We start from the raw sequence: 42155 nt of genomic DNA, 5'->3' as shown, positions 1-42155 counted from the left end.
TAGCACTCGAAATGACATTTTTGTTTTTCACCGTTACGTCAATCAAAAGTTCTCTCGACGAGAGGGTTTGGTAAGGCTATCTGTTTAAAAAGTTCACTTCAAAGCAAGCTTCTAACGCAGCCGTTTCAGTGCGCAGGCGGCTTTCGCCTAAAGTTATGGGTTTAAAACCGTTTTGCAAAGCTTCGGCAATTTCCTTTTCAGTAAAGTCGCCTTCGGGCCCTATCAAAATCAGGCAACTGCCTTGTAGTTCCAGTTGCGACGCTAAGCTTACCTTATCTTTTCCAGGTAAACAGTGCGCTATAAATTTTTGCCCTTCGTGATAGCTCTGCACCATCTTACTGAATGGCGTCAGCGAATTAAGCTGCGGGTGATAGGCTTTTAACGACTGCTTTACCGCCGATGTAATGATTTTATTTAAGCGATCGGTTTTAGCCTCTTTACGCTCCGAGCGCTGGCATAATATAAGCGAAATCTCATCAATCCCTATCTCGGTAGCTTTTTCTAAAAACCATTCCAGCCGCTCAATATTTTTGGTAGGTGCTACCGCGATGTGCAGGTAATGGTCGCGCTTGCCGTATTGTTGCTGCACTTCGGTTATTTGCAGCTGCGTCTTTTTAGGATGCGCCTCAAGAATACGTGCGGTATAAAAGCCACCACGACCATCAACCAGTTGAATAATATCTTGTGCTGCCAGGCGCAATACACGAACGGCATGTTTGCTTTCCTCTTCCGTCAGTGTATAAACTGCTGCCTGGGGATTAATATCGGGGGTATAGAAAATTTGCATCAGCTAAGTGGCTTAATGTAAATCTTTCATGTCTTCTTCATTCAACAGCAGTTCCAGCTTTACAGATTCCACATTCTGGTCCGACTTGCGTAGCACCGTAATGTTGTACCCGTTTGACTCACGCTGTTCGCCTACATCAGGTATTTTGCCGAACACCTCGCTTACCCAGCCAGATACCGTGTCAAAATCGCCGTCTTCAGGCAAATCATGCGGCAGATGTCCGTTTACATCGTAAATAGAAGCTACAGCGCTTACAATGAATTCGCGGTCGCTTACTTTATCTACAATCGGTTTTTCCTCGTCAAACTCGTCCTGAATTTCGCCTACCAGTTCCTCTACAATATCTTCCAGGGTTACCATACCAGCTGTACCACCAAATTCATCCAATACAATGGCAATCTGAATGCGTTTTTGCTGCAGCTCGGCCATTAAATCGTTGATTTTTTTGGTTTCCGGGATAAAGTAAGGTTTGCGGATAATATCTTTTAATTCAAACTCAGTTTTACGAGCCAGCAAAGGCAAAATATCCTTAGCATGTACAATACCTACAATCTTGTCGATAGTATCATCATAAACTGGCATGCGAGAGTAGCCCTCGGTAATCAGGCATTCCATCAAATCGTGATTATTGGCAGAAATGTCGATACCTGAAATTTTGGTGCGGGGCACCATAATATTTTTAACTACCCGCTCGTTGAAGTCAAACACGTTTTTAATCAATTCATGTTCGTTTGAATCCAGCGCACCGCTTTCTTTGCCTTGCTCTAACAGGTATTGCAGTTCTTCAGAACTGTGATGTGTTTCATCGCCATGTACGGCATTTACACCAAACAGGCTCAAAATAAAGTTAGCAAACGTGTTTAACAGCCAGATAGCCGGACGAAATACCACAAAGAAAAAGCGCAACGGGTAAGACACCGTCATAGCGGTACGTACCGAGCGCTGAATGGCCAGTGTTTTTGGCGCCAGTTCGCCAAATACAATATGCAATATGGTAATAGTAATGAAGGCTACTACGTGGCTGGTATTGATTATAAAGCTAGATGTAATAACCAAACCAAACATGCTAAATAATTTAAGCATGATGGTAGTTACTACTTCTTCACCGGCCCAGCCTAAGCCAAGCGATGCAATGGTAATACCCAGCTGCGTAGCAGCCAGGTAACCATCTAAATTATGCATTATGCCACGGGCCACCTTAGCCGTGCGGCTTCCTGCTTTAGCCTGTATTTCAATTTGCGATCCGCGTACGCGTACAATAGCAAATTCGGCCGCCACAAAAAAGCCGTTCAATAAAACCAAAAATATGGTTAAAAATATGTGAAAACCGTTTATATCTAAGTCGGGGCCCATGTATTAATTATTGGTACGCAGGGAAAGTGGAATTATACAACTCCATGCTTTCGTTAATTACCTTAAGCGCATATGGCTTGCCCATTAAGTGCTCAATGGTTACGTTTTTACCTTCCAGCTTTTTATAATCCTGGAAGAAACGTACAATCTCTTTCATAGTGTGCGGCGGTAACTCATTCAAATCATTGATGTAGTTAACCGACATATCGTTTTTAGCTACGGCAATAATTTTGTCATCTTGTTCGCCATTATCCACCATGTGCATTACGCCAATTACTTTGGCTTCAATCATCGACAGTGGGAATACATCAACAGAACAAATCACCAGAATGTCCAACGGGTCTTTATCATCACAATAAGTTTGTGGAATAAAGCCATAATTAGCCGGATACATTACAGATGAGAATAATACGCGATCCAACTTTAACAGGCCAGATTCTTTGTCAATCTCGTATTTGGCTTTTGAGCCTTTAGGAATTTCAATAATAGCATTTACGACTTCAGGTATATTTTCGCCAGGCGATACCTGATGCCATGGATGTTGAGTACTCATTTAGTAAATTTTGTGTGAATAATGAATAAATTAATGTTCTTCAATTTTGTTTTGTGTTTTGCTATTTTTAAAAAATGCAATAAGCAACGGTACTGTTGTTACGGCAATAAGGGCAAACACAATATATTGCAGGTAGTGTCGCAGCTCCGGATACTGTTTACCTAAAAAATACCCGGTAAGCGTTAAGGTAATTACCCATGCCACGCTGCCGATAATATTGTATAAGGTAAACTTTCTGAAGTTAACTTTAACTACACCCGCAAAGATAGGCGCAAACGTTCTAATTATAGGAAAAAATCTGCCTAAAACCAAGGCCATCCCCCCATGTTTCCGATAAAATTCTTCGGCCATGGTTACATATCGCTTTTTAAAGAACAGCGAATCGGGCTTTCGGAGCATAACCGGACCAGTACGATAACCAAACCAATACCCCGTGTAGTTACCCAAAATGCCGGCCGCTATTAAAGATAATACCAGCACCGATACATGCACATCTAAAAAGCCGGTTGCACAAAGCAAACCAGCCATAAACAACAGGTAATCACCAGGTAAAAAGAACCCGAAGAACAGCCCCGTCTCGGCATATACCACAACTAGTAAAAGGTAAAACCCTCCCTTACTGAGTATGGATTGTGCATCCGTTAAATTTTGGAGATGTTCCCAGAGGTTTTCCATTCACAATATCTGTAAAGCTACAAATATTATAACAATTTGGCACAAAGCCGTAATTTAAATCAGGTTGGGCAAATTGGTGACAATTGCCGGATAAATACCAATGACCAGGGTGGCCAGCGCCGAAAAGCCCAACACGAATTGATAATACCCCGGAACTTCAAGCGCTGTTTGTTCGCTGCTGCGAAAATACATGGCAATAATAACTCTGAAATAGTAGAAAATACTGATAATAGCATTGACCACCGCCAGGATAACCAACCACACCTGAAAGCGCGATAAGGCGCCGTAGAACATAAAGAATTTACCCATAAAGCCGGCAGTTAACGGTATACCCGCTAACGATAACATGGCAATAGTAAGTACCAGCGCCAGGAATGGATTACGCCGCCCCAAGCCGTTAAAACTTTCAAAGCTGTCGCTACCCAGCTGTTGTTGTACCAACAATAAAACTGCAAAGGCTATAATTGAAGCAATAGAGTAAGCAGTAGCATAAATAAACACGGCATTACCAGATGCTGCGCTTAATGCTACAATGGCAAAAAGCAGGTAGCCGGCATGCGAAATACTTGAAAAAGCCAACATACGCTTAAAGCTATGCTGATATAAGGCAGTTAAGTTGCCTACAAACAACGTGATTACGGTAATAACCATCAAGGTAGGCATCCAAAAATCGGCAATAGAGATAAAGCTTACCGAGAACAAGCGCAAGAAAGCAGCAAAGCCAGCCGTTTTAACCACGGTAGACATAAATGCGGTAATCAGCGTAGGCGAGCCTTCATACACATCAGGTGTCCAGAAGTGAAAAGGAGCCGCCCCTACTTTAAAGCATAAGCCGATAATAATTAATACCACCCCCGTATGAAACAAAGGATCCATATTGCGGGGATGTGCCGTAACCCAATCACGAATAGCTGCGAGGTTGAAGGAATGCGTGGCTCCATAAATTAGCGCAATACCAAACAGCAGGAACCCGGTAGAAAAGGCGCCCATTAAAAAGTATTTTAAAGAAGCTTCGTTCGATGCAAAATCTTTTTTATTGATACCTGCCAAGATGTACAAGCTTACCGACATAATTTCCAAGCCCACAAACAGCATGGTCAAATTATAATAAGATACCATCACAATGATACCTGCCAGCGAGAAAAGAATAATGGCAAAATATTCAGCCACGTTATGGCTTATCTTTTCGAAATACCCTTTAGATAGCATTAGGATTAATAATGTGGATACAATGGTGATACCCGAAAATGCTACCGAAAAATTATCAAACAGCATCATATCATGGTATATAGGCGCATCGTAACTGTTCCATTTCATGATGGCAGTGCCTAAGGCAGCCAACAAACCAATAATGGTAACCGGCAGCAGTAATTTATTCGCCTTAAACAAGCCTAAATAAAGCAACACAATAGGCAATACGGCTATGATAATTAATGTGGTCATGTATGCAAATACTTTTATGAGAAAACCAGGGTTCAGATTATTTTCCTAACGGCTGACTTACGTGTTTTATAGATAATACAATTTTATCATTAACTGCAGTTACCAGCTTGCTTACAGCAGCTTCAGACAAATGCAGGATGGGCTGTGGATAAACACCAATGATGATAATCAATGCACAGATAACACCCAGCACAATTTTATCTACCAAGGTGATATCCGCGAAAGTAGCGGTCAACGCATTGGTTTCGCCCTGCATTACGTTTTTGTACATACGCAGCATATAAACAGCGCCCAGTATAATAGTTAAACCGGCTACGGCTGCCATCCATACGTTATAACGGTAAACACCGTTCAGCAACAAAAATTCGCCAATAAAACCGTTGGTTAACGGCAAAGCCACAGTTGCCAGCACGATAATTAAAAATGCGATAGCCAATTGCGGTGCTACCTTGGCAATACCACCCAACTGCGTCACGTCACGTGTATTCAACTGGCGACTGATGATATCCCATACAAAGAACAAGCCCACTACTTCGATACCGTGATTTAGCATTTGTATCATAGCGCCTTGTAAGCCTTGAACATTCCAGGCCAGTAAACCAGCTGCAATTAAACCCACGTGGGCAATAGATGCGTAAGCCGTTAAGCGCTTGCCGTCTTTTTGGCGGAAGGCAATAATAGAGGCATACACAATGCCTATAATAGCTAACCACAAAGGGTTATTCTGATACTCAAAAAACGCATAAGGCGCTACCGGAATCATCCAGCGGATGGCACCGTAAATACCCATTTTTAACATGATACCTGATAGCAGCATGGTACCGGCCGACGGCGCTTCAGTATAGGTATCAGGCTGCCAGGTGTGCAGCGGAAAGATGGGCATCTTGATAGCAAAGGCCAGCAGGAATGCACCAAACACCCATTTCTGCTTATCAAACGGCAAATCGAGCGCGTAAAAGCGGCTGATGTCGAATGTTTTATCAGGCGTTTGCAGGTACAGGTAAATGATAGCCAGCAACATAAACAGCGACCCGGCAAACGTATAAATGAAAAATTTCAGGGTAACTTTAATACGATTTTCGCCGCCCCACATACCGCAGATGAAGTAAATGGGTATTAAGGCAATCTCCCACCCTACATAGAATAAGAAGCCATCAAATGCAGTAAACACCAGCAGTAAGCCGGCCTGCATAAACAGTATTAGTGCATAAAATGCCGAAGCATTTTGATACTGATGCTTGAAAGTGGTTAAAATGATTAAGGGCACCAAAATTATGGTAAGCAACACCGGAATGATATTGATACCATCTATAGCGGCTGTAAAATAAATGCCCAGTTTGGGTATCCACGGATAATCAACCGCAAATTGCCGTGAGGTATCGGCGGGAACAAACTGTGTGAGCATTACAATACCGATAGCCAGTTCGACCAGCGAAAAGAATAAAGCTGCATTTTTAGCGGCATTGCCTTTAATAAAAAGCAGTACCAGCGCTGCCAACAGAGGAAAAAAGAGTAATATACTAACCGTCATGTGATAGGATGCAGTAAACGCCTGTTAAATCTTGATAAAACTATATAAACTAAAAACGAGCACGGCAATAATACCGATAACCATCATAAACAAATAAAAGCCTACGTTACCGGTTTGCAGTAGCCGCAAACCTTTACCAGACTCCACCGCAGTTTGGCCCAAGCCGTTTACAATGCCATCGATACCCATTTTGTCGATTACTTTATAGAAGAAGCCCGATAAGTAATCTAATGGTTTGCGGATGATGGTATCATACAATTCATCTATATAAAATTTGTGGTATGATAGCTTTACCAGTGCCGGACGCTCTTCTGTGTCGGCTACCGGAATATCGGCCTGCTTCACATATTTTACATACGCATAAATAAGTGCTAATACGGCTCCTGTAAAAGATATAGCCATAAGCGCCAACTCGGTGTTATGTGTTAATGAAAATTCTCCGATTAATTTAGTTGATCCTGCAATAACAGGATCCAGCCAGTGCTCCAGCCAATGACTGCCGCCCAACGCTTTAGGCACGCCCATAAAGCCGCCAATGGTTGACAGGACAGCCAGGATAATTAACGGAATAGTCATGCTGGCTGGCGACTCGTGCAGATGGTGTTCCTGCTCGTGTGTACCGCGGAATTTACCCCAAAACGTAAGGTACATCAAACGGAACATATAAAACGAGGTGAACATTGAGCCAATTACCCCCAACACATATAGCACAGGGCTGTGCACGTAAGTATAAGCCAGAATTTCATCTTTTGAGAAGAAACCCGCAAATGGCGGTATACCCGAGATAGCCAGCGTGCCGATGAGCATAGTTATAAAGGTAACTGGCAGTTTGCCGCGGAGCCCTCCCATTTTGCGCATATCCTGCTCGCCGCTTACCGCGTGGATAACCGAACCGGCACATAAAAACAATAAAGCTTTAAAGAAGGCATGTGTAAGCACATGGAAAAATGCACCAGTGTAAGCGCCTACGCCTAAGCCCAAAAACATATAGCCTAGTTGCGATACCGTTGAATAAGCCAGCACTTTTTTAATATCGGTTTGCGTTAACGCAATTAATGCCCCAACTATAATAGTTGCCAAACCTATAATGGCAATCACATTCATGGTAACCGGCGACAAGGTGAACAAGATGTTAGAACGGGCAATCATATAGATACCGGCAGTAACCATGGTAGCGGCGTGTATCAGGGCCGATACTGGTGTTGGACCCGCCATGGCATCAGGTAGCCAGGTAAATAATGGTATTTGTGCCGATTTACCAGTAGCACCAACAAACAACAGTAAGGTTATTAACAATAAAGTTGTATTACCACTATTTAATTTACCGGCTTTGGCAAATACATCGGCATAAGCTACGCTGTCAAAAGTTTGGATGATTAAAAATACGGCAATCAAAAATCCTAAATCGCCTATGCGGTTCATCACGAATGCTTTTTTAGCGGCGTCCGCATAGCTTGGGTTGGTAAACCAAAATCCGATGAGCAGGTAAGAACATAAACCTACACCCTCCCAGCCGATGAACATGATAACATAGTTGGAACCCAATACCAGCAGCAGCATGAAAAAGATGAACAGGTTGAGATAGGCAAAGAACTTCCCAAAACCAGCATCATGATGCATGTAGCCAATAGAGTATACATGGATTAAAAAGCCGATTCCGGTAATAATGAGCAGCATGATAGAACTTAGCTGATCTATCAAAAACGAAAATGGAATATGCAGTGTACCAACGCTAATCCAATCAAACAAAGTAACGTTGATAGGTGCGCCTGTTGATTTTACCTGTAAAAAAGCGCCCACACTTAAAGCGAACGAAAGCAGCACCATTAAGCTGGCAATTGTACCAATTACATTTTTAGGCAAAGCATTACGGCCCAATCCGTTGATAACAAATCCTGCCAAGGGCAGTAAGGGAATAAGCCAGATGTATTTATCCATTTGTATTTATCTCTGTGGCCAGTGGCCGGTATTCTGTATTCTGATTAGTTTGTTATTTCAATTAGTATCTCTTATCTGGCAACCGGCAATTCACTACCGGCAACTGATATTTACCATTTCAATCTGTTCAAAATATCTACGTCGATAGAATTGGTATTTCGGTGTACCATTACAATGATGGCTAAACCGATAGCAATTTCGGCAGCGGCCAGTGCCATAATGAAAAACACAAATACTTGTCCGTTTGGATCGTTACCATAAACCGAAAAAGCGGTAAGCAGCAGGTTCACGGCATTCAGCATCAACTCTACCGACATGAACACCACAATAGCATTACGACGTATTAAAACGCCGATAACACCAATTGAAAATATAATAGCGCTTAACAAAATGTAATGATTAAGCGGAACAATTTTGATGGCTTGGGTTAAACTTTCCATTTAAACAGTTTTAGGTTGTTTAGGATCTTTGGTTGCCAACAGTACAGCGCCTACCATGGCCGATAATAGGAGAATAGATGACACCTCGAAAGGCAATAAGAACTCTCCGAATAATACTTTACCTAGGTTTTGCACAGAACCTAAATCAGGGTTTTGCAGCACTACCGGTTGGCTTTTGGCTAAGCCTTTTACCGCGGCCACCAACGTAACCATTAAGCAGCCACCGCCTATTACACCTACTATTTTAATCAGGTTGCTTTTATTAGGCTCCGACTCTTTGTTGAGGTTCAGCATCATCATCACAAACAGAAACAGCACCAATATGGCCCCCATGTATACAATGAAGTTTACAATGGCCAAAAACTGCGCGTTCAGGATAACGTAGTGAATGGTAAACGTAAAAAACGTAATAATAAGGTACAGCACACTGTGCACCGGATTTTTAGCAAAAATTACCAGCAGCGAAAAGAAGATGGACAGGAATGCAATAAAGTAAAATGTGTTCATGATTGGTTGAAAGCAACAATACCTTTGGTAGGTGTACTTGTTGTACCTACCAAAGGTATAGTCTTTTTATGGGTTCAAAGGTGGCTCAACTAATTTGTCTTTACCGTAAATAAAATCTTTACGCAAATAATCTGACGGCACAATAGGTCCGTCCAGATAGATGGCCTCTTTAGGGCAGGCCTCTTCGCATAATCCACAAAAAATGCAGCGCAGCATATTTATTTCATAAACGGCTGCATATTTCTCTTCGCGGTATAAATTCTCCTCACCTTTCTGGCGCTCGCCAGCCGTCATGGTAATGGCTTCGGCCGGGCATGATAAGGCGCACAGGCCACAGGCAGTGCAACGCTCGCGGCCCTGCTCATCACGTTTCAGTGAGTGCAGACCACGAAAGTTTTCAGAAAACTCACGTTCTTGCTCAGGATAACGGATGGTTACATCTTTTTTAAAGAAGTGCTTTAGCGTAATACTTAAGCCTTGCGCTATAGCGGGTATATAAGCCTTTTCCCAAAAGTTCAGGGGTTTGGCTTCAATTACTTTTCGCTTATTACTTAAGGGTTCCATTTATATTGGTTAAGCAAAATGTTGAATTAATTTAACAACTACACCGGTTATTACAATGTTAGCAATAGCCAGCGGTATTAAGGTTTTCCAGCCCAAATGCATCAGCTGGTCGTAACGGAAACGCGGGATAGTCCAGCGAATCCACATAAAGAAAAAGATAAAAGCAAATATTTTGGCAAACATTACCAGTACGCCTATGATAGGTGCAATAGTTGGCCCAACATGTGCAGCTACCCAATCCATACCCGGATAGTTATAACCGCCAAAATACAAGGTGGCCATTACTGCTGATGATACAAACATGTTGATGTATTCGGCAAACAGGTAAAAGCCCAGTTTCATGGATGAATATTCGGTATGGTAACCACCTACCAGCTCGGTTTCACACTCAGGTAAATCGAACGGAGTACGGTTAGTTTCGGCAAAGGCACAAACCATAAAAATTAAAAAGCCAAGCGGCTGCTTAAAGAAGTTCCAGGTAAACCAGCCATTGGCCCAAAAGCCATGCTGCTCGGCTGCAATTTCGCGCAGGCTAAGCGTTTGGGTAATCATTATGAGGGCAATTATAGATAAGCCCATCGAAATTTCGTAACTGATATTTTGCGATGCCGCACGGATAGCGCCCAATAACGAGTATTTATTATTGGATGCCCAACCGCCAATCATCACACCATACACACCTAATGATACCACGCCGAAGATGTACAGGATACCTACGTTGATGTCAGTCACCTGCAAATCAATAATGCGGTCGCCCACTTGCATACGTGGCCCCCACGGAATAACTGCCGAACCGATACAAGCTGTCATGATAGCCAATGATGGACCTACTACAAACAAAAAGCTACTGGCTTTGGTAGGGATAATCTCTTCTTTCATGAACATCTTTACCCCATCGGCCATAGGCTGTAACATACCAAACGGACCGGCGCGGTTAGGACCTACCCTATCCTGAAAAAAGGCGGCTATTTTACGCTCGGCGTAAGTAGAGTACATGGCTACTACCAGGCTGATGGCAAAAATGACCACCACCAGTACTAGCTTTATAATTAAATCAGATAATTCCATTACAGTCTTGTCTCCCGTTCAAATTGTTCTTTATTAGCTTCCAGCAGTACCGGGTTGGTTTTTACTACCGGTAGCGGATGCAGGGTTTCATAATGGTTACTGCTGATAACCGATTTATGCGATACCTTACGCGGACCTTCAATTACCCAATCGCTGGTTTTCTTTTTATCAAAACGGCAGGTGTTACAGATAAATTCTTCTACCTCACCATACTGGTCTTTACGGGCAGTTACACGTAAAACATCTTCGCCTTTATACCACAGGGTAACTTTACCACTGCATTTTTCGTGCTCACAATCGCGGTGTGCTTCTACCGGTTTGGTAAACCACACGCGATTTTTAAAGCGGAATGTTCTGTCGGTTAAGGCACCTACCGGACATACGTCTATCACATTCCCCGAAAAATCGTTATCTACCGCTTTTTGGATGTAGGTAGATATTTCGGCATGGTCGCCACGGTTTAATACACCATGTACGCGTTTTTCAGTAATCTGATCGGCCGTAAACACGCAGCGGTAGCATAAAATACAGCGGTTCATGTGCAACTGAATTTTATCGCCAATGTCAATACGATCAAACGTACGGCGGTCAAACTCGTAACGGGTTTTGGCGGCACCGTGCTCATAACCCAAATCCTGCAAATGGCACTCGCCAGCCTGATCGCATATCGGGCAATCCAGCGGGTGATTAATCAGCAGCATTTCTACTACGCCTTTGCGGGCCTCGGTCACCTCGGGCGAGGTAATGTTTTGCACCTCCATTCCATCCATCACGGTGGTACGGCAAGATGCTACCAGCTTAGGCATAGGGCGCGGGTCTTTTTCAGATCCTTTGCTCACCTTTACCAAACAGGTGCGGCATTTACCACCACTTCCTTCCAGCTTGGAATAATAGCACATAGCAGGCGGCACAATGTCGCCCCCTATTTGCCTTGCAGCATTTAGGATGCTGGTTCCAGGCTCTACTTCTATACTTATTCCGTCTATAGTTACTTTAACCATTATTCACCTTATTTCTCAAAAAAGCGAGGTAATCGCCGTTTATAATCTTTTCATTTTCAGCGCCAAGTGGTTGCTGGTATATATACACCCAGCTTTCTACTTCGCCACCGTTAGCCAGCGTAACCGTTTTCAATTCACGGCTATACAGTGCTGGCTCATCGTTTACACCTTCATATTCATCCAGCATACCAAACACACGGTTAGGATCGGTTACCATGTACACCTCACCTTTTACGGTTTCTGCAGGCGATGAAGTTTCTATCAGTGCGGGATAATCTCCTAAATCGTATAACTCCCCGCTTAAGTGCCCCTGATCGCCAAACTCCAGGTTGGCCGCTATAGCTTGCACCACTTCGTGCCCAATTTCCCTTAACAGGGTTCCGTAAACAAACAAATACGCCATTGCGGCTTATAATAATTGGTATTCTTTAATTTGATGAATTTCGCCTTCATCAGCACTGCTTTGCAGCACCAGCTTTTCTACTTTTAAAAAGCCTGCGTCTGCTAAAAGCGGTTTTATAGTTTTAAACAACAAATCGCCATCGGTGGTGGTCATATAAAACTCGCCGTTTTCTCCTACTTCACTCTCTAATTCGTAACCTTCATATGTACCTAAACCATGAAAGTTAATGGCTCGTTCCAGATGTTCTTCAAAGTCGTCCAGCTTTTCAAAGTCATCCGGGTTAAAGCTAAATTTTACAATCAGATCGTTAGGCGTTTGCATAATACATTAATGCTGTTGGTTGATTATCGTAAATATAGTAACATATTGTTACCCAAAACGCCAATCTACCAAATTATCAACTTACAACCTCGGGTTTAGGCAAAGGGTCGGCATAATGCGCCAATCCAAAATTTCTGGCTACGGCTTCAGCTCCGTTGGTTACATGCCACTCAAATTCGTCTCTAAAGTGGCGTATGGCACTGGCTACCGGCCAGGCAGCTGCATCGCCCAGCGGACAAATGGTGTTACCTTCTATCTTCTTAGATACATCCACCAGCAAATCCATGTCGCTTAGCTTGCCATGGCCATGCTCTAAACGGTGCAGTACCTTTTCCATCCAACCCGTACCCTCACGGCAGGGCGAACATTGCCCGCAGCTTTCGTGATGGTAAAAGCGCGAAAAGTTCCAGGTATTACGCACAATGCACTGATCTTCGTCAAACGCAATGAAACCGCCCGATCCCATCATGGTGCCGGTAGCAAAACCACCTTCAGAAAGACCTTCATAAGTCATTATGCGAGCATCGCCGGCAGCAGTTTTCAGGATAAGGTTGGCTGGCAAAATAGGAACCGACGAACCGCCGGCCACAACCGCTTTTAAACGTTTGCCGTTAGCAATACCGCCGCAGTATTCATCAGAATAAATAAATTCTTCAACCGGAACGCCCAATTCAATTTCATAAACGCCGGGCCTTTTTAAGTTACCCGATGCAGAGATTAGCTTAGTGCCGGTACTACGACCAATACCAATTTTAGCGTACTCATCGCCCCCGTCACGGATAATAGGCACCGTAGCAGCGATAGACTCAACATTGTTTACCACCGTTGGGCAGCCATATAAACCTGCAATAGCCGGAAATGGCGGCTTAATACGCGGGTTGCCACGTTTGCCTTCTAATGATTCAATTAGCGCAGTTTCTTCTCCGCAGATGTAGGCGCCACCACCAGGTTGCACATACAATTCCAGATCGTAACCGGTGCCTAAAATATTTTGGCCTAAATAACCGGCTGCTTTGGCTTCGGCTATAGCTTTTTCCAGTATGCGTATCTGCGGCATCATTTCGCCACGTACGTAAATGTAGGATGTTTTAGCACCCAGTGCATAACTGGCTATAATCATACCCTCAATCAATAAATGAGGGATGTGTGTCATTAAATAACGGTCTTTAAAAGTACCGGGTTCAGATTCGTCGCCGTTGCAAACCAGGTAACGTGGTACACCTTCTGGCTTGGCCAAAAAGCTCCATTTCATCCCGGTTGGGAAACCGGCTCCGCCACGGCCACGCAAGCCTGATTTTTTAACTTCTTCCACCACTTCATCAGGCGTCAAAGTTTTCAGGGCTTTTTCTAATGAGGTATAACCGCCTTTAGCGCGATACACATCATAAGTATTGATGCCAGGTACGTTTATATGTTCGAGTAATAATTTGCGTCCCATTAATTATTAGCCTTTGCTTTTAAATCACTGATTAACTTATCTACCGATTCAGGCGTTAAGTTCTCATAAAAAGTATACTCCGGACCAATTTGCAATACCGGACCAAAGCCACAAGCGGCCAAACACTCTACGCCTCTCCAACTAAACAAGCCATCGGGTGTTACTTCGCCTTCTTTTACGCCCAAGGTATTTTCAATATGATCCATAATTTTTTCGGCACCAACCAAACAGCAAGGGCCGGTACGGCATACTTCGAGTACATACTTGCCTGATGGGCGTAAAAAGTACATGGTGTAAAAAGTAGCTACTTCGTAAACCTCAATAGCTTCAATGCCAAGGTAAGCGGCAACTTTATCCATGGCAGGTACGCTTAACCAACCGTGCTCTGCCTGTACGGCATGCAACATTGGCAGCAGTGCCGACTTTTGATTTCCGGCCGGATAACGACTTACAAAATCTGCAAATTGGTTCAACAGCGCCGGTGAGAATTCCACCGGTGTTTGGGTGTCTTCAACTTTAAGCATCTAACTCTCCAGCTATAACGTTTAAACTACTCATGTTAATAATCGCGTCTGATAATAGCATACCCCGGCTCATATCGGCATACATAGAGTAATTGATAAAGCTTGGCCTGCGGAAATGCAAACGGTATGGCGAGCGACCGCCATCATTTACCAAATAAAAGCCCAGTTCGCCATTAGCACCTTCTACAGAGTGGTATACTTCGCCTACAGGAGTTTCTATTTCACCCATTACAATTTTAAAGTGATAAATGAGTGCCTCCATATTGTTATACACTTCTTCTTTTGGCGGCAGGTAAAATTCCGGCACATCAGCGTGGAATATGGTTGGGTCTTCTTTAGCTATCTTTTCCAGCGCTTGCTCAATCATGCGCATGCTCTGTTTCATTTCCTCGTTGCGTACCAAAAAGCGGTCGTATACGTCGCCGGTGGTACCTACTGGCACTTCAAAATCAAAATCTTCGTACGATGAGTATGGGTTCATGGCCCGTACATCATAATCTACTCCGGTTGCACGCAGTATCGGACCGCTCCAGCTGTAGCTCAAAGCTGCTTCGGCAGTAACCGGAGCTACGCCTTTCGTACGATCAATAAATATGCGGTTACGGTTAAACAGCGATTCAAATTCAGCCAGCACTTTTGGAAAATCATCTAAAAACTTGCGGATTTTGGTAAACGCTATTTCGTTAAAGTTGCGTTCAAAGCCACCAAGCCTACCTACGTTAGTAGTCAAGCGTGAACCGCAAACCTCTTCGTAAATCTCATAAATTGCTTCGCGGTATTCCATCATATACAAAAAGCCCGTGAAGGCACCTGTATCTACACCCAATACGCCGTTACAAATAATATGGTCGGCAATACGGGCCAGTTCCATGATGATGACACGCATATAATCTACACGCTTAGGCGTAGTAATGCCCAACAGCTTTTCTACCGTCATGTGCCAGCCCATGTTGTTAATAGGGGCCGAGCAATAGTTAAGCCTGTCGGTAAGTGGTGTAATCTGATAAAAAGGCCGGTGCTCGGCAATTTTTTCAAACGCGCGATGGATATAGCCAATGGTAGATACACCACTTACAATACGCTCGCCATCCAGCTGCAACACATTTTGGAACACGCCGTGCGTGGCCGGGTGTGTTGGCCCCAGGTTAAGCGTAGACAGCTCGGTATTAAGATCGGCTGTTTGTGGTGTATTGGTTAATATCGATGGAAAATTCTGCATGGTTTATCTTCCGAAATAAAAATCTTTTTTGTCAACACGGTTCGGATCTTCCAGCGGGTACTCTTTGCGCATAGGAAATACAGTCATGTCATCTACATTTAAAATGCGGCGCAAATCGGGATGGCCGTCAAAGTTTACACCGAAAAAGTCATAGGTTTCGCGTTCCATCCAATTAGCGCCATGCCATAGCACCGTAGCCGATGGAATATTTAAGTCTTGTTCGCTCAAAAAAACCTTGATACGAATGCGCACATTATGCACCAAACTATGCAGGTGATAAATAACGCCAATAGACTTTTCCTGCTCTGAATATTGAATGGCAGTGATATCGGTTAAATAGATAAACTGAAGCTCTGCATCAGCCTTCAAAAAAGATAGTACATCAATGATGTTTTCACGACTGGTTTCAACAGTAAGCAAGCCATATGGCTCGGCTATGAATGTTACCTGTTCGTGAAATCGTTCCTGTATTTTCTGAAGTAGTGTTTCGTTGTTTAATGCACCCATTACTGGATTCCGTATTTAGCTAATAATTGTTGATATTCTGGTGTGTCACGTCGGCGAAGCGATTCGGTTTGCACCAGTTTTTGAATATTCATAAAGCCATCAATGATACCTTCGGGACGGGGTGGACAGCCCGGTACATAAACATCTACCGGAATAACCTCATCTATACCCTGCAAAACCGAATATGTATCGAAAATACCGCCACTGGATGCGCAGGCACCCACGGCCATTACCCAACGTGGTTCGGCCATTTGCAGGTAAACCTGACGCAGCACGGGCGCCATCTTTTTAGATATAGTACCCATAACCATCAGCAAATCGGCCTGACGCGGTGAAAAGCTTAAACGTTCAGCACCAAAGCGGGAAAGATCATAATGTGAACCCATGGTAGCCATAAACTCGATACCACAGCACGAAGTAGCAAATGGAAGGGGCCACAACGAATGCGAACGGGCTAAACCGATAGCCTTATCTAACGTAGTAGCAAAAAATCCTGAACCTTCAACGCCCGGAGGGGCGTTAACTATCTGAATATCACTCATCACAAAATTAGGTTATAAACCACGGGAAGTGGCTTTTTACAAATCTATGATTATAACGTAAATAACATAGAGTGTATGATATTTAGTATGATATTTAGAATGTGTCTAAACTTAGTCCCAGTTTAGTGCACCTTTCTGGAGTACATAAACAAAACCTAACAATAAGGTAGCCATAAAAATAAACATCTCAACCAGGCCATCTATACCCATTGTTTTAAAATTTACTGCCCACGGATACATGAATATTACTTCAATATCGAACAGTACGAATAATATAGCCACCAAAAAGTACTTGATTGAAACCGGCGTACGTGCATTACCCACCACCTCAATGCCAGACTCGAAAGGGGTCAGCTTATCTTTAGTTTGACGCTTAGGGCCTATTTTATGCGTAACAAACATAGTAGTTACCACAAACCCCACGGCTACTATCATTTGAATGATAATGGGCAGATAATTAACGGGTAAACTTTGTACTTCCATATCACAAATATATACTTATTGACTAAAAAACAAAATGGCCACCCAATTGGGCGGCCATTTTTATAAATTATATTATTTAAAGCTTATTTACCTTTACCAGTAGCTGCTTTTTTAGGTGTAAAGAATCTTTGAACTGTTGTGTTAGACGGATCAAATTCTTTTGCTTTAGTGAAGTTTTCAGTTGCCTTAGCAGCATCTTTCTGTGTAAACTGGTAGTAGCTGCCTAAGTAAGCATAAGCTTCACCCAAATTTCTTTTATCAGCATCGGTAACACCTTTTTCAGTTACTACCTGGATGTACTGCTCGTAGAAAGGCTTAGCTAAACCTTGGCTGGTTTCGCGGCTTGGCTCGCGTAAGTCAGCTATACGGGCACGATATAAGATAACGTTAGCATTAGGCTTGTCAACTTTAGCTGCTACGTGAGCAAAAGCTGCATCCGCTTTACCTAATAAAGTAGTATCTGGAGTTGATGTTGTTTTGAATGATGCCGCATACTGATCTGAAAAAGCAAAGTAGTAGCTGATACCTTCATAGAAGTAATCATTTAAAGTTGCTTTGCTGGATTTGGTAACATATGCATGGTAAGCATCACCGGCCTGAGCATATTTTTTTTGACCGTACAAGGTTTTAGCAATATCTGAATAGATATCAGCCTGGGTAGTATCGGTTTCTACCACTTTTTTCAAAGTAGCAATACCTACCGAATCCTGACCAGGAGTTTTCATTTGCAAACGGCCCAAATACAGGTAATCATAAGGAATAACACGTTTAGGATCTGCTTTTGATAACCAGGTGTTCATGGCAGTTAAACCAGTTGCATAATCGCCATTTTCATAAGCAGCATAAGCAATATAACGGTATACTTTCAGGTTAGCACCCGGAATTTTAGAAATAGCAGTAGCTTCTTCCTGCAGTTCTTTGAATTTACCAGCTTGGTACAAGAAGTCGGCGTAACGGATACGAGACTCAACTGACATATCAGTTAAGCTTAAGAACTTACGGTATTGCTCAACCGCTTCGTTTACTTTAGCTGATGCCTGAGCAGGTACTTTACGCGCCCAACGGATATCGGTTTCTGCCCACTCGCGGTAAGCCGGACCAAAATTAGGATCGATAGCTAACGCTTCTTTAAATTGCGTTTCAGAATCAGCAAAGTTGTCGGCAAAGCGCCACAATACACCTGTTGATACTTTAGGTGATGGCGATTTTGGATCTAAATCAAGTGCTGAAGAGTACGCTTTATAAGCCTCGCTGCTTTTTAACTGCGAGCGATAAGCGTCACCTAAAGCAATATATAATTCAGGATCTTTTGCTTTGTCATTTAATACTTTGTTAATCGTATTAATTGCAGAATTAGCATCAGCTGGCTCCAGCATGTAGCCTTTAGCTACGTACACATATGGCTTAGTATCTTTACCAGCCAAAGTAACAGCTTGGGTAAAATTAGATTGTGCACCAGCAGCATCTTTGTTTACGTGCGCTACAGCACCCAAACCGGCATAGTTTAAGGCTGATTTTGGATTGGCAGCGATACCTTTATTGAATACAGCTTTTGCTGAATCGGGATAGTCTTGTGCTAAATAAACCCAACCCAGATAAAAGAAGTTTTCGTCTTTAGTGGGTTGTGTAACCGTTAGGTTTTTCAACATTGATTTAGCTTTTTGATATTGTTCGGCGTCAATAGCTTTCTTGGCGTCGTTCAGACTCTGCGCAAAAACTGATGAACCTATAAATATCATGCCCAATCCGGCTCCGGCGATTTTATTAATCATCTTCATGGCTTTAATTTATAGTGTTAGATGTTTAGTTATTAATTATGTTTAATTCTCTTGGCGGAATTGAATCTGGCAACAAGCCCGATTTCAATATTATCCTTTGTCCGCGTTCTCCTCTTAAAAACACTTGGAATGCCGACGCTAATCCGGCACGACCGGTACTGTTTAGTGTATACAAACCACGACTAAGCGGATACTGTTTTAGAGCTAAGCTCTCTTGTGAAGGTTTAAAATAAATATTAGGCGTTTTATTATTATTTTCATCCTTAACACCTACAATTTTCACTTTGGCTACATTATCCGCATAATCTTTATCCGGATCGTCCAGCCAGCTGAAACCCACAATACCTACAGCATTTGGATGCTGGGCAACATAAGCAATTACTTCTATATTTGATTTCAGCGCGTAAATATTTTTTTGTTTTAATTCGGTGTTACCCGAAAAGTCTTTCAAATACCTTACCAAACTTGAGTTTGGGTTGTCAAAAACTATTTCTTTGTCAGTCATAGCTTTGCCGTTTAACGCAGCTTTAATTTCGTTTACCGAAATTGTAGTGTCTGCTGATTGCTGATTAACGATCAATGCAATGGCATCAATTGCAAACCGGCTTTTTTCGGGCGGCAAATTACGTTGTTCCATAATTTGCTGCTCATCAGGCGTTAGCTGGCGTGCTAAAATGATTGTACGGATACTATCATCCAGATAAAGCTTAACAGCCTCTTTTTCTGTTTTGTAAACCAATTTAACATTGGTTTCAGGATACATGGCCTTAAAAATATAGGCTTCCTCATCCAGTATAGGTGCGAACGACTCGTCGGCTACTATTTGTATGGTTCCAGACGTAGCAGTGTCGTCATTCTTTTTAAAATTTTTGGCTCGTTGGCGGCAGGTAATAAATACAGCCAGCACAATTACGCAGCCTATAATTATTTTAACGCTATTCCTCATAAATTCTTGTGCGTACTATTCTAACAAATCGTAAAATACCGTAAAGTATAAATAAACCGCCAAAAGTAAAGCGTTGATACTGCGTCAGAGCAATAGGCAGCTTTTTCCAGAACATGATCAATAGCCCTAAAATAAAGACAGAAATAAATAAGGCTGCTCCTAAAATAAACAAAAACCGCCTTGCGGGCGATTTTTGTTTATCATTTGATATTTTTTGCATTAAAATCTCTTATTGATCTTGCAAGGTAAATACTACTGGTACAGTGTATTGAACACGCACGTCGCGACCATTTTGTTTACCTGGTCTCCATTTTGGTGAAGATTTTACGGCACGAACCGCTTCTTCTTCCAAACCTGAACCCGGGCCACGCAGGGCTTTAACGTCGGTTAAGCTACCATCACGTTCAACAACGAAGGTTACAATTACACGACCTGATACATTGTTTTCGCGAGCAACAGCCGGATAACGGATAGCTTTACCTAAGTAAGCATAAAATTTATCCATACCACCTGGAAACTCAGGTGTAACCTCTACCGAAGTAAAGATTTCGTTGCTTGGCGCTTCTTCCACTACCTGTTTACTAACAGGAGCGTTACCTACAGGTTCGTCAATACGAACGGTTTGTGTAGGGTCACCTTTAATATCTTTCTGACCTGGATCAGCCGTTTTTAAATCCTCCTGTGTTGGTGGATCTTTTTCACGTACCTGCTCATCCGGCTTTACAATCGGAGGCGGGAAACGCACCTGATCAATCTTCGGTTTTTGAGGTTCCGGAGTTGGCGGCGGTGGTGGCGGCGGTGGTTCAGTTTTACTAATTGGCGGCGGTGGCAATAATGGCACCTCCTGAATTTTTACTTTTTCGGGAGCTTTAGGGATAAAACCCTTAACTACGTTGATGATAGTTGGGATAGAAACCACAGCAACAAATAAGCCTACTGTAATCAGAAAGGCATAAATCATGTTACGTGAGTTATTTTTGCGTAGTTGGTATGCACCGTACGCTTTATTTCTATCACTAAAAACAACATCAAGCCACTCCGTCTTAAGTATGTCTAATTTTGATCCGAATATAGCCATGACTTTTTGGTTAATAACGTTAGCTACGTTGTTTGTTATTTTAAAAAATGTTGTCTCTTTTCAGTAATCCAATTTCTTCCGGGGTAATGTCTACAATGGCGTATGCGGTAATGTTGGTGATATGAAGTTCATCCAACATATCTACTACGTTTTTGTAAACAGATTTTTCGCTTGGTTTTACCAATACTAAAATGTCTTTACCGGTTGTTTGTTTTACTTTAGCAGATTGCTCAACCAATACCTTACGGATACCATCTTTACCGTAGTTGTCTACAGTAGGCGGTGTAAGTGATTCGCCGGGTACGCCCATAAACCACTCTAATTTATTATTGCTACCCAACAATACGGTAAGGGTTTGTGAAGCTTTTACAGGCAACTGCTCTTTCGGATTTTTTTCGTCCTTATCCGGCATGGCCAAATCCATGGCCTTTGGTTTACTGAGGGTGGTAGTAAGCATGAAGAAAGTTACCAGCAAGAAAGCCAAATCTACCATGGCAGTTAAGTCTATCCGTGTAGATTGTTTCTTACTTCTAACCTTCCCGCCTTTCTTGCCACCCCCGCCGGAGGTATCTAATTCTGCCATTTCTTATTTTCCTCTTAAAGTAGTTATTAAACTAAATTTATTTACTTTTTGCTTTTGCAATATGGCAATGATACGCTGCATAGTAGGATATTCTTCCTTACTGTCGCCTTTAATACTAACGCGCAGCTCTTTATCATACATGTTTTTGGTTACCACCCGGGCTTCGTGAATCCAGTTATAAAGCTCGTTGCTTACTGAATCGGTTGGAATGCCTGGGTTCATCTGCTTGCGCTCCTCAGACGAAGCAGCCAAATACTGTTTTAACTGTGCAATTGGCACCGTAACGTTATCTACAGTGGTAAATGCTTTAGCCTCGGTTGGGGTAAAACCAATTTTATATTTTTCACCCATTTGCACCAAAAGCTCTTTACGGGCTTCAGCTCCTTCCATATTGAAAAACGCCTTGCCACTACCTACAGTGATGATAGCAATATCCTTTTCTGGCAAGGTTTGCTCCTCAGCTGCTCCCGGCGTGTCTACCGGAACCGGATCTTCTATCCGGGGTTTTGATGTCATGATGAAGAAAGTAAGCAAAAGGAACGCTACGTCGCACATAGCGGTCATATCGATTGCGGTACTTTTACGTGGAACTTTTACTCTAGGCATTTCTATATTTTGTTAAGAATACTATAATCAGTTGTTTATTTTATTAACTACTCCGCCTTGATAATAGTATATCGTGGCGGAGTAATTTTTATGGCAACTAATATCTTAGTATCTCTCTCTGTTTTTGTGTGATGCAGCAAAAGTTTGAACAATGCTGAAACCAGTTTCGTCAATAGCGTAAGTCAGTTTATCAATCTTAGATGTAAAGATGTTGTACATGATGATTGATACAGCTGAAGTTAAGATACCGATTGCAGTGTTGATCAACGCTTCAGAGATACCGTTTGCCAACTCAGTTGAGCTTGCAGCACCTGAAGTAGCAAGTGACTGGAATGCACGGATCATACCAGTTACTGTACCTAACAGACCGCACAGTGTACCGATAGATACTAAAGTAGCGATGATAGTTAAGTTTTGCTCTAGCATAGGCATTTCTAATGCAGTAGCTTCTTCGATATCTTTTTGAATAGCCAGAGTTTTTTGGTCAACGTCCAGATTTGGCTCTTGCTCCATTTCACGATATTTTTTCAGACCAGATTTTACTACGTTAGCTACAGAACCTTTTTGTTTGTCGCACTCAGCTGCAGCTGCATCGATGCTACCAGAGTTCAAGTAACCATTGATTTTTCTTACGAAAACATCAACGTTACCAGTACCAGCCGCTTTGCCAATTACCACAAATCTTTCGATTGAGAAGATAATCACCATCAGGAACAGTGTCATCAGTACCGGTACAATCGGACCACCTCTGTGTACAGTACCAAAGTAATCAACCGGGGCGCCTTTTTCAACGTCGCCACCTTTGTAATGGCTTGGATGACCCAGAACGAAGATGAAAATACATAATGCAATTACAAAACAAATAGGAATAACTAATGAAGCGAAAGCGCCTGTGTTACCTGAGCTTTCATTTTTAACAGGAGGAGTAGTTGGTTTTGATGGTGCGGTTGCCATTACTTTAAATTTAGTTGTTAGTTTTTGTTTAAATATTTAGTTAATTAAATATGCTCACTAATGCGAATAACAAAATTATAATTTTAATAATGTAAAACTAATCAAAATGTTATTCTTCACAATTTTTTAATAACCGTATGAAGTTTCATTGGCAAGCAATGTATTACATAACGTTTGTTAAAAGATAAATTGTGTTTGCAAAAACAATTTTTTGCAATGAAAACCATTTTTTTTAATAATATCAAGCATTAAACACTAAAAAAAGTGTAACTAACCTGATATAGTATGCAAGGATAGTGTAAAATTTACGCTTGCAGTAAACAGTTCTTTGCTTACAACTTACTTATAAAGAAAATGTTTTGTATGGAATGTTTTGGTGAAAGCCTGTGCACAATAGCTCAACAACTTTAAGTTATGTTAATAATATAATATCATATTCTTAACAATCATCCTCCGGCTTTTTTAGCTTTATATCCGTCTGCAAGCAGCAATTCCAGCACTTTGTCCCTGAAATCGCCTTGTATCAAAACTTCATAATCTTTTACCGAACCACCTACGCCGCATTTTGATTTAAGCTTTTTTCCTAAAACTTCTAAGTCCGACTCGGCTCCGGCAAAGCCAGCTATGCGGGTTACTAATTTGCCACCGCCTTTTCTGTCGAGGTATATCTTTAAATTTTGCTGCTGTGGTGCAGGTGTTACCACATCGCCGTTATCTTCAGCTTCAAACTCAAAGTCGGGATTAGTAGAATACATAATGCCCGAACTTTCTTTCTTACTTTTTTTAGATGACATAATGCTTATTTAGCGGGATAATGCCCTACTACTACATTTAACGAACGAGGAAAAATCTTGATTTCGGCTGATTCACCTAAAGTTTGTGGTTCGCCGTCCAGGTGTACCGGGCCCGATGCTTTGCGGAAAACACTGATATGTTTACCCTTTATAATTTCCACATATTTAGATTTATCGGCTGTTTTGGTAAACATCCGCAGACCCATTTCAGGAAAACGATATAGCGGAAAAGGCTTGATGACGCACACATCCAGCAACCCATCTTGAACCGAAGCGGTTGGTGATACGTGTGCATTGTTACCATATTGTGATGAGTTGGCAAAGCTTAACATAAAAGCTTCACGGTCATATTCTTTCCCGTCGATGTTAAGGTGATATGCCTGCGATTTATAATTGATAATTTCGCGTACGGCCGATTTAAAGTAGGTGATAAAGCCGCGTGTACCCTGTTGTGCAAACACCTGGCTTATATGTGCATCAAAGCCCATACCGGCCATGTTAAAAAACCATTGCCCGTTTATCTGACCGGCATCTATTTGTTCAATATGGCAATTGCCGAGTGATTTAATTGCCTCAGCAGTATCCATCGGGATGCCTAAAAACCGTGAAAGACCGTTGCCTGAACCAAAAGGTAAAATACCTAATGCAGATTGACTGCCTACCACGGCTGATGCTACTTCGTTTACTGTACCATCGCCGCCAACGGCTACAATTACCGGATAAGTATCAATAGCCTCTTTGGCCAGCCAGTTGGCGTGCCCGGCCTCTTCGGTAAAAACAATGGTGGATTCCAGAACATTTTTGTTCAGACACTTTTGTATCAGCTGCGGCACATGGGCTTTGCTTTTACCACCGGCTACCGGATTTATGACAAACAGGGCTTTACGTTTCAAACAATGTAATTTTTCGGCCATCAAAAGTAAGCCTATTTTCGGCTTTTGTAAAATTGTTTTACTTTTGCTCATTGTAAAGTGGACTGATTTGATAACGCTGCCTGAATGGGCAGAAGCCGGATTGCAACCACGTAAAAAAGTGCTAAACCCTTGTACTCTTCTTTTTTACTAATCCAGCCTATCTGTTAACCACTTATTTTATTTATTTAATTTAAGATTTTAAGATAGTTTATGCCTTATTTGTTTACCTCAGAGTCTGTTTCGGAAGGACATCCGGACAAAGTGGCCGATCAGATTTCGGATGCGTTGATTGATAATTTTCTGGCCTTTGATGTAGACTCGAAGGTGGCTTGCGAAACCCTGGTAACTACCGGCCAAGTAATTTTAGCCGGCGAAGTAAAATCAAAAGCGTACCTGGATGTGCAAAAAATTGCACGCGAAGTGATTAATAAAATTGGCTACACCAAAGGGGAGTATATGTTCGATGGCAGCTCATGTGGCGTGCTATCAGCCATCCACGAGCAGTCGCCAGATATTAATCAGGGTGTAGATCGTCAGAACAAGCAAGAGCAAGGCGCCGGCGACCAGGGTATGATGTTTGGTTATGCTACCAAAGAAACCGACAATTATATGCCGTTGGCACTGGATATTGCACACGCTTTATTAATAGAGCTAGCCGCTATCCGCCGCGAAAGTACCGACATTAAATATTTGCGCCCGGATGCAAAATCGCAAGTTACGCTGGAGTATGATGATAACAATCAGCCACAACGCATTGATGCTATTGTAATATCTACCCAGCACGACGATTTTGATGAAGATGAGGCTATGCTGGCTAAAATACGTGAGGATATTATCAACATCCTGATTCCGCGTGTAAAAGCCCGTTATCCAAAATATGCACATTTTTTCAATGAAGCCATTAAATACCACATCAACCCTACCGGTAAATTTGTGATTGGCGGCCCGCATGGCGACACTGGTTTAACCGGCCGCAAAATTATTGTGGATACCTATGGCGGTAAAGGTGCACACGGTGGTGGCGCATTTTCGGGTAAAGATCCCTCTAAAGTAGACCGCTCGGCTGCTTATGCAACCCGCCATATCGCTAAAAACCTGGTTGCTGCAGGTGTGTGTGATGAAGTATTGGTACAAGTATCATACGCAATTGGTGTTGCACAACCTATGGGCATTTATGTAAACACCTATGGTACGGCCAAAGTTGATTTACATGATGGAGAAATTGCTGAAAAAGTAAGCCAGTTGTTTGACATGCGCCCTTACGCTATTGAAACCCGCTTCAAATTGCGCAATCCTATTTATAGCGAAACCGCAGCTTACGGACACTTTGGTAAACCAAGCGAAACGGTTACTAAAACCTTTGTAAGCCCCGAAGGCCGTGAAGTAACTACTGAAGTAGAGCTGTTCACCTGGGAAAAGCTGGATTACGTTGACAAGATAAAAGAAGCATTTAGCTTATAATAATTTCTTATTTTTGATAAGTAAAAGGAGCGATGGGCGATGTCTGTCGCTCCTTTTGCATACCATAAGCTTTATCAACTATGCAAACCAAACCTACCGCATCGCGCTGGCTCATTATGCTAGCATTTTTGAGCGTTTATACCATATGGGGTTCTACCTATCTGGCGGTACAGTTTGGACTTACCGGTTTTCCGCCTTTTATACTGGTGGCCTTGCGATACTGCGTGGCTGGCATCTTAATGTTGATATATTGCAAAGCTAAGGGCGAAGTGATTCCAAAGGGCAAGTTGCTTAGAACTCAAGCCATCAGCGGCATTTTAATGCTGGTGGGCGGTACCGGCATGGTGGCTTGGGCCGAGCAGTATATCGGTTCGGGACAAGTAGCGGTATTAATTGCTGCACAGCCCCTATGGTTTTTGATATTCGATAGATCGCGATGGGCCCAATACTTTTCAAACAAGTATATCATCTCTGGTTTGCTCATTGGCTTTGTAGGTATATTCTTGTTTGTGCAGATGGGGCATCAGGAAGCTAAACAATCGGCTATGAGCCTATGGGCCATGATAGGCGTACAAATTGGCGCAATGCTTTGGGTTGTGGGTTCATTACTTACCAAAAGCAGTAAAGGCAACAGCTCAGTAATCATGAACAGCAGTATACAGCTTATAGCGGCTAGCCTATTCAGCCTTTTGATAGCCGGCATAAGTGGAGAATTTAAGGGATTTACATTTAACCATGTACCTGCACAAGCTTGGGCCGGCATAATATTTCTGATAACGTTTGGCTCCTTAGTAGGTTATTTATCATACATCTGGCTATTAGGTCAAGTAGCGCCTGCGTTAGTAAGCACATATACCTACGTAAACCCAGTGGTAGCTGTAGTGCTAGGCTGGGTATTGGCTAACGAGCGTTTATATAGCGGGCAAATGCTAGGCTTGGCCGTAATTTTAATCGGCATTTTACTGGTCAACGTGCCAAGTTACCGGAAAGTTAAAGTTGCCTAAAAACTCAGGGTTAATTAATCACTCGTTTTTATTAAACTTTTACTATAAGGCATTCGTATAAGGAATAATAACTATTGATTAATCTACAATTCCCCCTAAACCTTGGAACCACAATGTTCAAAATGCAAACGAGTATTTGCCTACCGTGTATCCAGAGGGCCGCTGGTAAAAACCCTGTTATTCTTCTTACCCTTACAAAGATTTTTCTGCGAACGCTGCCTTACTAAAAGATATGTGTGGCTGCACTAATGGTACAACCACACATTATATTTTAAGTAAATAATCAGGTCTGTTATGAACTAGCCAGTTGTTGCTTGTACATCTGTATCGTATTTTCCAGACCATAATATAGCGCATCACTGATTAAGGCATGACCAATACTTACTTCATCTAGATTAGGAACGTTTTGCGCAAAGTATTTAAGATTTTGCAAATCCAGGTCGTGACCTGCATTCAAACCCAGTCCTGCTTTATGAGCCATTTCTGCGGCCTGTATAAATGGCGCGGCAGCCAGCTCTATCCCTTGATGGTAATGGGCGGCATAGCTTTCCGTATACAGTTCCACCCTATCTGTGCCGGTTTCAGCAGCAGCCTCTACCATATCCAGCAATGGGTCAACAAACAAGGATACACGAATGCCGGCATCTTTAAAGCATTTTACCATATCAGTAAGGTAACGCTTATTCTCGATGGTATTCCACCCATGATTAGAGGTAAGCTGTCCGTTAGCATCGGGCACCAAAGTAACCTGGTGGGGTTTTACAGCCAACACTAAATCAATAAACTTTTGTTCCTCGCAGTTACCTTCTATGTTAAACTCGGTAGTAACAATTTCTTTTAGCTCGTATACATCACTGTAACGGATATGGCGCTCATCAGGCCGCGGATGTACGGTAATGCCTTGCGCACCAAACTTTTCACAATCTTTAGCTACCTGAATTAAATCGGGCTTATTACCGCCGCGTGAATTACGCAATGTTGCTATTTTATTGATATTAACTGATAATCTAACCATCGGCTATAAAATTTTTGCAAAGTAAACATCTTTCATGCTAACAGTTAAAAGGTATTTATGATTGCTTTAAATGCAGGTTCATTTGTCTTATAGTGTTAATATTTTATTGCCGCTAGGAAAATCTGCTATATTTGAGACGCTAAAACATTACGACATATTTATTAAAATCGCTTTAAAACAACATTTTTATGGATACCTCTCTTATCACCACCAGCATCAGCTTAGACGGTTACCGTGTAGTAAAACATTTAGGCGTAGTGCGTGGCATCACCGTACGCAGCCGTAGTGCTCTTGGTAACATTGCCGGTGGCTTACAATCTATTTTTGGCGGCCGGTTATCTATTTACGTTGAGCTTTGCGAACGTGCCCGCGAAGAGGCATACCAACTGCTTATTCAACATGCACAGGCTTTAGGTGCCAATGCCATTATTAACATGCGTTATGACGCTAATGAAGTAATGCAAGGCGTTACAGAAGTGCTGGCTTATGGCACAGCTGTAGTGGTAGAAAAAGAATAAAAATAACTTCCTTATCCGGAAACAATAGTTATCATAAGATTAAACAGGGGTTTTAAGGCACCCTGTTTAATTATAATGCAATAGCTAATTATCTGCACGTAAACATATAACAACTTAAAAACAAAGCTGAGTCACATAGTTACAGGCTCTGCATTTGTAAGGCAATTATATATACAGAAAAGCAGCAAACATAAGTTGAATTTTGAAAAAGATGTTTGTCAGCGATTGTGATTGCACCAGATGAGATACTATCACTGGAAAGTATGGATTCACATTCAATTTTTCATTTAAACCGATATATAAATATATTTAGTTTAATATCAGTTTAAATATCATATACAATCACCTAAACTTTTAATTCTCTATCAAAAAGCAGGTTGCTTCCTTTTCCAAGAAGCCACTAATTAAAAAGTGCACTAGAATTTAGGTTAATCACCTGATCTATATCTTATCACAACATGAACTTTTTTTACATATCATTGTCAGCAATGCTGCTTTTTAGTCAACTGTTTTATTGGCAGACAGCCACTGCTACTAGTATAGTACACAAAATAGATTCTATACCTCAAAAGCTTATTGCGGCAGCTTTGCATCCAATTGATGACGATCGGCCCCTGCCTATGCCGGTTTTTAAAAATCAGTCAGCAATACTTACGGGCCATTTAACTGGTTACGCGTTTGAAAACCAGAAGGCGCACTTAGTATATAATAATCCTATTACCAACGAAGAGATAAACATCGATTTAACTATCGATAGTAAAGGAAGTTTTAAAGTCATAATACCTTTGGTTTCTGCATCTGAGGTAATGCTTTATGACTTTTTGCCGTACAATGGAAAAATCATCCTTGAACCGGGTAAGGAATCGGTGCTATGGGCTGACCTGCGCAGACCAAACAAAAAAGAACAAATTGTTTTCTCAGGTGCTTTTGCTGATATCAACAATCAGTTTTATCAATTTAACCTATCTAATTATTCACGCCGTTTTTTATCTCCTAGCTTAATATATGGTTTAATTGACAACCACAATACATCAGCAGAGACATTAAAAAAATTCATTCTTCAGCAAGTAAGTAAAGGACTTAAAGATCTTTCAGAAGACAAACAATTATTAACCAAAACTCGGCAACTAGCCGAAATCAATCTAAGAATGGATGCTGCAAGTTGGATAGTACAACTTGATATGGTATATAGAGATGAGCGCAAACGTAACAAGAAGATCACGATTCCTGATTTTGATGAGCGCTTTTTTTCAGCATTAAAAGAATTTCATGTTAATGATTATTATGGACTATATTCATCTGACTTTGCAAAGGTAATTAACAATGCAGCAGGTATAGAAGATATTATACATCATAACGTTGTTAAAGTCAATTTTATAAGCAATGAAAACTTCGCTTCTTTGTTAAAAGACTATCCGCTTTCTAAACAAGAAAGGGCATATATTGCATTTTTGAAAACAGAAAATCCAAACAACTGGCCTGCAGAGCGGAAACAAAAACAGAAAGTACAAACAATTAAACTTTTAAAAAGGATAAAACAAATCGACTCCTTACCATCTGATATAGCGCGGATGATAAAAGACCTTGATGCCGCTATTAATTTACCAAACGCAAATGCAAAGCAAATTAATAACATGCAATGGGCGCTTGGAATAGCGTTAGCCGAAGCTTCGATTTTTATTCCGGACGATTCGGAAAGACAGTATATTGAGGAGCCTAAAACACCTTTCGATGCAATGTTTGTGAGCAACTTCAATGACCGTTTTGCTGATGAAAGCCGCTCGTTTGCAAATAAAGAATATTCAGATAGCCTCAAGAGAGTACTTACGCATATATTAGGCACAAGCTCTGGCATAATGTTCGATTTATCTACAAGCCAGCTTTTTTGCAAGAAGCTGATTCGGCAAAATACGCCGCTTAATGCTTATGATATAGCTGCACTCCAAAGCTTGAAAGACTCATTTTTACAACATTATATACTTTCTATCAGCAAACAAATACTTGAAAAGACCCCTGAAAATCAACTCACTAATAATTACAGAATTTATTCTATAGACAAAACTATAGCAAATCCGGATATTGTGCTGAATGAGATAATTAAGCCATTTAATGGGAAAACAATCTATATAGATTTTTGGGCAACATGGTGTGCCCCCTGCATACAAGCCATCAAAGATTTCAAGCAAACCAAAGCCTCAATTAATAAAGATAACGTTATTTTTATTTACCTTACCGATGAAAGCTCACCAACAAAGATCTGGAAAAATATGATCAACGAAATGTCCGGCGAGCACATTAGAATAACTCATGAGCAAATGTCTGCTTTAAAAAGCAAACTCAAGATTTCAGGTATTCCAGCATATTTGATCTTTGATAAGATAGGAAATCAAGTTTACTTACATACAGGTTTTGAGGGTATTGATAAAACTGCTGAAGTATTAAAAAAGGCCTTAAACTAAAAGCTACAAGTAATTCTAAATTAAGGCGTAACCATTTTGGATGCTACCTTACGTTTATTATTTAAAACTTAAGCAACATTAAAATAATTGGCTAGTAAGGCTTAATAAACATCGCTTTTGCATAATCACAGCATGTTCATTTCTTATATAGGAAATATGTCAAGCATTTGTGTTCTGCTATAAACTAACGGAATTAATTATCACCAAAAAAAGGCATAACTCGTTAAGTCATGCCTTTATCTTTTACATTATATTTCGTAATAAAAATTAATAACGATAATACTCCGGTTTAAACGGACCTTCAACGGTTACGCCAATGTATTCAGCCTGGTGCTCATCTAGTACTTCCAGCTCTACACCAATTTTGGCTAAGTGCAAACGGGCTACTTTTTCGTCCAAGTGCTTAGGCAGGGTATATACTTTGTTCTCATATGCCTCACGGTTGGTCCAAAGTTCTAACTGGGCCAAAGTTTGGTTAGTAAACGAGTTTGACATTACAAAGCTAGGGTGACCGGTAGCACAACCAAGATTTACCAAACGACCTTCAGCCAACACAATAACGTCTTTGCCATTGATGGTGTATTTATCAACCTGTGGTTTAATTTCAACCTTGGTATCACCATAAGTACCGTTTAACCAGGCCATATCAATTTCATTATCGAAGTGGCCGATGTTACAAACAATAGCTTTATCTTTCAAAGCACGGAAATGTTGCTCGCGTACAATATCGCAGTTACCGGTAGCGGTTACCACAATGTCAGCCTCCGGAATGGCAGTTGACAGGCGTTTTACCTCAAAACCTTCCATAGCAGCTTGTAGCGCACAGATCGGGTCAATCTCGGTAACAATCACGCGGACACCTGCATTACGCAATGAATCGGCAGAGCCTTTACCCACATCACCATAACCGCAAACTACGGCTACTTTACCGGCCATCATTACGTCGGTAGCGCGGCGGATAGCATCTACCAATGATTCGCGGCAACCGTATTTGTTGTCGAATTTAGATTTAGTAACCGAGTCGTTGATGTTGATAGCAGGAATTGGCAAAGTACCATTTTTCATGCGCTCGTATAAACGGTGTACACCAGTGGTAGTTTCTTCAGATAAACCTTTGATACCGGCAACCAGTTCAGGATATTTATCAAACACCATATTGGTTAAGTCACCGCCATCATCCAAAATCATGTTCAGTGGCTGGCGCTCTTTGCCAAAGTACAAGGTTTGCTCAATGCACCAGTCAAATTCTTCGGCATTCATACCTTTCCAGGCATAAACCGAAATACCGGCAGCAGCAATGGCGGCAGCGGCATGATCTTGTGTGGAGAAGATATTACATGACGACCAGGTAACCTCGGCACCCAACGCCACCAGTGTTTCAATTAACACAGCGGTTTGGATAGTCATGTGCAAACAGCCAGCAATACGTGCACCTTGTAAAGGTTGCGACGGACCGTATTCAGCGCGTAAAGCCATTAAGCCCGGCATTTCTGCCTCGGCCAGTTCTATCTCTTTGCGGCCCCAATCGGCCAGCGACATGTCTTTTACTTTGTATTTAACGTAGGTAGTTTCTACTGACGACATACTTTCTTAATTTAAGACTGCAAAATTAGGGATAATCAGCGGGTTATACAAGGTGAGGCGTTTTAAGTCTGCAGTTCGATATCAGCGAATTAGCTTTGATGCGCAATGCTATTACTTTTACAATTTAAGCTGACACTATCATAATAAAGCTCCGTTTTTGCATCTGACAAAAACGAAGCCTACTTAAAATCTCAATTCTATATTCCTAAATCTACAATTAATTCAACGACAAATACTGCACTGGATTTACGGGCTTACCATCCCGACGCACTTCGTAGTGCAGGTGCGGACCAGTTGAGCGTCCGGTTGAACCCACCTTGCCCACCATTTCGCCCACACTTACTTTCTGACCTTCGCGAACCGTAATGCGCGACAAATGGCCGTACCATGTTTCAATACCATTAATATGACGAATGCGTACGCAGTTACCATAACCACCGGCACGACCGGTAAATATAACTTTACCACTAGCCGTACATTTTACCTGATCGCCCATTTGCCCTTTAAAGTCCAATCCGGGATGAAATTCACTACGCCCAAAATTGAACGGATTGCCACGGTAGCCAAAAATTGAGGTAAAAGAACTTGCACGCGGATAGCCCATAGGCATCTCGGCAATGTTATCTACCAGTTTAGATAAATAGCGGTTATACTTTTGGTAAATCTTGGTGTTATCTGCCTTGCTGGTTTTGTTGCTCGCTTTAATTGTTTTAAACGATACACTTTTCAAGCCCCGGCGGCTCAAATAGCTATTAATGGTTTTTAGTTTGGATTGTATGCTTTCAATATAGCCTAGCGCTTTGCTGTTGCTGCTGTCTTTTTGTGCAGTTACCAAGTTTAGGGCTTCCACGTTTTCATCTACCTGGCTTTTTAGGGATGATACCTGGTTTAACAGGCGGTTATTTTCTTCAGTCTGTAAACGGGTTTGTTCATTAAGCTTGTAGATGGTAGTAGTTAAGGCTATTACTAAAGCTACGGTTAATCCTACAAACACTTTCAACGCCGTTAAATAACGGGCTTTTACCTGTAACACTTTTGGCTTAAGCTGATTTTTACCCACAACACTTCCTACACTCACATCTGCTTGTTTCAAATTCATACAATAGTTTAAATCAATTAATCAGGGCACTTTAGCAACCAGTTACCCGGCAACTGTATATTAAACGGAAGTTGCGGGCAAAAAAGTTACAGGTTAAACGTCAGTCAATTGTTAATATTTTAATGCATTGGCTTTTTTCGAAGCTTAATTTGATATTTTTGTATAAGACATTAGAAAAAAACTTATATGTATCCAGAATATTTTGTAGCTCCAATGAGGGCTGATTTAACCAACGCCGGCTTTACCGAATTAAAAGATGCTGAGTCTGTAAAAGAAGCTGTTGAGAGCGAAGGAACTGTGTTTGTAATGGTAAATTCTGTTTGCGGTTGCGCTGCGGCTATGGCCCGTCCGGCTGCTAAAATGGCTGCTCAGCACGGCAAACATCCTGATAGACTGGTAACCGTATTTGCCGGCATGGAAAAAGATGCTGTAGATGCTGCCCGTAACTACATGCTGCCTTATCCGCCATCATCACCAGCTATGGCTTTGTTTAAAGACGGCAAACTGGTACACATGATTGAGCGCCACCAAATTGAAGGTCGCCCGGCACAAATGATTGCCGATAACCTGATTGATGCTTTTGAACAACACTGCTAATTGAAAAGCAGAAAATAGCATAAATGAAAATCCGGCCCTTGCGCCGGATTTTTTGCGTTAAGAGGCAATAATTTATACCAAGCTCTTCAACAACACATTAAAGCCGTTTTGTAAGTTACATCCTACTGCACAACCACCCAGATATTGGTTACACAAACAGCCACAAAACGTTATCTTCGTAACAAAACAGTACAAAAGTTATCTAAGCAAAATATTACTATCAATAAGTTCATGAATAACAAATCTCTCGCCCTGCTGGTAGCCGGCTTTGTAGCGGCTTTAGTGCAACTGCCAGCTTATGCGCAGCAACAGCAAGCCGCCCAACCGGTTAACCCAGCCATGAAAATTTACCGGGCTACTCCCGAAAAAATTAACGACCTGGTACACACCAAGCTGGATGTACGTTTTGATTATAAAAAGCGCCACATGTATGGTAAAGAGTGGGTAACCTTAAAACCACACGTATATCCTACCGACAGCCTGCGCCTGGATGCTAAGGGCATGGATATTAAAACCATTGCTGTAGTAAAGAACGGCCAGAATATACCTTTAAAATTTACTTACGATAGCTTGAGCTTAGCAATTAAGCTGGATAAAACCTATCGCAACAACGAAAATTATACCTTATATATTGATTATACCTCGAAACCCGATGAGTTAAAATCACAAGGCAGCGCAGCTATTACAGATGCCAAAGGTTTGTATTTTATCAACCCGGATAGCGCCGTTAAAGGTAAACCGGTACAAATCTGGACACAGGGCGAAACTGAAAGTTCATCGGCCTGGTTCCCAACCATCGATAAGCCTAATCAAAAAACCACCGAAGAGATTTACATGACGGTGCCATCTAAATATGTAACCCTCTCGAACGGTCGCTTAGTATCGCAAAAAAACAATGGCAACGGCACCCGTACCGATTACTGGAAGCAAGACTTGCCCCATTCGCCTTACCTGTTTATGATGGCTGTGGGTAACTTTAAAATCACCCGAGATAAATGGCGTGATAAAGAAGTAAGCTACTACTTGGAACCTGCCTACGCCCCTTACGCTAAAGATATTTTTGGTAATACGCCCGAAATGATTGAGTTTTTCTCGAAAACGCTGGGCGTAGATTATCCGTGGAATAAATATGCACAAATTGTAGTGCGTGATTATGTGAGCGGTGCAATGGAAAACACCAGTGCCACGCTGCACGGTGCAGATGTACAAGCTACCCGTCGTGAACTATTAGATCGTTATTATGCCTGGGGCGAAAGCACCATTGCACACGAACTGTTCCACCAATGGTTTGGCGATTATGTAACTGCCGAAAGCTGGAGTAACTTAACCGTAAACGAATCATTTGCTGATTTTAGCGAAACCCTGTGGGGCGAATACAAATACGGAAAAGACGAAGGCGACGCCCACATCAACAATGACCGTCGTAGTTACCTGAACGGTCAGGGATCTGCTGAGAAAAACCTGGTTCGTTTTTACTATAACGACAAAGAGGATGTATTTGACAATGTAACTTACCAAAAAGGTGGTTCTATTTTATACATGCTGCGTAGTTATCTAGGTAATGAGGCATTTTACAAAGGCTTAAATATTTACCTGAAAACTAATGCCTTTAAAAATGGCGAGGCGCATCAGCTACGCTTAGCATTAGAAGAAGCCAGCGGCAAAGATTTGACCTGGTTTTTCAACCAATGGTACTATGGCGCTGGTCATCCTATCTTGAACATCAGTTACAAATGGGATGCTGGTTCTAAAACGCAAACCGTTTACGTACAGCAAAACCAAACCGGCAATCCGTTTATACTACCTGTAAACGTAGATATTTATACCAACAGCGGTAAACAGCGTAAATTGGTTTGGCTACGTAATAAAGTGGATACTCTAACCTTTAATGTAGCCAGCAAACCGCTGCTGGTAAACGTAGATGCCGACAAGGCACTGCTTACGCAAAAGGTAGACAACAAAACCATCGAAGAGATGGCCTACCAGTACAACAATGCTGGATTGTATATGGATCGTTACGAAGCTATCACCGCTGCTATTGCGCAGCAAACAACCAGCGATGTAGCCCGTAAAATTCTGATAGCTGCCTTGAAAGATAAATATTACGGATTGCGCATCAGAGCCATCCGCGGTTTAAAATTAACCAATGATGATGTGCGCAATGCAGCACAACCTATTTTGGTATCCCTTGCACAAACCGACCCTAATAACCTGGCCCGTGCAGCGGCTTTAGATGTGTTAGGCGACTTGAAAGCATCCGGTAATGCAAACTTGTTTAAACAGGCGTTAAGCAGCCAATCTTACGCCATACAAGGTGCGGCTTTGGGTGGCTTGAGTCAGATTGACGGCGCTGAAGCTTTAAAAACAGCCAAAGGCTTGGAAAAAGATGCAAAAGGCGACTTGGCTGAAGCTATTTTGGCGGTATATGCTGCTAACGGTACAGATGCAGAATGGCCTTATGTAAACAGCAAATTTGCCGATATGGCTCCGCAAAGCCGGTTCAACATTATGCCAGCTTATGCCGGCTTTGTTGCACGTGTGCAAAGTCCAGAGTACGCCCAGCAAGGCGTTAGCCAAATTAAAGATTTTGGTTTGCGCTTTAAACAATACGTTGGCCCGCAAGTGGTAAGCATGTTGGAAAGCATTAAAGCCGAACGTGCTAAAAAGAACGACGATGCTTCGGTAAAAGCTATTGACCAAGCTATTGCTCAAATCAAATAAAGCTTTTTTATCTTTATAACTCAAGGCCGGCTTAATACAAGCTGGCCTTTTTATTTTTTGCCAAGTGTTAAATCTGTTAAATAATTAGGCTTATATTTTTCTGTTAATTAACTTAGTAACAACTTAATCCTCACATTATGAAAAAGGCGTACTTATTAATATTCCTGGCCTTTGGCACTTATAAGGCAAAAGCCCAGTCACCATCGTTTTCGGGCGGTACACCTTCTATTTTACCAGGCATGCCTTTTCAGCCGCTGCTTGCTGATACTATAAATTTCAAATCACTTCAGCCTAAAAATAAAGAGGGCCAATTGATAGGCGTTATAAAAACGCCCAACTTGCAAGAAGAGATTGACAAAGCAAGATTTGAACGAATGCTGTCAGATAATAAGATTGAGGACAATATGCCAATTGCTAGCTTAAATAGCCGTGATAGAATGCCCATATACCGTGCACCCGACAGCATTAAATACCATATGCTTATCAGTAAGCCAAAGCAAAAAGCTGCTGCTTAGGTTAATCCGTAAAAATGGTTTAGTAGTCTTTATTTAACAGTTTTTCCAGTTCAGCAAAGCTGATGTTCATTTTTACGCGGCCCTGCTTGGCGTAGGATATCTCGCCGGTTTCTTCGGATACAATGAGAGCCGTAGCCTCGTTGGATTCGGTAACGCCAATGCCGGCTCGGTGGCGCAAGCCAAATTGTGGCGGTAAATCGGTATTATCAGTCAGCGGCAAAATACAACTAGCCGATTTAATTTTATTACCCGAAATAATTACCGCGCCATCGTGCAGCGGACTATTTTTTTGAAATATACTTTCCAACAAGCGCTTGGATAATTTGGCATCTAACACCTCGCAGCTGTTTTGATAAAAATTCTCGTCGTACTCTTTTACAAATACTATCAGCGCGCCTGTGCGGGTTTGCTTCATGCTTTTGCAAGCATCAATGATAGGTTTAATGCGCTTATAATTATCTTTTTCACTTTCGTTTTTACCCAAAAAGTAGCGCCACCAGGCACGGTTACGCTGTAAGGATGCATTGCGCCCTACCAGCAACAAAAACCGCCTGATCTCTTGCTGAAATATCACTACTACGATCACAATACCAGCTTTGATAAAGTTATCCAGTATACCGGTTAGCAACTTCATATCCAGCGCTTTTACCACAAAGTACAGCAAACATATCATGGCCATGCCCACAAAAACATTGGCTGCAATAGTACCCTTAATGAGATTGTATAATTGGTATATCAGGATAGCCACCAGCACCACATCCAGTATGGTGAACAGGTTAAACTTAAACATGCTAAAATCGAACGCAGGCATGGAAACGAAGTTAGGGGAATTAATTTACAGTTCATAGTTGGTTGATTGGTTGATTAAACCAGCTACAGCTGCATTAAGCTGTTTTTATCTTTTCAAACTATTCCAACCGCTTAACAACTCAACAAATCAACTACTTAACCACTCTGCCATCAAACAAAAGCCCTTTACAATTTGTGGTTAAAGAAAATTTAATAACTACCAGTAAATACCAGAACTACCTACCGTCATGAAAAACATCAATCAACTCATGCAATCCTTTCTTGGCTCAACAGGCGAATGCAATAGGCGGGAATTTTTAGAAAACGCCGGCAAAGGCCTGGTGGCAGCCACCGTTGTAGGTGAACTAGCCTCGTGCACGGCCGACGCTCAGCAAATGAACGGCGCAGGCACCCGCAAAATGCTGGCTGACACCATTAAGGTACAGGTGCCTAGTCAGCATGCGCCAACCGAGCGTCAGCAGGAAAGCGGAGCTACCATGGTAGAACCGTCTAAACGTATTGGCTACGCCATTGTGGGTATTGGTGAGTTGACGATGGGACAGATCATGCCGGCCTTTGGTTCGTGCAAATACAGCAAGCCGATAGCCCTGGTAAGCGGCGACGCTGCCAAAGCCAAAAAGGTAGCCGCACAACATGGCATCCCCGAAAAAAACATTTACAATTACCAGAATTTTGATCAGATTAAAAACAACCCCGAGATAGACGCAGTGTACATTGTGCTACCCAACAGCATGCACGAAGAATTTGTAGTACGCGCCGCCAAAGCAGGCAAACATGTACTTTGCGAAAAGCCGATGGCCACCTCAAGCAAAGAGGCCAAAAACATGATTGATGCTTGTAAAAAGGCCGGTAAAAAGCTGATGATTGCTTACCGCATACAGTACGAACCCAACAACAAACTGATGATGCAATGGACTCGCGACAAGCACTTTGGCAATGTAAAAGTGATTGACTCGGTAAACGTTCAAAACATTGGCGACCCGAACCAATGGCGACTAAAACGTTCGCTGGCTGGCGGTGGTTCGTTGCCAGATATTGGTTTGTACTGCATAAACACCAACCGCTACTTAACCGGCGAAGAACCCAATATGGTATCGGCAGTTATCCATAGCGATGCTAATGATCCACGTTTTAAGGAAGTGGAAGATAAAGTAATGTTTCAGATGTTTTTTCCGAGCGGCGTGGTGGCTAATAATACTTGTGCCTACAGCGTACACGACTCTAAACGCTACCGCTGCTATGCAGATAACGGCGGCTGGTTTGGCATGGATCCGGCGTTTAATTACAACGGCTTAAAAACGGAAGCTTCACAGGCTCAAGGCAAGTTAGAATTTAAGCAAAATATCATTGTGGGCGAAAAACAGCAGTTTGCATTGGAGATGGACCACTTTTCGCAATGCCTTATGGACAACAAAGAACCGTTTACCCCCGGCGAAGAAGGCTTACAAGACCATAAAATTATGGAAGCCATTTATGAATCGGCCCGCACGGGTAAGCCTGTTAAGCTAGAAACGATTACCACGCTGGATACGTTCCGGAACAAAGCTAATATGCCGAAGGAAGAATAGGCAATAGAGTTCAGAAATAAGATCCAGGAGCTAGGATACTTTCCACAAAAAACATATTACTGCTGTAGGGGGTAGTTTTTGTTTTTCCTTGTTGTCATTGCTAGGAGGTACGATGAAGCAATCTTTCGCATTATTAACCGGAACGGAAGTACTAAGCTACCGCTCTTAATGACATGTTTATCCTGGCTCTTGCTTCTTTGCTCCTAGTTCTAAATTTTACTTATTCCGTTCCGTCGTATATCTTACCAGTTGCTCCAATCCCGTACGGGCTTCGCCGGGTGGAAAGGTATTTAATATCTCGAACGCTTCTTGCTGGTATTTCTGCATTTGGGTTTCGGCATATTGCAGGCCACCGGTTTGGTGTACAAAGCTGATGATTTGTGCTACCTTCTCAGCATCTTCGTTATGGTTTTTGACTAAATTGATTATACGCCGCTTTTCGGAAGAGGTAGTATGGCTAAGCGAGTAAATCAGCGGCAGCGTCACCTTCTTTTCCTTAATATCGATACCCAGAGGCTTGCCTACATCGTCGGTACCAAAATCAAACATATCATCTTTTATTTGAAAGGCAATACCAATTTTTTCGCCAAACTGACGCATTTTTTCCACCGTCTCGTCGTCTGCACCGGCTGACGAAGCCCCACAGGCACAGCAGGCTGCTATTAGTGAAGCTGTTTTTTGGCGGATTACCTCGTAGTAGATACTCTCGTTTACATCCATACGGCGCACCTTTTCAACCTGCAGCAATTCGCCTTCGCTCATTTGCTTTACAGCTTCATTTACGATGCGCAGTATCTGAAAATCATTATTAGCCAGCGATAGCTCCATGCCCTTGGCCAGTAGAAAATCGCCCACCAGTACGGCTATCTTGTTTTTCCACAAAGCATTGATGGAGAAAAATCCACGACGCTGATAGCTGTTATCCACCACATCATCATGAACTAGCGTAGCCGTGTGTAAAAGTTCTACCAAGGCTGCACCACGGTGGGTAGCCTCGGTAATACCGCCGCACAAGCTGGCCGTAAAAAATACAAACATGGGCCGCATTTGCTTACCCTTACGTTTTACTATGTAATGGGTAATGCGGTCAAGCAAGGGCACCGAGCTTTGCATCGAAGCTTTAAACTTCTCCTCAAAAACATCTATCTCAGCAGCGATGGGCTTTTTAATCTCGTTAAGGTTCAGCATCGAAAACTAAACAACGTATAAGGGTGTGCGTTTTGCCTATTCTGACAATTGGCTGCAAACATACTTAAAATAATTTACCCGCTCTGCATCAATTAATTTAAGTGGGGCATTAAACCTTGCCTGTGTTTTTCCCCTCTTACTTATGAAAACAAACTTGAAAATACTATGAAAGCGAAAATATTTGGAAGTTTATTAATAGCCGTTTTAGCTATCACTTCTGTAGCCCAAGCCCAAACCCGCAACCCATATGTACGTCAGCAACGGATTGAACAAGGCATACGCCATGGACAGATTACCCATACTGAAGCCGTAGCATTACATCGTCAACAAATACAGTTAGAACGTGAGCGCCGTATGGCGCTGGCCGACGGCCGCCTTACCCGGTTTGAACGCAAGCATTTACAGCGCGAAGAAGCCCGCTTAAGCTATGCTGTTGAGCGCAGCAAGCATAACGATTTTAGAAGATATTAATATTTAGTTGTAGTTTTGTGAAGAGGCGAAGTTCTGGCAACAGGCTTCGCTTTTTTGTTGCGTATGCTAATCCATTCGCTTACATTTGCAAACTTATTTTCAAACGGAGAGGTGTCTGAGTGGTCGAAAGAGCACGCCTGGAAAGTGTGTATACGTCAAAAGCGTATCGAGGGTTCGAATCCCTCCCTCTCCGCT

General features: G+C 42.1%; 43 protein-coding genes and 1 tRNA gene. 10 read left to right on the top strand and 34 right to left on the bottom strand.

Features of this window, described 5'->3' with window-relative positions; translation table 11 throughout:
- Positions 1 to 76: 76 nt before the first annotated feature.
- From GPM24_RS21450 to GPM24_RS21310, 29 genes are all read right to left on the bottom strand, one after another.
- Positions 77 to 787 carry a 16S rRNA (uracil(1498)-N(3))-methyltransferase gene (locus GPM24_RS21450; protein ID WP_158829693.1) on the bottom strand — a complete coding sequence of 237 codons (711 nt, stop codon included), beginning with the start codon at positions 785 to 787 and terminating at the stop codon, positions 77 to 79.
- Positions 788 to 799: 12 nt separating this feature from the next.
- On the bottom strand, positions 800 to 2140 hold the full coding sequence (locus GPM24_RS21445; RefSeq protein ID WP_158829691.1) for a hemolysin family protein: 1341 nt from the start codon (positions 2138 to 2140) through the stop codon (positions 800 to 802).
- Positions 2141 to 2147: 7 nt separating this feature from the next.
- Positions 2148 to 2693, bottom strand: a complete 546-nt coding sequence (locus GPM24_RS21440) for an inorganic diphosphatase (RefSeq protein ID WP_158829689.1) — start codon at positions 2691 to 2693, stop codon at positions 2148 to 2150.
- 30 nt (positions 2694 to 2723) lie between these two features.
- On the bottom strand, positions 2724 to 3368 hold the full coding sequence (locus GPM24_RS21435; RefSeq protein ID WP_158829687.1) for a DedA family protein: 645 nt from the start codon (positions 3366 to 3368) through the stop codon (positions 2724 to 2726).
- A gap of 54 nt (positions 3369 to 3422) precedes the next feature.
- On the bottom strand, positions 3423 to 4811 hold the full coding sequence (locus tag GPM24_RS21430; RefSeq protein WP_158829685.1) for an NADH-quinone oxidoreductase subunit N: 1389 nt from the start codon (positions 4809 to 4811) through the stop codon (positions 3423 to 3425).
- 37 nt (positions 4812 to 4848) lie between these two features.
- On the bottom strand, positions 4849 to 6342 hold the full coding sequence (locus GPM24_RS21425) for a complex I subunit 4 family protein (RefSeq protein ID WP_158829683.1): 1494 nt from the start codon (positions 6340 to 6342) through the stop codon (positions 4849 to 4851).
- A 24-nt stretch (positions 6343 to 6366) separates the two neighbouring features.
- Positions 6367 to 8280: an NADH-quinone oxidoreductase subunit L gene (nuoL, locus tag GPM24_RS21420; RefSeq protein WP_158829681.1), complete on the bottom strand. Its 1914-nt coding sequence runs from the start codon at positions 8278 to 8280 to the stop codon at positions 6367 to 6369.
- A 110-nt stretch (positions 8281 to 8390) separates the two neighbouring features.
- The gene (gene nuoK, locus GPM24_RS21415) at positions 8391 to 8720 is read right to left on the bottom strand and encodes an NADH-quinone oxidoreductase subunit NuoK (protein ID WP_158829679.1); all 330 of its coding nucleotides are present in this window, start codon (positions 8718 to 8720) and stop codon (positions 8391 to 8393) included.
- Positions 8721 to 9227 carry an NADH-quinone oxidoreductase subunit J family protein gene (locus GPM24_RS21410; protein ID WP_158829677.1) on the bottom strand — a complete coding sequence of 169 codons (507 nt, stop codon included), beginning with the start codon at positions 9225 to 9227 and terminating at the stop codon, positions 8721 to 8723.
- A 66-nt stretch (positions 9228 to 9293) separates the two neighbouring features.
- On the bottom strand, positions 9294 to 9791 hold the full coding sequence (locus GPM24_RS21405) for a NuoI/complex I 23 kDa subunit family protein (RefSeq protein ID WP_158829675.1): 498 nt from the start codon (positions 9789 to 9791) through the stop codon (positions 9294 to 9296).
- Between the two features lie 9 nt (positions 9792 to 9800).
- On the bottom strand, positions 9801 to 10859 hold the full coding sequence (gene nuoH / locus GPM24_RS21400; protein ID WP_158829673.1) for an NADH-quinone oxidoreductase subunit NuoH: 1059 nt from the start codon (positions 10857 to 10859) through the stop codon (positions 9801 to 9803).
- On the bottom strand, positions 10859 to 11860 hold the full coding sequence (locus tag GPM24_RS21395; protein WP_158829671.1) for an NADH-quinone oxidoreductase subunit G: 1002 nt from the start codon (positions 11858 to 11860) through the stop codon (positions 10859 to 10861). The genes nuoH and GPM24_RS21395 overlap by 1 nt, the downstream gene beginning before the upstream one ends.
- Complete coding sequence (locus GPM24_RS21390; protein WP_158829669.1) at positions 11853 to 12263, bottom strand: gamma-glutamylcyclotransferase family protein; 411 nt, start codon at positions 12261 to 12263, stop codon at positions 11853 to 11855. The genes GPM24_RS21395 and GPM24_RS21390 overlap by 8 nt, the downstream gene beginning before the upstream one ends.
- 6 nt (positions 12264 to 12269) lie before the next feature.
- Entirely contained in the window at positions 12270 to 12584 is a 315-nt protein-coding gene (locus GPM24_RS21385; protein ID WP_158829667.1) for a hypothetical protein, read from the bottom strand.
- Between the two features lie 76 nt (positions 12585 to 12660).
- On the bottom strand, positions 12661 to 14022 hold the full coding sequence (gene nuoF / locus GPM24_RS21380; RefSeq protein WP_158829665.1) for an NADH-quinone oxidoreductase subunit NuoF: 1362 nt from the start codon (positions 14020 to 14022) through the stop codon (positions 12661 to 12663).
- Positions 14022 to 14546, bottom strand: coding sequence for an NADH-quinone oxidoreductase subunit NuoE family protein (locus tag GPM24_RS21375; RefSeq protein WP_158829663.1), 525 nt, complete (start codon positions 14544 to 14546; stop codon positions 14022 to 14024). The genes nuoF and GPM24_RS21375 overlap by 1 nt, the downstream gene beginning before the upstream one ends.
- Positions 14539 to 15765 (bottom strand): NADH-quinone oxidoreductase subunit D, encoded by a 1227-nt coding sequence (locus tag GPM24_RS21370; protein ID WP_158829661.1) that lies wholly within the window; start codon positions 15763 to 15765, stop codon positions 14539 to 14541. The genes GPM24_RS21375 and GPM24_RS21370 overlap by 8 nt, the downstream gene beginning before the upstream one ends.
- Before the next feature lie 3 nt (positions 15766 to 15768).
- Positions 15769 to 16272, bottom strand: coding sequence for an NADH-quinone oxidoreductase subunit C (locus tag GPM24_RS21365; RefSeq protein WP_158829659.1), 504 nt, complete (start codon positions 16270 to 16272; stop codon positions 15769 to 15771).
- Positions 16272 to 16814: an NADH-quinone oxidoreductase subunit B gene (locus GPM24_RS21360; RefSeq protein WP_158829657.1), complete on the bottom strand. Its 543-nt coding sequence runs from the start codon at positions 16812 to 16814 to the stop codon at positions 16272 to 16274. Before GPM24_RS21360 ends, GPM24_RS21365 begins: the two co-directional genes overlap by 1 nt.
- A gap of 111 nt (positions 16815 to 16925) precedes the next feature.
- Complete coding sequence (locus GPM24_RS21355; protein ID WP_158829655.1) at positions 16926 to 17297, bottom strand: NADH-quinone oxidoreductase subunit A; 372 nt, start codon at positions 17295 to 17297, stop codon at positions 16926 to 16928.
- Positions 17298 to 17380: 83 nt separating this feature from the next.
- The gene (locus GPM24_RS21350; RefSeq protein WP_233268929.1) at positions 17381 to 19069 is read right to left on the bottom strand and encodes a tetratricopeptide repeat protein; all 1689 of its coding nucleotides are present in this window, start codon (positions 19067 to 19069) and stop codon (positions 17381 to 17383) included.
- A 31-nt stretch (positions 19070 to 19100) separates the two neighbouring features.
- Positions 19101 to 20021, bottom strand: a complete 921-nt coding sequence (locus GPM24_RS21345) for a PstS family phosphate ABC transporter substrate-binding protein (protein WP_158829651.1) — start codon at positions 20019 to 20021, stop codon at positions 19101 to 19103.
- Positions 20011 to 20241, bottom strand: coding sequence for a hypothetical protein (locus GPM24_RS21340; protein WP_158829649.1), 231 nt, complete (start codon positions 20239 to 20241; stop codon positions 20011 to 20013). Before GPM24_RS21340 ends, GPM24_RS21345 begins: the two co-directional genes overlap by 11 nt.
- Positions 20242 to 20250: 9 nt before the next feature.
- Positions 20251 to 21099: an energy transducer TonB gene (locus GPM24_RS21335; RefSeq protein ID WP_158829647.1), complete on the bottom strand. Its 849-nt coding sequence runs from the start codon at positions 21097 to 21099 to the stop codon at positions 20251 to 20253.
- A gap of 40 nt (positions 21100 to 21139) precedes the next feature.
- A complete protein-coding gene (locus GPM24_RS21330) occupies positions 21140 to 21682 on the bottom strand; it encodes an ExbD/TolR family protein (RefSeq protein WP_158829645.1) in 543 nt (180 codons plus the stop codon).
- Between the two features lie 3 nt (positions 21683 to 21685).
- A complete protein-coding gene (locus tag GPM24_RS21325; protein WP_158829643.1) occupies positions 21686 to 22288 on the bottom strand; it encodes an ExbD/TolR family protein in 603 nt (200 codons plus the stop codon).
- 105 nt (positions 22289 to 22393) lie between these two features.
- Positions 22394 to 23242, bottom strand: a complete 849-nt coding sequence (locus tag GPM24_RS21320; protein ID WP_158829641.1) for a MotA/TolQ/ExbB proton channel family protein — start codon at positions 23240 to 23242, stop codon at positions 22394 to 22396.
- Between the two features lie 446 nt (positions 23243 to 23688).
- The gene (locus tag GPM24_RS21315) at positions 23689 to 24036 is read right to left on the bottom strand and encodes a translation initiation factor (RefSeq protein ID WP_158829639.1); all 348 of its coding nucleotides are present in this window, start codon (positions 24034 to 24036) and stop codon (positions 23689 to 23691) included.
- Between the two features lie 5 nt (positions 24037 to 24041).
- Complete coding sequence (locus GPM24_RS21310; RefSeq protein ID WP_233268928.1) at positions 24042 to 24929, bottom strand: diacylglycerol/lipid kinase family protein; 888 nt, start codon at positions 24927 to 24929, stop codon at positions 24042 to 24044.
- Positions 24930 to 25160: 231 nt separating this feature from the next.
- On the opposite strand from GPM24_RS21310, the gene metK reads away from it, so the two are divergent.
- The gene (gene metK, locus GPM24_RS21305; protein WP_158829637.1) at positions 25161 to 26411 is read left to right on the top strand and encodes a methionine adenosyltransferase; all 1251 of its coding nucleotides are present in this window, start codon (positions 25161 to 25163) and stop codon (positions 26409 to 26411) included.
- An 80-nt stretch (positions 26412 to 26491) separates the two neighbouring features.
- A complete protein-coding gene (locus tag GPM24_RS21300) occupies positions 26492 to 27415 on the top strand; it encodes an EamA family transporter (RefSeq protein WP_158829635.1) in 924 nt (307 codons plus the stop codon).
- A 292-nt stretch (positions 27416 to 27707) separates the two neighbouring features.
- On the opposite strand, the gene GPM24_RS21295 is transcribed toward GPM24_RS21300, so the two are convergent.
- Positions 27708 to 28430 carry a pyridoxine 5'-phosphate synthase gene (locus GPM24_RS21295; protein WP_158829632.1) on the bottom strand — a complete coding sequence of 241 codons (723 nt, stop codon included), beginning with the start codon at positions 28428 to 28430 and terminating at the stop codon, positions 27708 to 27710.
- Between the two features lie 188 nt (positions 28431 to 28618).
- Between GPM24_RS21295 and GPM24_RS21290 the strand changes: the two genes are divergently transcribed.
- Both GPM24_RS21290 and GPM24_RS21285 read left to right on the top strand, forming a co-directional pair.
- Positions 28619 to 28948: a YbjQ family protein gene (locus GPM24_RS21290; protein WP_158829630.1), complete on the top strand. Its 330-nt coding sequence runs from the start codon at positions 28619 to 28621 to the stop codon at positions 28946 to 28948.
- A 458-nt stretch (positions 28949 to 29406) separates the two neighbouring features.
- Complete coding sequence (locus GPM24_RS21285; RefSeq protein ID WP_158829628.1) at positions 29407 to 31407, top strand: TlpA disulfide reductase family protein; 2001 nt, start codon at positions 29407 to 29409, stop codon at positions 31405 to 31407.
- 267 nt (positions 31408 to 31674) lie between these two features.
- Here GPM24_RS21285 and ahcY read toward each other — a convergent pair whose 3' ends face one another.
- Together ahcY and GPM24_RS22355 are read right to left on the bottom strand one after the other, a co-directional pair.
- Complete coding sequence (ahcY, locus tag GPM24_RS21280; RefSeq protein ID WP_158829626.1) at positions 31675 to 32991, bottom strand: adenosylhomocysteinase; 1317 nt, start codon at positions 32989 to 32991, stop codon at positions 31675 to 31677.
- Positions 32992 to 33208: 217 nt separating this feature from the next.
- Positions 33209 to 34090, bottom strand: a complete 882-nt coding sequence (locus GPM24_RS22355) for a M23 family metallopeptidase (RefSeq protein ID WP_158829624.1) — start codon at positions 34088 to 34090, stop codon at positions 33209 to 33211.
- Positions 34091 to 34276: 186 nt separating this feature from the next.
- Between GPM24_RS22355 and GPM24_RS21270 the strand changes: the two genes are divergently transcribed.
- The 3 genes from GPM24_RS21270 (at position 34277) to GPM24_RS21260 (ending at position 37923) form a co-directional block, all read left to right on the top strand.
- Positions 34277 to 34687 carry a BrxA/BrxB family bacilliredoxin gene (locus GPM24_RS21270; RefSeq protein ID WP_158829622.1) on the top strand — a complete coding sequence of 137 codons (411 nt, stop codon included), beginning with the start codon at positions 34277 to 34279 and terminating at the stop codon, positions 34685 to 34687.
- Between the two features lie 231 nt (positions 34688 to 34918).
- Complete coding sequence (locus tag GPM24_RS21265) at positions 34919 to 37408, top strand: M1 family metallopeptidase (protein WP_158829620.1); 2490 nt, start codon at positions 34919 to 34921, stop codon at positions 37406 to 37408.
- Positions 37409 to 37545: 137 nt separating this feature from the next.
- Positions 37546 to 37923, top strand: a complete 378-nt coding sequence (locus GPM24_RS21260) for a hypothetical protein (protein WP_158829618.1) — start codon at positions 37546 to 37548, stop codon at positions 37921 to 37923.
- A 19-nt stretch (positions 37924 to 37942) separates the two neighbouring features.
- Here the strand turns inward: GPM24_RS21260 and cdaA are convergent, their stop codons facing one another.
- Positions 37943 to 38734 carry a diadenylate cyclase CdaA gene (gene cdaA / locus GPM24_RS21255; protein WP_158829616.1) on the bottom strand — a complete coding sequence of 264 codons (792 nt, stop codon included), beginning with the start codon at positions 38732 to 38734 and terminating at the stop codon, positions 37943 to 37945.
- A 226-nt stretch (positions 38735 to 38960) separates the two neighbouring features.
- Here cdaA and GPM24_RS21250 point away from each other — a divergent pair, with 226 nt between their 5' ends.
- Entirely contained in the window at positions 38961 to 40301 is a 1341-nt protein-coding gene (locus GPM24_RS21250) for a Gfo/Idh/MocA family protein (RefSeq protein WP_158829614.1), read from the top strand.
- Positions 40302 to 40517: 216 nt separating this feature from the next.
- Here the strand turns inward: GPM24_RS21250 and GPM24_RS21245 are convergent, their stop codons facing one another.
- Complete coding sequence (locus GPM24_RS21245) at positions 40518 to 41489, bottom strand: polyprenyl synthetase family protein (RefSeq protein WP_158829612.1); 972 nt, start codon at positions 41487 to 41489, stop codon at positions 40518 to 40520.
- 165 nt (positions 41490 to 41654) lie between these two features.
- Here GPM24_RS21245 and GPM24_RS21240 point away from each other — a divergent pair, with 165 nt between their 5' ends.
- On the top strand, positions 41655 to 41960 hold the full coding sequence (locus tag GPM24_RS21240) for a hypothetical protein (protein WP_158829610.1): 306 nt from the start codon (positions 41655 to 41657) through the stop codon (positions 41958 to 41960).
- Between the two features lie 105 nt (positions 41961 to 42065).
- Positions 42066 to 42153, top strand: a tRNA-Ser gene (locus GPM24_RS21235).
- Positions 42154 to 42155: the final 2 nt, after the last annotated feature.

Origin of the sequence: Mucilaginibacter lacusdianchii, assembly GCF_009770985.1 — a bacterium.
Classification (GTDB): domain Bacteria; phylum Bacteroidota; class Bacteroidia; order Sphingobacteriales; family Sphingobacteriaceae; genus Mucilaginibacter; species Mucilaginibacter lacusdianchii.
This window is presented reverse-complemented; position numbering and strand designations above follow the sequence as displayed.

Bases quoted from the DNA above. Each gene is read 5' to 3' on its own strand.
- GPM24_RS21450 (WP_158829693.1), bottom strand. From the start codon at position 787: ATGCAAATTTTCTATACCCCCGATATTAATCCCCAGGCAGCAGTTTAT.
- GPM24_RS21445 (WP_158829691.1), bottom strand. From the start codon at position 2,140: ATGGGCCCCGACTTAGATATAAACGGTTTTCACATATTTTTAACCATA.
- GPM24_RS21440 (WP_158829689.1), bottom strand. From the start codon at position 2,693: ATGAGTACTCAACATCCATGGCATCAGGTATCGCCTGGCGAAAATATA.
- GPM24_RS21435 (WP_158829687.1), bottom strand. From the start codon at position 3,368: ATGGAAAACCTCTGGGAACATCTCCAAAATTTAACGGATGCACAATCC.
- GPM24_RS21430 (WP_158829685.1), bottom strand. From the start codon at position 4,811: ATGACCACATTAATTATCATAGCCGTATTGCCTATTGTGTTGCTTTAT.
- GPM24_RS21425 (WP_158829683.1), bottom strand. From the start codon at position 6,342: ATGACGGTTAGTATATTACTCTTTTTTCCTCTGTTGGCAGCGCTGGTA.
- nuoL (WP_158829681.1), bottom strand. From the start codon at position 8,280: ATGGATAAATACATCTGGCTTATTCCCTTACTGCCCTTGGCAGGATTT.
- nuoK (WP_158829679.1), bottom strand. From the start codon at position 8,720: ATGGAAAGTTTAACCCAAGCCATCAAAATTGTTCCGCTTAATCATTAC.
- GPM24_RS21410 (WP_158829677.1), bottom strand. From the start codon at position 9,227: ATGAACACATTTTACTTTATTGCATTCCTGTCCATCTTCTTTTCGCTG.
- GPM24_RS21405 (WP_158829675.1), bottom strand. From the start codon at position 9,791: ATGGAACCCTTAAGTAATAAGCGAAAAGTAATTGAAGCCAAACCCCTG.
- nuoH (WP_158829673.1), bottom strand. From the start codon at position 10,859: ATGGAATTATCTGATTTAATTATAAAGCTAGTACTGGTGGTGGTCATT.
- GPM24_RS21395 (WP_158829671.1), bottom strand. From the start codon at position 11,860: ATGGTTAAAGTAACTATAGACGGAATAAGTATAGAAGTAGAGCCTGGA.
- GPM24_RS21390 (WP_158829669.1), bottom strand. From the start codon at position 12,263: ATGGCGTATTTGTTTGTTTACGGAACCCTGTTAAGGGAAATTGGGCAC.
- GPM24_RS21385 (WP_158829667.1), bottom strand. From the start codon at position 12,584: ATGCAAACGCCTAACGATCTGATTGTAAAATTTAGCTTTAACCCGGAT.
- nuoF (WP_158829665.1), bottom strand. From the start codon at position 14,022: ATGGGACGCAAATTATTACTCGAACATATAAACGTACCTGGCATCAAT.
- GPM24_RS21375 (WP_158829663.1), bottom strand. From the start codon at position 14,546: ATGCTTAAAGTTGAAGACACCCAAACACCGGTGGAATTCTCACCGGCG.
- GPM24_RS21370 (WP_158829661.1), bottom strand. From the start codon at position 15,765: ATGCAGAATTTTCCATCGATATTAACCAATACACCACAAACAGCCGAT.
- GPM24_RS21365 (WP_158829659.1), bottom strand. From the start codon at position 16,272: ATGGGTGCATTAAACAACGAAACACTACTTCAGAAAATACAGGAACGA.
- GPM24_RS21360 (WP_158829657.1), bottom strand. From the start codon at position 16,814: ATGAGTGATATTCAGATAGTTAACGCCCCTCCGGGCGTTGAAGGTTCA.
- GPM24_RS21355 (WP_158829655.1), bottom strand. From the start codon at position 17,297: ATGGAAGTACAAAGTTTACCCGTTAATTATCTGCCCATTATCATTCAA.
- GPM24_RS21350 (WP_233268929.1), bottom strand. From the start codon at position 19,069: ATGATTAATAAAATCGCCGGAGCCGGATTGGGCATGATATTTATAGGT.
- GPM24_RS21345 (WP_158829651.1), bottom strand. From the start codon at position 20,021: ATGAGGAATAGCGTTAAAATAATTATAGGCTGCGTAATTGTGCTGGCT.
- GPM24_RS21340 (WP_158829649.1), bottom strand. From the start codon at position 20,241: ATGCAAAAAATATCAAATGATAAACAAAAATCGCCCGCAAGGCGGTTT.
- GPM24_RS21335 (WP_158829647.1), bottom strand. From the start codon at position 21,099: ATGGCTATATTCGGATCAAAATTAGACATACTTAAGACGGAGTGGCTT.
- GPM24_RS21330 (WP_158829645.1), bottom strand. From the start codon at position 21,682: ATGGCAGAATTAGATACCTCCGGCGGGGGTGGCAAGAAAGGCGGGAAG.
- GPM24_RS21325 (WP_158829643.1), bottom strand. From the start codon at position 22,288: ATGCCTAGAGTAAAAGTTCCACGTAAAAGTACCGCAATCGATATGACC.
- GPM24_RS21320 (WP_158829641.1), bottom strand. From the start codon at position 23,242: ATGGCAACCGCACCATCAAAACCAACTACTCCTCCTGTTAAAAATGAA.
- GPM24_RS21315 (WP_158829639.1), bottom strand. From the start codon at position 24,036: ATGTCATCTAAAAAAAGTAAGAAAGAAAGTTCGGGCATTATGTATTCT.
- metK (WP_158829637.1), top strand. From the start codon at position 25,161: ATGCCTTATTTGTTTACCTCAGAGTCTGTTTCGGAAGGACATCCGGAC.
- GPM24_RS21300 (WP_158829635.1), top strand. From the start codon at position 26,492: ATGCAAACCAAACCTACCGCATCGCGCTGGCTCATTATGCTAGCATTT.
- GPM24_RS21295 (WP_158829632.1), bottom strand. From the start codon at position 28,430: ATGGTTAGATTATCAGTTAATATCAATAAAATAGCAACATTGCGTAAT.
- GPM24_RS21290 (WP_158829630.1), top strand. From the start codon at position 28,619: ATGGATACCTCTCTTATCACCACCAGCATCAGCTTAGACGGTTACCGT.
- GPM24_RS21285 (WP_158829628.1), top strand. From the start codon at position 29,407: ATGAACTTTTTTTACATATCATTGTCAGCAATGCTGCTTTTTAGTCAA.
- ahcY (WP_158829626.1), bottom strand. From the start codon at position 32,991: ATGTCGTCAGTAGAAACTACCTACGTTAAATACAAAGTAAAAGACATG.
- GPM24_RS22355 (WP_158829624.1), bottom strand. From the start codon at position 34,090: ATGAATTTGAAACAAGCAGATGTGAGTGTAGGAAGTGTTGTGGGTAAA.
- GPM24_RS21270 (WP_158829622.1), top strand. From the start codon at position 34,277: ATGTATCCAGAATATTTTGTAGCTCCAATGAGGGCTGATTTAACCAAC.
- GPM24_RS21265 (WP_158829620.1), top strand. From the start codon at position 34,919: ATGAATAACAAATCTCTCGCCCTGCTGGTAGCCGGCTTTGTAGCGGCT.
- GPM24_RS21260 (WP_158829618.1), top strand. From the start codon at position 37,546: ATGAAAAAGGCGTACTTATTAATATTCCTGGCCTTTGGCACTTATAAG.
- cdaA (WP_158829616.1), bottom strand. From the start codon at position 38,734: ATGCCTGCGTTCGATTTTAGCATGTTTAAGTTTAACCTGTTCACCATA.
- GPM24_RS21250 (WP_158829614.1), top strand. From the start codon at position 38,961: ATGAAAAACATCAATCAACTCATGCAATCCTTTCTTGGCTCAACAGGC.
- GPM24_RS21245 (WP_158829612.1), bottom strand. From the start codon at position 41,489: ATGCTGAACCTTAACGAGATTAAAAAGCCCATCGCTGCTGAGATAGAT.
- GPM24_RS21240 (WP_158829610.1), top strand. From the start codon at position 41,655: ATGAAAGCGAAAATATTTGGAAGTTTATTAATAGCCGTTTTAGCTATC.